The 57671-nt window shown below is 54.5% G+C and carries 47 protein-coding genes and 1 pseudogene (2 of these 48 only partly in view); 28 read left to right on the forward strand and 20 right to left on the reverse strand.

The window, feature by feature from the left end:
* Positions 1-774: the 3' portion of a dihydroxyacetone kinase subunit DhaK gene (locus NP77_RS19745; RefSeq protein WP_039661380.1), read on the forward strand. Its footprint begins 864 nt before the window's first position; 774 of the gene's 1638 nt are visible here — the last part of the coding sequence; the start codon falls outside the window, past its left edge; the stop codon is at positions 772-774.
* Here the strand turns inward: NP77_RS19745 and NP77_RS19750 are convergent.
* Complete coding sequence (locus NP77_RS19750; RefSeq protein WP_039661381.1) at positions 771-1658, reverse strand: LysR family transcriptional regulator; 888 nt, start codon at positions 1656-1658, stop codon at positions 771-773. The genes NP77_RS19745 and NP77_RS19750 overlap by 4 nt on opposite strands.
* A gap of 257 nt (positions 1659-1915) precedes the next feature.
* Here NP77_RS19750 and NP77_RS19755 point away from each other — a divergent pair, with 257 nt between their 5' ends.
* Positions 1916-2464 carry a YbhB/YbcL family Raf kinase inhibitor-like protein gene (locus tag NP77_RS19755; RefSeq protein WP_039661382.1) on the forward strand — a complete coding sequence of 183 codons (549 nt, stop codon included), beginning with the start codon at positions 1916-1918 and terminating at the stop codon, positions 2462-2464.
* Positions 2465-2578: 114 nt separating this feature from the next.
* On the opposite strand, the gene proP is transcribed toward NP77_RS19755, so the two are convergent.
* Positions 2579-4045 carry a glycine betaine/L-proline transporter ProP gene (gene proP, locus NP77_RS19760; protein ID WP_039661383.1) on the reverse strand — a complete coding sequence of 489 codons (1467 nt, stop codon included), beginning with the start codon at positions 4043-4045 and terminating at the stop codon, positions 2579-2581.
* Positions 4046-4522: 477 nt separating this feature from the next.
* Here proP and NP77_RS19765 point away from each other — a divergent pair, with 477 nt between their 5' ends.
* The 6 genes from NP77_RS19765 (at position 4523) to NP77_RS19790 (ending at position 9235) form a co-directional block, all read left to right on the forward strand.
* Positions 4523-5542 carry an isopenicillin N synthase family oxygenase gene (locus NP77_RS19765; RefSeq protein ID WP_039661384.1) on the forward strand — a complete coding sequence of 340 codons (1020 nt, stop codon included), beginning with the start codon at positions 4523-4525 and terminating at the stop codon, positions 5540-5542.
* A gap of 22 nt (positions 5543-5564) precedes the next feature.
* Positions 5565-6368, forward strand: a complete 804-nt coding sequence (locus NP77_RS19770; protein WP_039661817.1) for a MetQ/NlpA family ABC transporter substrate-binding protein — start codon at positions 5565-5567, stop codon at positions 6366-6368.
* Positions 6361-7149: a methionine ABC transporter ATP-binding protein gene (locus NP77_RS19775; RefSeq protein ID WP_052250677.1), complete on the forward strand. Its 789-nt coding sequence runs from the start codon at positions 6361-6363 to the stop codon at positions 7147-7149. Before NP77_RS19770 ends, NP77_RS19775 begins: the two co-directional genes overlap by 8 nt.
* Positions 7137-7805: a methionine ABC transporter permease gene (locus NP77_RS19780; RefSeq protein WP_008924728.1), complete on the forward strand. Its 669-nt coding sequence runs from the start codon at positions 7137-7139 to the stop codon at positions 7803-7805. Before NP77_RS19775 ends, NP77_RS19780 begins: the two co-directional genes overlap by 13 nt.
* Positions 7806-8034: 229 nt before the next feature.
* On the forward strand, positions 8035-8637 hold the full coding sequence (locus NP77_RS19785; protein ID WP_039661385.1) for an NAD(P)H-dependent oxidoreductase: 603 nt from the start codon (positions 8035-8037) through the stop codon (positions 8635-8637).
* On the forward strand, positions 8627-9235 hold the full coding sequence (locus tag NP77_RS19790; protein ID WP_039661386.1) for a TetR/AcrR family transcriptional regulator: 609 nt from the start codon (positions 8627-8629) through the stop codon (positions 9233-9235). The genes NP77_RS19785 and NP77_RS19790 overlap by 11 nt, the downstream gene beginning before the upstream one ends.
* Positions 9236-9320: 85 nt before the next feature.
* On the opposite strand, the gene malG is transcribed toward NP77_RS19790, so the two are convergent.
* The 3 genes from malG to malE are packed head-to-tail and all read right to left on the reverse strand — an operon-like array spanning position 9321 to position 12993.
* A complete protein-coding gene (malG, locus tag NP77_RS19795) occupies positions 9321-10211 on the reverse strand; it encodes a maltose ABC transporter permease MalG (protein WP_003851518.1) in 891 nt (296 codons plus the stop codon).
* Positions 10212-10220: 9 nt separating this feature from the next.
* Positions 10221-11747, reverse strand: coding sequence for a maltose ABC transporter permease MalF (malF, locus tag NP77_RS19800; RefSeq protein WP_003851515.1), 1527 nt, complete (start codon positions 11745-11747; stop codon positions 10221-10223).
* A 55-nt stretch (positions 11748-11802) separates the two neighbouring features.
* Positions 11803-12993 (reverse strand): maltose/maltodextrin ABC transporter substrate-binding protein MalE, encoded by a 1191-nt coding sequence (malE, locus tag NP77_RS19805; protein WP_039661387.1) that lies wholly within the window; start codon positions 12991-12993, stop codon positions 11803-11805.
* Between the two features lie 362 nt (positions 12994-13355).
* On the opposite strand from malE, the gene malK reads away from it, so the two are divergent.
* From malK to NP77_RS19830, 5 genes are all read left to right on the forward strand, one after another.
* Positions 13356-14465 carry a maltose/maltodextrin ABC transporter ATP-binding protein MalK gene (gene malK, locus NP77_RS19810; RefSeq protein ID WP_003851511.1) on the forward strand — a complete coding sequence of 370 codons (1110 nt, stop codon included), beginning with the start codon at positions 13356-13358 and terminating at the stop codon, positions 14463-14465.
* Positions 14466-14508: 43 nt separating this feature from the next.
* Positions 14509-15810 carry a maltoporin gene (locus NP77_RS19815; RefSeq protein WP_039661388.1) on the forward strand — a complete coding sequence of 434 codons (1302 nt, stop codon included), beginning with the start codon at positions 14509-14511 and terminating at the stop codon, positions 15808-15810.
* Positions 15811-15914: 104 nt separating this feature from the next.
* Positions 15915-16853 carry a maltose operon protein MalM gene (malM, locus tag NP77_RS19820; protein WP_039661389.1) on the forward strand — a complete coding sequence of 313 codons (939 nt, stop codon included), beginning with the start codon at positions 15915-15917 and terminating at the stop codon, positions 16851-16853.
* A gap of 499 nt (positions 16854-17352) precedes the next feature.
* Positions 17353-17697: a type II toxin-antitoxin system PrlF family antitoxin gene (locus NP77_RS19825; protein ID WP_003851503.1), complete on the forward strand. Its 345-nt coding sequence runs from the start codon at positions 17353-17355 to the stop codon at positions 17695-17697.
* 6 nt (positions 17698-17703) lie between these two features.
* Positions 17704-18174, forward strand: coding sequence for a type II toxin-antitoxin system YhaV family toxin (locus NP77_RS19830; RefSeq protein WP_039661390.1), 471 nt, complete (start codon positions 17704-17706; stop codon positions 18172-18174).
* 187 nt (positions 18175-18361) lie between these two features.
* Here the strand turns inward: NP77_RS19830 and malQ are convergent, their stop codons facing one another.
* A complete protein-coding gene (gene malQ, locus NP77_RS19835; RefSeq protein ID WP_039661391.1) occupies positions 18362-20437 on the reverse strand; it encodes a 4-alpha-glucanotransferase in 2076 nt (691 codons plus the stop codon).
* Between the two features lie 8 nt (positions 20438-20445).
* A complete protein-coding gene (malP, locus tag NP77_RS19840) occupies positions 20446-22848 on the reverse strand; it encodes a maltodextrin phosphorylase (RefSeq protein WP_039661392.1) in 2403 nt (800 codons plus the stop codon).
* A 281-nt stretch (positions 22849-23129) separates the two neighbouring features.
* On the opposite strand from malP, the gene malT reads away from it, so the two are divergent.
* The 5 genes and pseudogenes from malT to NP77_RS19860 all read left to right on the forward strand — a co-directional run bounded on the left by malT (position 23130) and on the right by NP77_RS19860 (position 28649).
* On the forward strand, positions 23130-25832 hold the full coding sequence (gene malT, locus NP77_RS19845) for an HTH-type transcriptional regulator MalT (protein ID WP_039661393.1): 2703 nt from the start codon (positions 23130-23132) through the stop codon (positions 25830-25832).
* A 153-nt stretch (positions 25833-25985) separates the two neighbouring features.
* Positions 25986-26128 (forward strand): annotated as a pseudogene (locus tag NP77_RS23905) (transcriptional regulator); the annotation flags it as partial.
* Between the two features lie 258 nt (positions 26129-26386).
* On the forward strand, positions 26387-26941 hold the full coding sequence (locus tag NP77_RS19850; RefSeq protein WP_039661394.1) for a YfiR family protein: 555 nt from the start codon (positions 26387-26389) through the stop codon (positions 26939-26941).
* A gap of 1 nt (position 26942) precedes the next feature.
* A complete protein-coding gene (locus NP77_RS19855; protein ID WP_039661395.1) occupies positions 26943-28151 on the forward strand; it encodes a diguanylate cyclase domain-containing protein in 1209 nt (402 codons plus the stop codon).
* A 24-nt stretch (positions 28152-28175) separates the two neighbouring features.
* Positions 28176-28649 carry an OmpA family protein gene (locus NP77_RS19860; protein ID WP_008924716.1) on the forward strand — a complete coding sequence of 158 codons (474 nt, stop codon included), beginning with the start codon at positions 28176-28178 and terminating at the stop codon, positions 28647-28649.
* Positions 28650-28757: 108 nt separating this feature from the next.
* Here the strand turns inward: NP77_RS19860 and NP77_RS19865 are convergent, their stop codons facing one another.
* The 4 genes from NP77_RS19865 to NP77_RS19880 all read right to left on the reverse strand — a co-directional run bounded on the left by NP77_RS19865 (position 28758) and on the right by NP77_RS19880 (position 33364).
* Positions 28758-29768, reverse strand: coding sequence for a Gfo/Idh/MocA family protein (locus NP77_RS19865; RefSeq protein WP_003851488.1), 1011 nt, complete (start codon positions 29766-29768; stop codon positions 28758-28760).
* 10 nt (positions 29769-29778) lie between these two features.
* The gene (locus NP77_RS19870; protein WP_039661396.1) at positions 29779-30606 is read right to left on the reverse strand and encodes a TIM barrel protein; all 828 of its coding nucleotides are present in this window, start codon (positions 30604-30606) and stop codon (positions 29779-29781) included.
* Between the two features lie 93 nt (positions 30607-30699).
* Positions 30700-32142 (reverse strand): sugar porter family MFS transporter, encoded by a 1443-nt coding sequence (locus tag NP77_RS19875; RefSeq protein ID WP_039661397.1) that lies wholly within the window; start codon positions 32140-32142, stop codon positions 30700-30702.
* A 319-nt stretch (positions 32143-32461) separates the two neighbouring features.
* Positions 32462-33364 carry a LysR family transcriptional regulator gene (locus NP77_RS19880; protein WP_008924712.1) on the reverse strand — a complete coding sequence of 301 codons (903 nt, stop codon included), beginning with the start codon at positions 33362-33364 and terminating at the stop codon, positions 32462-32464.
* Between the two features lie 100 nt (positions 33365-33464).
* Between NP77_RS19880 and NP77_RS19885 the strand changes: the two genes are divergently transcribed.
* Entirely contained in the window at positions 33465-34532 is a 1068-nt protein-coding gene (locus NP77_RS19885; RefSeq protein WP_039661398.1) for an SDR family oxidoreductase, read from the forward strand.
* Positions 34533-34618: 86 nt separating this feature from the next.
* Positions 34619-35275: an SDR family oxidoreductase gene (locus NP77_RS19890; protein ID WP_039661399.1), complete on the forward strand. Its 657-nt coding sequence runs from the start codon at positions 34619-34621 to the stop codon at positions 35273-35275.
* Positions 35276-35499: 224 nt separating this feature from the next.
* On the opposite strand, the gene fumA is transcribed toward NP77_RS19890, so the two are convergent.
* Both fumA and NP77_RS19900 read right to left on the reverse strand, forming a co-directional pair.
* The gene (gene fumA / locus NP77_RS19895) at positions 35500-37146 is read right to left on the reverse strand and encodes a class I fumarate hydratase FumA (protein ID WP_039661400.1); all 1647 of its coding nucleotides are present in this window, start codon (positions 37144-37146) and stop codon (positions 35500-35502) included.
* 156 nt (positions 37147-37302) lie between these two features.
* Positions 37303-38811: a DASS family sodium-coupled anion symporter gene (locus tag NP77_RS19900; protein WP_039661401.1), complete on the reverse strand. Its 1509-nt coding sequence runs from the start codon at positions 38809-38811 to the stop codon at positions 37303-37305.
* Between the two features lie 590 nt (positions 38812-39401).
* On the opposite strand from NP77_RS19900, the gene NP77_RS19905 reads away from it, so the two are divergent.
* Positions 39402-42182, forward strand: coding sequence for a flavocytochrome c (locus NP77_RS19905; RefSeq protein WP_039661402.1), 2781 nt, complete (start codon positions 39402-39404; stop codon positions 42180-42182).
* A gap of 63 nt (positions 42183-42245) precedes the next feature.
* Positions 42246-43208: an FAD:protein FMN transferase gene (locus NP77_RS19910; protein WP_008924708.1), complete on the forward strand. Its 963-nt coding sequence runs from the start codon at positions 42246-42248 to the stop codon at positions 43206-43208.
* Here the strand turns inward: NP77_RS19910 and dcuR are convergent.
* Positions 43202-43921 carry a two-component system response regulator DcuR gene (gene dcuR, locus NP77_RS19915; protein WP_039661403.1) on the reverse strand — a complete coding sequence of 240 codons (720 nt, stop codon included), beginning with the start codon at positions 43919-43921 and terminating at the stop codon, positions 43202-43204. The genes NP77_RS19910 and dcuR overlap by 7 nt on opposite strands.
* The gene (dcuS, locus tag NP77_RS19920; protein ID WP_003851467.1) at positions 43918-45507 is read right to left on the reverse strand and encodes a DcuS/MalK family sensor histidine kinase; all 1590 of its coding nucleotides are present in this window, start codon (positions 45505-45507) and stop codon (positions 43918-43920) included. Before dcuS ends, dcuR begins: the two co-directional genes overlap by 4 nt.
* 351 nt (positions 45508-45858) lie before the next feature.
* Between dcuS and mqo the strand changes: the two genes are divergently transcribed.
* A complete protein-coding gene (mqo, locus tag NP77_RS19925; RefSeq protein WP_008924706.1) occupies positions 45859-47508 on the forward strand; it encodes a malate dehydrogenase (quinone) in 1650 nt (549 codons plus the stop codon).
* Positions 47509-47579: 71 nt separating this feature from the next.
* On the opposite strand, the gene NP77_RS19930 is transcribed toward mqo, so the two are convergent.
* Positions 47580-47888 (reverse strand): VF530 family DNA-binding protein, encoded by a 309-nt coding sequence (locus tag NP77_RS19930; protein ID WP_039661404.1) that lies wholly within the window; start codon positions 47886-47888, stop codon positions 47580-47582.
* 207 nt (positions 47889-48095) lie between these two features.
* Between NP77_RS19930 and NP77_RS19935 the strand changes: the two genes are divergently transcribed.
* Positions 48096-49409 (forward strand): MFS transporter, encoded by a 1314-nt coding sequence (locus NP77_RS19935; RefSeq protein WP_039661405.1) that lies wholly within the window; start codon positions 48096-48098, stop codon positions 49407-49409.
* Positions 49410-49559: 150 nt separating this feature from the next.
* Here the strand turns inward: NP77_RS19935 and NP77_RS19940 are convergent, their stop codons facing one another.
* The 3 genes from NP77_RS19940 to NP77_RS19950 form a co-directional block, all read right to left on the reverse strand.
* Positions 49560-51026 carry an aspartate aminotransferase family protein gene (locus NP77_RS19940; protein ID WP_039661406.1) on the reverse strand — a complete coding sequence of 489 codons (1467 nt, stop codon included), beginning with the start codon at positions 51024-51026 and terminating at the stop codon, positions 49560-49562.
* Between the two features lie 14 nt (positions 51027-51040).
* Positions 51041-52426: a diaminobutyrate--2-oxoglutarate transaminase gene (locus tag NP77_RS19945; RefSeq protein ID WP_003851454.1), complete on the reverse strand. Its 1386-nt coding sequence runs from the start codon at positions 52424-52426 to the stop codon at positions 51041-51043.
* A 472-nt stretch (positions 52427-52898) separates the two neighbouring features.
* Entirely contained in the window at positions 52899-53474 is a 576-nt protein-coding gene (locus NP77_RS19950; RefSeq protein WP_039661407.1) for a TetR/AcrR family transcriptional regulator, read from the reverse strand.
* Positions 53475-53578: 104 nt separating this feature from the next.
* Between NP77_RS19950 and NP77_RS19955 the strand changes: the two genes are divergently transcribed.
* The 4 genes from NP77_RS19955 (at position 53579) to cspA (NP77_RS19970) (ending at position 57238) form a co-directional block, all read left to right on the forward strand.
* Positions 53579-54472: an ABC transporter six-transmembrane domain-containing protein gene (locus NP77_RS19955; RefSeq protein WP_039661408.1), complete on the forward strand. Its 894-nt coding sequence runs from the start codon at positions 53579-53581 to the stop codon at positions 54470-54472.
* A gap of 259 nt (positions 54473-54731) precedes the next feature.
* Positions 54732-55913: an MFS transporter gene (locus NP77_RS19960; RefSeq protein WP_039661409.1), complete on the forward strand. Its 1182-nt coding sequence runs from the start codon at positions 54732-54734 to the stop codon at positions 55911-55913.
* 422 nt (positions 55914-56335) lie between these two features.
* A complete protein-coding gene (gene cspA, locus NP77_RS19965; protein ID WP_003855207.1) occupies positions 56336-56548 on the forward strand; it encodes an RNA chaperone/antiterminator CspA in 213 nt (70 codons plus the stop codon).
* A 477-nt stretch (positions 56549-57025) separates the two neighbouring features.
* Positions 57026-57238: an RNA chaperone/antiterminator CspA gene (gene cspA / locus NP77_RS19970; RefSeq protein WP_003855207.1), complete on the forward strand. Its 213-nt coding sequence runs from the start codon at positions 57026-57028 to the stop codon at positions 57236-57238.
* Between the two features lie 182 nt (positions 57239-57420).
* Here the strand turns inward: cspA (NP77_RS19970) and NP77_RS19975 are convergent, their stop codons facing one another.
* On the reverse strand, positions 57421-57671 hold the end of the coding sequence (locus NP77_RS19975) for a lipoate--protein ligase A (protein ID WP_039661410.1). It continues 766 nt past the right edge of the window; only the last 251 of its 1017 coding nucleotides appear in the window; its start codon lies beyond the right edge, outside the window; the stop codon is at positions 57421-57423.

Below are 57671 nucleotides of genomic sequence, written 5' to 3' on the forward strand. Positions count from 1 at the left end.
GCTCCGCTGATGACTGCGCTGGACATGAAAGGCTTTTCCGTCACCTCCATGACGTTGACACCGCTGTTCGAGGAGGCAATCTGCGCGCCGGTAGAGGTCAGCGGCTGGGTTCCGGCTGTTAAAATTGCGCCTCTGCAGCCTGTTATTGCCCCCAGAGAGGCAACAGCACAGACGGCCCAACCCTCTGATAACCCGACGGTGGCGGCTTTCGTTGACAGCATCTGTTCAACCCTGATCGCCAGCGAAAGCGAGCTGAATAAACTGGATGCCCAGGTGGGCGATGGCGATACCGGCTCGACCTTTGCTGCAGGTGCGCGTCAGATCCAGCGTGAATGTGCGGATAACAAGCTGCCGTTAAATGCCTTGTCCGAGCTGCTCGCGGTGACGGGTGAGCGACTGGCGACGGTGATGGGCGGCTCCAGCGGCGTGCTGATGGCGATCTTTTTCACTGCTGCTGCGCAGCAGCTGGCCGAAGGGGATGCGCTGCCCGCGGCTCTGCAGCAGGGTCTGGAAAAGATGAAGCAGTATGGCGGGGCACAACCCGGGGATCGCACGCTGATTGATGCGCTGCAACCGGCTATCGAGGCACTGGTGGCGGGTAAATCGCTGGCAGAGGCGGCTGATGCGGCACAGCAGGGCAGTGATGCAACCGCCAGCATGGGGAAAGCAAAAGCGGGCCGATCATCTTATCTTAACAGTGCTAACCTCAACGGCGTGTCTGATCCGGGTGCCGTCGCGGTCGCCAGAGTCTTTGCGGCATTAAAAAAACTTTAGTGCTGTGACGACGCTAAACGCCTCTGAAGAAAGGCCAGTAACTGGCGGTTTACTTCGCTGCGCTGACGGTGCTGCGGGTAAACCGCATTCAGGGAGAGCGGGGACGGCAGATAGTCGTCCAGCACGGTCACCAGTTCACCGCGTTGCAGGGCAGTCTCAACGATAAAGGCGGGTAACAATACCAGTCCTAAGCCTGCCAGTGCGGCATCACGCAGGACCTCACCATTGTTACTCACCATCGGCCCCTGCACCGCCAGCCACTTCGGTTTACCATTCACCTGCAATTCCCAGCCATTCTGACCTTCACGTCCGTAGCGCAGACAGGCGTGTTGCAGCAGGGCTTCTGGCTGCTGCGGTGTGCCTGCACGTTCCAGATAGCGGGGGCTGCAGCAGATCACCCGTTTCAGCTCGCCGAGCGGACGGGCAATCAGCGTTGAGTCCGCCAGGGTGCCGATGCGTATCGCCATGTCCACGCCTTCGCCAATGACATCCGCATAGCGATCCGCCAGCTCAATCTGAAACTGCAATGCCGGGTGGTGGCTGAGGAACTCGGCGATCAGCGGCGACAGGTGGCTCATACCAAAGGACATCGGCATATTAATGCGGAAGGTGCCACGCAGCGCCTGCTGCTGCTCAGACACTGCCAGCTCTGCTTCCTGAATCTCATCCAGAATGCGCTGAGCATGTTGCGCGAACAATAAACCTGCATCGGTTACAGACAGCTTACGGGTATTGCGTATCAGCAGTCGTACTCCCAATGACGCCTCCAGCGCGGCCATGCGGCGGCTGACATACTGTTTCGATAACATCAGATGCTCAGCCGCTGCAGTAAAGTTGCCAGCATGCATCACGGCAACGTAAATCCGAAGGTCTTCAATCTGCATAGTGTCCACTTATCGGTGACAGTGACGATGATTCAGGCGAAACTTCAGCCAGAGGAGTTAACTTATATCGGGTAATACGCCATAGGGCAACGCGTCAGCACTATCAGCCAGCGCGACGGAGATCATAGATTTGCCGTTTTCTTACTCCTGAACGGGCGGTCAGTCGGGTCAATCGTATTAAAGCCGTTATAGTAAACAGGCAGTGACGCAATCCATCCGGGACATAATCTCTTGATTAATCTGATAAGGAGTAGCTGGTGAAAAAATTACTCTGCGCGACGGTGCTGGCCGTTTTGCCAATGACCACGCTGGCGGCGTCGGTGTTTACGCTGCAATCACAAGACTTCAGCGATAATGCGCTACTGGATAAAAAGTTTGCCGGTGCCAATAAAAGTAACCCTTCCTGTACCGGTGAGAATATTTCTCCTCAACTCAACTGGTCTGCTGCGCCTGCGGGAACCCGCAGTTTTGCGCTGCTGATGACCGATCCGGTCGGGGCCAAAGGGCTGGGGGTCACGCACATGGTGGCCTATAACATTCCTGCCAGCCGCACGTCGTTTGCGCAGGGGGCGCTGACAAAGGGCAAGGATTATACCGGTGGAAAAAATACGCCAGGCACGCTGCATTATTACGGTCCTTGCCCGCCAGCAGGCAGTGGTCTGCATCACTATAACTTTGTGCTGATCGCCACCGATTTACCGGTGGGGCAGCTGAAAGCGGGGTTAACCCAGGCAGAGTTGGTTGCCAAGCTGAAAGGCCATGCGCTGGGCGCGGCCAGCACAGTGGGCCGCTTCAGTAATGAATAATCTGCACCCGGAATAAAGAAACGCTTGTGGCACGCGTAAGGGCGGTTAAATAAGGTGGGCGGAGCGTCCGGTCGCAGATAAAAAAACACCCTGCAGAGCAGGGTGTCAGAACACTTATTTACCCGCTGTCGCGGCGGGTTTATTTCGTTTGCGCAGCTTGTCGATTAATCGATGTGCTTCTGCCTTAGTCGCCACCGCAGGGGAAGAACCGGTCAGCGGCTGACGGGCCGTCTCGCGAACGGTCAGAATAGTCAGCAGGCCAATGATACCCGCGCCCATCATGTAGTAGGCCGGCATCATCGTGTTTTTAGTGGTATCCACCAGCCATGCGGTAATCAGCGGTGTGGTACCACCAAACAGGGAAACTGACAGGTTAAAGCCAATGGCCAGCGCACTGTAACGGATATCGGTGGTGAACAGGGCTGGCAGCGTCGAAGGCATGGTGCCGCTGAAGCAGGTATGCAACACACCCAGAATCATGAGTCCGCCAAATACCGCCCACATATTCCCGGACCCGATCAGCATAAAGCTTGGGATAGCGAGGAGAATCAGGCCCACCGCACCAAAGGCAATTACCGGACGACGACCAATACGGTCAGTCCAGCGACCCCAAAGCAGCGTCAGCGGCATCATCACAAACATCGCCACCATCACCAGAAGCAGGCCACTTAACTCTGGCAGACCCAGTATCCCGGTCAGGTAGCTCGGCATGTAGGACGTCAGCATATAGTTAGAAACGTTAAACAGCAGCACCAGACCAATACACTTCATCATCGGCGCACGGTATTTGCTCAGCATCTGCATCAGTGTCAGACGCGGTTTGCTCTGCTCCAGCGCTTCCTGTTTTTCCATATGCTGCTGGAATGCTGGCGTCTCTTCCAGCTTCAGTCGCACATAGAGACCAAACAGGCCCAGCGGCGCGGCGATAAAGAACGGCACGCGCCAGCCCCAGGACATCATGGCCTCATTGGACATCACGGTCGTCATGACCGTCACCAGGCTGGCACCCATCAGATAGCCGCCAATGGTCCCGAACTCAAGGAAGCTGCCCATAAAGCCACGGCGTTTATCGGTAGAGTACTCGGCGATAAAGGTCGCGGCACCGCCATATTCACCCCCGGTCGAGAAGCCCTGAATCAGGCGGGCCACCAGCAGCAGAATGGGTGCCATGATGCCGATTGAAGAGTATGCCGGGATCAGACCAATACAGAATGTCCCGATCGACATCATGATCATTGTCATCGCCAGTACTTTCTGTCGGCCGATACGGTCACCCAGCGGCCCGAATACCAGGCCACCAATCGGACGCACAAGGAAGGCCGCTGCGAACGTACCAAAGGTGGCAATCAACTGAACCGCGTTGTTGGCATCAGGGAAAAAGACTTTGCCGATGATCACGGCGAGATAGCTGTATACCCCGAAGTCGAACCATTCCATCGCATTACCTAATGCCGCTGCGCCAACCGCACGCTTCAGCATGTCGTTATCGATCACGGTAATGTCGTCGACAGTCAGCTCTTTAGGCTTCCTGTTCCAGAAATGTTTCTTTGGGTGTTCAGACGATGAGTTTCTGGTGTCCATATTCTCCTCAGGTGCATCAATGAAGGAGTCTTATAGCTTTCGCAGCCGCAAACAATGTTCAGAAGAAACCGTGGAAATGAAAGCTATAAGAAGCCGAAAAATTTTAAGTGAAGCGGCAAAAGCCGCAGCCGGTTAACCATAGACCACGATTGTAAGGTTTTGCAAGTTTTCAGCCGAAAAAGCTAACTTTGATGGAAAATTCAGCACGGCGCTCTGACTCCTGAGTGCTTACGGCCATAAACATTTTGAAATATTGCCTGGTAATAGCTCTTTTCATGTGTGGATCTGTTTATGGCTGTTTTCGCCACAATGACTGCCGAAAAAGAGGATCTCGCGTGCAGAGTAATCTGCGGCAGGGATGGCTAAGGGGTGGTGGTATATTTCCATCCACCGCATATCCATAGCAGGATTAGTTGGTAGTTAACGCATAAAGGGAATGGCAGTGTAAAGCTATTCCATGCCAACAGAGTCTCTCTCATGAGCGCGTTAACAACAGCAGAATTGCCGGTCATCGATTTCGCATTATTGTCAGGTAATCAACAGCAGCAGCAACAGGTGCTGGAAAAGTTAAGCCAGGCCGCGCGTGATGTCGGCTTCTTCTATTTAATCAATCACGGCATCGACCGTGAATTATCAGATGAGGTTCAGGATGTCGCGCGGAAATTTTTTGCCCTGCCACAGGCGGAAAAATCCGCGGTAGCGATGGCTAACTCGCCTCATTTTCGTGGTTATAACCTGGCGGGCGTGGAAATAACCCGCAGCCAGCCCGACTATCGTGAGCAGTTCGATATTGGTGCGGAACGGGAAGCGCTGCCCGTTACTGCCGATTCCCCCACCTGGCAACGGATGCAGGGGCCGAATCAGTGGCCTGAAGCCTTACCAGAATTGCAGACCGTGGTCACCTGCTGGCAGCAGCAGATGACAGAGGTAGCGCTGGCGTTACTGCGCGCCTTTGCCCAGGCACTTAATCTGCCGCGCAACGCTTTCGACAACCTCTACGGCGACTATCCCAACGAACATATCAAACTGATTCGCTATCCGGGGCGCACCGAGGGTGAATCACGCCAGGGTGTTGGCGCGCATAAAGATTCCGGCTTCCTGACCATGCTGTTGCAGGATGACCAGCCGGGCCTGCAGGTTGAAGTGACACCGGACAACTGGATCGATGCGTCGCCGCTGCCGGGTGCCTTTGTGGTGAACATTGGCGAACTGCTGGAGCTGGCGACCAACGGCTACCTGCGCGCGACGGTGCATCGCGTGGTCTCACCACCTCAAAGCAGCGAGCGCTTATCCATTGCCTTCTTCCTGGGTGCCCAGCTGGATGCGGTGGTGCCAGTCTATCAACTGCCTCCCCAGCTGGCTCGGCTGGCACAGGGACCGGGCAGCGATCCGCTCAACCCACTGCTGCGCGAAGTGGGCTGGAACTACCTCAAGGGCCGGCTGCGTTCGCATCCGGACGTCGCCCGGCGTTTCTATCCCGAACATAACACTCACTGATAACGATAAGAGATAAATGATGATGATTAAAAAGCGCTTTCTGGTCGTGGCCGGTCTTTCACTGCTGATTGCTCAAAGCTTACAGGCTGCACCACTGCGCGTGGCGGCTGATCCCCTGCCGCACGCGGAAATCCTGGAGTATGTCAAAACTCTGGATCCAAAACTGGATATCAAAATTGTCGAGCTGAGCGGCGGCGTGAATGCCAATGAACTGCTGGCCGCCGGAGATGTCGATGCCAACTACTTCCAGCATCTGCCTTATCTGAAAGATCAGGAGAAAGCGCTGGGTAAAACCTTTGCCGTCGTTGCCAGCGTGCATATTGAGCCGCTGGGGATTTACTCGCGCAAGGTGAAATCACTGGCGGCGCTGCCAGAGGGTGCCAGCATTGCTGTGCCGAATAACAGCACCAACCTGAGCCGTGCACTGTGGCTGTTGCAGGACAAAGGGGTGATCAAACTAAGCGCGAAGGGAGAGGCGGGTTCGACGCTGGTGACGCCGAAAGATATCAGTGAAAACCCGAAGAATATTAAAATCGTTGAGATTGAGTCGCCACAGCTGCCGCGCTCGCTGGATGATGTGGATGCCGCCGTGATTAATGGCAACTACGCGCTGGAAGCCGGGCTGACGCCTGCGAAAGATGCGCTGGGTCTGGAGTCCGCGGCCCATAACCCTTACGCCAACCTGCTGGTGACCACGCCTGAACGGGCTAAAGATCCTCGCGTGTTACAGCTGGCAAAAGATCTGCGCTCGCCGCAGGTGGCGGCGTTTATCCGTAAAAATTATCAGGGCTCTGTGATTCCGGTTGCGGACGAGCAGCATGATTAAAATCAGCCATCTCAGTAAACATTACGCTGGCGCACCTGCGCCAGCTCTGGACGACATCTCACTCACCATCGAAGAGGGCACCATCTTTGGCATCCTCGGACGAAGCGGGGCGGGTAAAAGCACGCTGCTACGCTGCCTGAACCGGCTGGAAAGCCCTTCCAGCGGGCGGATTGAGATTGACGGCCAGGATCTCGCCGCGATGAGCCTGGCGCAACTGCGTCAGCAGCGTCAGCAGATGGGGATGATCTTCCAGCACTTCAATCTGCTGCATTCGCGCAATGTACAGGACAACGTCGATCTGGCGCTGGAGATTGCCGGTGTGCGAGCGGCGGAGCGCCGCCAGCGTGTGGCCTCATTGCTGAAGCTGGTGGGGCTGGAATCGTCTGGCAAAGCCTGGCCGTCGCAACTCTCAGGTGGGCAGAAACAGCGTGTCGGCATCGCCCGTGCGCTGGCCGCCCGACCCCGTTATCTGCTGTGTGATGAGGCCACCAGCGCGCTGGACCCCGAAACCACCACCTCGATTCTCGATTTGCTTGCCGACATTCAGCAGCAGCTCAACATCACCATTGTGTTGATTACCCATGAAATGGCGGTGGTGAAGCGGATTTGTGACGGCGCGGCACTGCTGGAGAATGGCCAGCTCGTTGAAAGCGGCAGCCTGAGCCAGATCATGGGACGTGAAGAGGGACGCCTGCGCAAAATGCTGCTGAGGGATGGCGAAGCAGACCGGGCGTTTATCAAAAAATATCAGCATGAGGCATTAACCCGATGCGTAGCATGAGTAGTGAGCGGTTTCAGGAACTGCTGCTGAATGCCACTGGCGAAACACTGTACATGGTGCTGCTGGCGGCACTTTTCACGGTCGCGATAGGGCTGCCGGTGGGTGTGATGCTGTTTCTGACCCGGCCAAAAGGCATTCTGCCCAATCGTGGGATTTCACTGCTGCTGAATACGCTGGTCAATACCGGACGCGCGTTGCCGTTTGTGGTGCTGCTGATTGCGCTGATCCCCTTTACCCGTCTGCTGGTCGGCACCACGCTGGGCAGCACTGCCGCCATTGTGCCGATTACGCTGGGCGCGTTTCCTTTCTTTGCCCGCATTGTGGAGAACGCGCTGGATGAGGTCGATCGCGGCCGCATTGAAGCGGTGGTATCAATGGGCGGCACGCTGTGGCATATCGTCAGCCGTGTGCTGCTGCCGGAAGCGCTACCCGCACTGGTGGCGGGCGTTACCCTGACGATTGTGATGCTGATTGGCTTCTCGGCGATGGCGGGCGTGGTCGGTGGCGGCGGACTGGGTGATCTGGCGATTCGTTACGGTTATCAGCGCTTCGACAACCAGATCATGGCGGCCACCATTGTGGTGCTGCTGGCGCTGGTAATGCTGATTCAGAAACTCGGCGACCGGCTGGTGCGCTCACTGGCTTATCGTCGGTAGGTTTTATATCTGACGCTGGCACAGAGCTCTGCAGATTGTTTTTAACGGTGAACAGGAAGGCAGCATTTTATCCCGCCTGTGTTCAGACCATGTTGTGCGGGCCCTTCCGGCATCAGGTGCGTTTAACCTGAAATGCGGTCTGCAAAAAGAGTAAACAGCGGCGCTTGATAACCTACCAATAGTAACTTACCTTTAGTAGCTTAATGGCTGAACAGGTAAGGTGACGACGATGCATGCATTAATAGTGACTTCTCATCCCAATCAGGATGCGCATACCCACCGCGTGGCGGACCAGCTGGCGCAGGGCATTATCTCGACCGGCCAGCACACGGCTGAAAAAGCCGATCTGGCAGCTGAAGGATTTGATCCGCGTTTCACGCTCACCGACCACCGGCATTTCAACGGCCAGGCGGAAGCATCGCCGGATGTGCTGGCTGAACAGCAGCGGTTAAATCGCGCTGATGCGCTGGTGCTGGTCTATCCAGTTTACTGGTGGTCATTTCCTGCCCAGCTCAAAGGCTGGATAGATCGGGTTTTCATTGCCGGATGGGCCTTTGATGAACAGGAGGGTCGGATAGTGAAGCGCCTCAATCATCTTCCTGTGCATCTGATTGCAATCGGGGGCGCGGATACGCGAACTTTTCTGCGGCGCGGCTATTTCGGCAGCATGCGAAATCAGATTGATCACGGCATTTTTGACTACTGTGGCGCGCCGGTGGTGACCAGTGAACTGTTGCTAAGCGGCGATGAGGGTTATCCTGAGTCACACTATCAGCTGGCGCAGGCGTTGGGCCAGCGTCTGTTCCCCCATCAGGAAAAACATGACCGTTGAGAAAGTACCGCGGAAACGACTGTCACGTGAGGCCCGACGCAGGCAGTTGTCGGATGTCGCGTGGCAGATTTTGCAAACCGAAGGCAGCGAAGCGCTGACGCTGGCACGGGTCGGCGAAGCGGCGGGCGTCAGTAAACCGGTGGTTTACGATCATTTCACCACCCGTCATGGATTGCTGGCAGCGTTGTATGACGATTTTGATCGTCGCCAGACCGAGCGAATGGACGCGGCGATGAATGCTGCGCCGATGGTGATGCAGAAAAAAGCGGAAGTGCTGGCCGCCTGTTATGTGGATTGTGTGATGACAGAAGGACGTGAGATTCCGGAGTTGCTGTCAGCACTCAGTACCTCACCGGAACTGGCCGCCGTCAAACGTCATTATCAGCTCGATTTTATCGCCCGCTGTCAGCACTGGTTTGCTCCTTTTACGGGCAGCAGCGGGATACCAGAAGCAGGCATGTGGGGCTTGCTGGGGGGCGCGGATGCTATCGCCGCCGCCGTGACACGTGGCGATGTCGCTAAGCCGGAAAGCGAGCAGGCAATAACGGCCATGGTCGTCGCGCTGGTGACTGGCAGCCGTGCATCGGAGTCAGCGTAGGATAAAAAAGGCGGCCCGCAGGCCGCCGAATCATTCAACCACAACAGGCGTTGTGTAAGCAGTGGCAACGTACAATGATGATCGTTTAGCCTTTCACCCCGCCTGCGGTTAAACCGCTTACCAGCCAGCGCTGCGCCAGCAGGAACACCAGGGTGATCGGAATCGCGGAGAGCACCGCCGCGGCGGCAAAGTCTCCCCACAAATAGTTCTGCGGATTGAGATACTGTTGCATCCCGACCGCAAGGGTGTAGCTGTTGACGTCGCGCAGCAGCAGCGAAGCAACCGGCACTTCAGTGACCGCTGCGATAAACGCCAGAATAAACACCACCGCCAGAATCGGCACTGACAGCGGCAGCAGCACCAGCCGGAACGCCTGCCATGGTGTTGCGCCATCCAGCGCGGCGGCCTCTTCCAGTGATCCGTCGATGGTTTCGAAATACCCTTTAATCGTCCAGACATGCAGCGCGATGCCGCCCATATAGGCGAAGATTACGCCACCATGGGTATTCAGCCCGATAAACGGCAGATACTGACCGAGCCGATCAAAAAGCGCATAGAGCGCGACCAGTGACAGAACCGCCGGGAACATCTGGAATATCAGCATCCCTTTCAGCAGGCTGGCACGACCGGCAAAGCGCATACGCGCAAACGCATAGGCGCAGGTGGTCGAAAGTGCCACGATGCCCAGCGCGCTGATTGCAGCAATCTTGATCGAGTTCCATAACCATAACAGCACCGGAAAGGGCGGCGGTGTCACGCTTCCATCCGCATGTTCAACGCTGAAACCCAGCGCCAGCCGCCAGTGCTCCCAGGAGATCTGTTCCGGGATCAGACTGCCGGTGGCGAAGTTACCGGATCGCAGTGAAATTGCGATAACCATGAGCAGCGGGAAGAGTATCGCCGCAATAAATACCAGCAGCAGCAGATGCGTGGTGAACAGACGCAGCCGTTGTGATTTGGGTTGTACCATAGCCATAACAACTCCTTAGTCGAACTTCATCCGCGAGGCTTTCAGGTTAATCACCGCCAGCGCACCCACCAGCAGGAAGATTAGCGTGGCGATGGCAGCCGCCAGACCAAAGTCCTGCCCGCCGCCGCCCTCAAAGGCGATGCGCCAGGTGTAGTTCACCAGCAAATCGGTATAACCGGCTGGCGTGGTCGTGCCAAGACGATCCGGTCCGCCGTTGGTCAGTAACTGCACCAGCACAAAGTTATTAAAATTGAAGGCAAAGCTGGCAATCATCAGCGGCATCAACGGCTTCAGCAACAGCGGCAGCGTAATCAGGAAGAAATTCTGCAGCGGTCCTGCTCCGTCCATCGCCGAGGCTTCATAGAGATCATCGGGAATCGCTTTCAGCAGTCCCATGCAGAGGATCATCATGTAGGGATAGCCGAGCCAGGTGTTGACGATAATCAGCATGGTGCGTGCCAGCGTGGGATCGCTGAACCACGCAGGCTTCACGCCAAATAGCGCGCTGAGCATCACGTTGATCTCCCCAAAGCTCTGGTTAAACAGTCCTTTGAAAATCAAAATCGAGATAAACGCCGGTACCGCATAGGGCAGGATCAGCATCACCCGATAGATCGCTTTGCCGCGTAACGCTTCCCACTGCACCAGACAGGCCAGCACCATCCCGACGGCTACGGTCAGCACCACCGTGATGAGCGAGAAAAGCAGCGTCCAGCCAAATATCGCCAGGAACGGCTTCTGAATCCCTTCATCAGTAAACACCCGCACGAAGTTCTTCCAGCCGGTATTCACGGTAAAGCCGGGGCTTAAGGTTTCGTTGCCCCACTTATTGTCCGCGTTCACGGCCTGATAGAAGCCGGTCTGCGGATTGGCGCGGTAATGCGTGCCGCTCTGCTGGTTGATCAGTTCATCTTTTGCGCCAACCCGATAGAGCGGCTGGGTGCCGGAGAACTGGCGGAGCGAACTCATGCGCAGCTGACGGCCATCCGGCAGCTCAGCGCGGATCTGGCTCAGTGCCTGGCGGTTAGTCGTGATAACCCTGAACGTCGCCCGTTCGCCAGCGGGTGGCGTGGCAGGCATCATTTTCAGAGTCTGTTCAGCGCCAAACTGAAAAGGTGGAGAGACGAAGTCTGCTTTGCCATCGTTCAGTACCAGTTGCCAGCGATCGCCTGCCGGGAACAGAGAAAAACTGACTGCCTCGCCCGACTGGAAAGTACGGCCAAGGAGTACCTGTTGCGCCCGCTCAAAGGTGAGCTGGTTAGTGCTACTGTAGTTGGTAAAAGCGATAGCGATGGTGCAGGCGAGGGGGAACAACACAAACAGCGACATTCCTGCCACGCCGGGATAGACATAACGCCACGCATAGGCGCGACGATTAGCAAAAATCCACAGCCCGGTTGCACTGAGGATCAGCGTCAGCAACGCAAACAGATATTCACCCTGCGCGTACATCAGTATCAGCAGATAGCCGACCAGCAGACAGCCGATTCCGATGAGAACGCCTTTCAGCAACAGACTGTGCGTTTTCGGTTTTCCTGACATGATGCGGTTTTCCTTAACGGTCACTCAAGCCGGGGATAACCCCGGCATGGGATTATTACTTCTTCAGGCGGGCCTGGGCATCTTTAAGCGCGGCGTCAACACTCTGACGACCGCCCAGCGCATTCAGCGTGGCGGTGCGCATCGCGTACCAGAAGGCCGCCATCTGCGGGATGTTTGGCATGATGTCGCCCTGTTTAGCGTTGCTCATGGTGGCGGCGATACGCGGATCTTTTTCCAGCGTCTGCTGGTAGGATTTCAGCGCCACGGCACCCAGCGGCTTGTCTTTATTAACCGTTTCCAGTCCTGAATCGGTCAGCAGATAGTTCTCCAGGAACTCTTTCGCCAGCTCTTTGTTTGGACTGGCGGCGTTGATCCCGGCACTCAGCACACCGACAAAGGCTTTCGACGGTTTGCCCTTCAGCGTGGGCAGTTCAGTAACGCCATAGTCGATGCCGCTCTTGTCCAGGTTGCCCCACGCCCACGGACCATTAATGGTCATGGCGGTTTCGCCTTTGTTAAAGGCGGCCTCAGCGATGGAGTAGTCAGTATCCGCATTCAGCGTTTTGGCTTTGACCTGATCGACCAGGAACTGCATGCCCGCTTTCGCGCCGGCGTTATCGACGCCGACATCCTTCACGTCATAGTGTCCGTCGGTGAGTTTAAAGGCGTAGGCACCGCCCGCGGCCAGCAGTGGCCAGGTGAAGTAGGGTTCCTGCAGGTTGAACATAATCGCGCTCTTGCCTTTGGCGCGCAGTTGCTTATCAAGGCCGGCAATCTCTTCCCAGGTTTTCGGCGGGTTCGGCAGCAGCTTTTTGTTGTAGATCAGTGACAGCGCCTCAACCGAGATCGGATAGCCAATCAGTTTGCCGTCGAAGCGTACCGCGTCCCAGGTGAACGGGAAGATCTTCTCGCGGAAGCTGGCATCCGGCGTGACCTCCGCCAGCAGGCCCGACTGCGCATAGCCGCCGAAACGATCGTGTGCCCAGAAAATGATGTCCGGGCCATCGCCGGTCGCCGCAACCTGCGGATACTTCTCCTCCATTTTGTCAGGGTGTTCGACCGTGACTTTGATGCCGGTCTCCTGCTCAAATTTCTTACCCACTTCGGCAAGGCCGTTGTAGCCCTTGTCACCGTTAATCCAGATGACCAGTTTGCCTTCCTCAATTTTTGCCATTGCGCTTGCTGAAAAGAGCACAGCAGAGAGGGCAGAAAGGGCCAGAATGCGTGCTCCGGTTTTCGTCGTCATAAATCCATCCTGTTAGCGGAAGTGGTGAATGCTCTGTCGGCATCATTGTGCGTATCCACACCGGCATCTCATCCTCCTCCGCTCTACGCCCCTCAGCCTGCCTCTGTGATCTCACTGGCAAAAAGCGCCTTAAGCGGGTGCTTAAGCGGCAAAACAATCTTCGGGTCTGCGTTAGCGATCACAAAAAAGCGTGGCAAGGCGCGGGCTGACGCGTCAGCCCGTGTTTCTCCTCCTCCCGACTCCTCCCCCAGCAGTTTGCGTTACGGCGGAGGATGTTACCGATTGTTTCCTCTCGCATAGTGAGCCCCGGAACCCGTCTGCCGCTGAGCAGACACGATTATGCAGCTAAGAGGGAAGGGATCATGGCGAGCGTTGTGTTACGCAATGTCACGAAAGCCTGGGGCGAAACTGTGGTGTCGAAAGATATCGATCTCACTATTCGTGAAGGGGAATTTGTTGTATTCGTCGGCCCATCAGGCTGTGGAAAATCGACACTGCTGCGCATGATTGCCGGTCTGGAAACCATCACCAGCGGCGAGCTGTTAATCGGCGACCAGCGAATGAATGAAGTGCCACCTGCTGAACGCGGCATTGGCATGGTGTTTCAATCCTATGCGCTCTATCCACACCTCTCCGTGGCGGAAAATATGTCTTTTGGCCTGAAGCTGGCCGGAGTGAAAAAAGCGGAGATCCATCAGCGCGTCAATCAGGTGGCAGAGATCCTTCAGCTGGCGCATCTGCTTGATCGCCGGCCTAAGGCCCTTTCCGGTGGGCAGCGTCAGCGCGTGGCAATTGGCCGTACGCTGGTGGCCGAACCCCGCGTCTTCCTGCTGGATGAACCGCTGTCAAACCTGGACGCCGCGCTGCGCGTCCAGATGCGCATTGAGATCTCCCGTCTGCATAAGCGCCTGAAACGCACCATGATTTATGTGACCCACGATCAGATCGAAGCGATGACGCTGGCTGACAAGATCGTGGTGCTCGATGCCGGGCGCATTGCGCAGGTCGGCAAACCGCTTGAGCTTTACCACTATCCCGCTAACCGCTTTGTCGCCGGATTTATCGGCTCACCCAAAATGAACTTCCTGCCGGTCAAAGTGACCGCCACCGCCATCGATCAGGTTCAGGTACGACTGCCGAATCAGCAACTGGTCTGGCTGCCGGTTGACAGCGCCGGTGTGCAGGTTGGCAGCAATATGTCACTGGGTATTCGCCCGGAACATCTGCTCTCCAGCGATATCGCCGACGTTACCCTGGAAGGGGAAGTGCAGGTGGTGGAACAGCTGGGGCATGAAACACAGATCCACATCGAGATTCCCGCTATCCGTCAAAACCTGGTCTACCGCCAGGAGGACGTCGTGCTGGTGAAAGAGGGCGCCATCCTCGGTATTGGCCTGCCGCCCGAGCGTTGTCACCTGTTCCGTGAGGACGGGAGCGCGTGCCGCAGGCTTTATCAGGAGCCGGGTGTATAGCCCTGCCAAAAACAATAAAAGCAATGACCTCAGGAGATAGAAAATGTTAACTCTGCGCAAACTTCCCATCGCCGTTGCCGTCGCGGTGGGCACCCTCTCCGCCCCGACGATGGCGGTTGATTTTACCGGTTACGCCCGTTCCGGCATTGGCTGGACAGGTAGCGGTGGCGAACAGCAATGTTTCCAGGCCACTGGCGCCCAAAGTAAGTACCGTCTGGGCAATGAATGTGAAACCTACGCTGAACTGAAATTAGGCCAGGAAGTGTGGAAAGAGGGCGACAAGAGCTTCTATTTCGACACCAACGTGGCTTACTCCGTGGCACAGCAAAATGACTGGGAAGCGACCTCACCCGCTTTCCGTGAGGCTAACGTCAAAGGTAAAAACCTGATTGATTCGCTGCCAGGATCGACCATCTGGGCCGGTAAGCGTTTCTATCAGCGTCATGACGTCCACATGATCGACTTCTACTACTGGGATATCTCGGGTCCGGGCGCCGGTCTGGAAGATGTGGATCTCGGCTTCGGTAAACTCTCTTTCGCCGCAACCCGTTCGTCTGAAGCGGGCGGCTCGTACACGTTCTCCAGCGACCGTATCCGTGACTTCGCGACCAGCACCGCCAACGACGTGTTTGATGTGCGTCTGGCCGGACTGGAAACCAACCCGAACGGCGTGCTGGAACTGGGTGTCGATTATGGTCGTGCCAATGCCCGTGACGGCTACCGCATCGAAGATGGCGCATCGAAAGATGGCTGGATGTTCACGGCTGAACATACCCAGAGCATGCTGAAAGGTTACAACAAGTTTGTGCTGCAATACGCAACAGATGCGATGACTTCGCAGGGCAAAGGCGTGCCGCAGGGCACCAACCTCAATAACAACGGCAAGATGTACCGCGTGCTTGACCACGGTGCCATTTCGCTGGCAGAACGCTGGGACCTGATGTATGTCGCTATGTACCAGAACATCGATCTGGACAATAACCGGGGTACCGACTGGTACACCGTAGGTGTGCGCCCGATGTACAAATGGACGCCGATCATGAGCACATTGCTGGAACTGGGCTACGACAACGTAAAATCGCAGCAGGCTAATGAGCGCAACGGCCAGTACAAAGTGACACTGGCACAGCAGTGGCAGGCCGGTGACAGCATCTGGTCACGTCCGGCGCTGCGTCTGTTCGCAACCTACGCCAAATGGGATGAGAAGTGGGGCTACAACAAAGATGCCTCGGGCGATCTCACCTCCTTCGCCTCTGCGGACTCTACCGGCAACGGCCTCCTGACCAACAGCCGTGGTAAAGATGACGAAGTGACCTTCGGCGCGCAGATGGAAATCTGGTGGTAAACCAATCCCTGTTCTGACGGGCGCGCCCCTGCGCCTGATGGATCACTTTGGTCGCAGTGTGCCATTGCCTGGTTCACGCCGCGACCTGCAATAAGGTACGCATAATGAAAATGAAAAAGCTGGCTGCACTCTGCCTGAGTGCGGCGTTACTGACAGGACATGCGCTTCCCGCCCTGGCGGAGGTCAATCTGGTGCCGCAGGATCTCTCTTCTGCACCGGTCGTCGCACCTGAATCCCTCCAACGCCTGAGCTGGCAGCCGCTGGCTGCCTCTCAGACGCAGACTACAAAACTCGCCAACAGTGGACAGACGCTGAATGCACCTCACATTGCCGGGCCGGTCGCGGCTTACAGTCTGCCGGCAAATATCGGCGAACTGACGCTGACGCTGAGCAGTGAAGTGGCAAACGGTAAGGTTTTCGCACCGAACGTGCTGGTGCTGGATGAAAACCTGCGTCCTGCGGCCTGGTTCCCCAGCCGCTATTTCACTTATCAGAAGCCGGGCGTAATGGCGGCAGATCGGCTGGAAGGAGTGATGAAATTGACCCCGGCGCTGGGTCAGCAAAAAATCTACCTGCTGGTGTTTACCACCGACAGCGATCTGACCCAGACCACCACGCTGCTCGATCCAGCCAAGGCCTACGCAGAGGGCACTGGCCATGCCGTGCCGGATATTCCCGATCCGGTCGCCAGCCACAGCCGCGAAGGCACGATCAAGCTGAAGATGCAGACCAGTCCCGGCTCCTCGATTCTTGTCGGACCGCTGTTTGGTTCATCCGGTGCGAGTGCCGTCACCGTCGGCAATACTGCACCTGCGTCAGCGTACAGCGCAGCACCGGCGCCTGCACCCGCTGCAGCGCCCGCGCCAAAAGCCCGTGCGGAACCGATCATGAGCGACACCGAGAGTTACTTTAACCAGAAGATCACCCAGGCGGTGAACAGCGGCAATATCGACAAGGCGCTGAAACTGCTGGATGAAGCCGAGCGGCTGGGTTCCACCTCTGCACGGCAGACCTTTATCAGTAGTGTTAAAGGCAAGGGGTGAAGCTGCCCCGACGCTATTGATGTTGTCCCATCTGGTGCGCTGCGGCGCACCTTTTTTTGTTGTGGAGATCCTGATTGCAGTTTTTTTTGTGTGGCTTTACGCATTGCGTAAGTCAGGCTGTGGGCAATAGCGTTCGATGAATATAGGCTTCCTGAGCTGTTTCAGGGATGAATTTTCTGGCCATTTCAGGCGAAGTTACATGGCAACTCAGACCCGAAATATCTTTCTGAAATCATGGGTATCGTGATGGCGGGTGAACCTGGGGTTATCACCCGTCGGAGTATTTCTGCTGCTGTGCATATCAGCCGCGAAGAGTGTGATATCTGGCAGGAAGTAAAACAGGGTGTCACTTTTCAGGCGACACGGAAAAGAGTAATCAGAAACTTTTAATGGTGACTGAGTAACAAAACAGTCGTGGTTGTCGCGATCAATGCATTTGCATTGCCAATGCACTTGCATTACTGTTGCGTTATCTTGTTTTTCCTGATGAGAATCTGAAATGGGAACGCTGACTCATACCAACATCTCTCTGCGCGCTACATCAAAACTGACAGCCCGCAGCCAGACCACTATCCCTGCCGCAGTTCGTGATGCGATGAATCTGCAACCTGGTGAGAATATCGAATACGCTGTTCTGCCTGGCGGCAAAGTCCTTATTACCCGTCAGGAAACGGTGACTGATGATGATCCGGTGATGGCGAGCTTTCTGAGTTTTCTTGCTGCTGATATGTGCAACACGCCTTCAAATATCAAAACGCTGGATCGAGGATTATTAACTCGCATTACTTCGTTGACCGAAGGTATGGACGTTGATTTGGATGCTCCACTCATGGACGATGAGTAATCAGGTATGGAAGATGGCACGGTTATGAATGGATGGCACGTTTATGTTCATCCCTGTTTTGAATCACAGCTGATTGCGCTGACCAATGAAGTGGAGTCACTCAGGGCTAAATATCCTGAAAGTTACCAGCGAAAAGCGACGACTAAGCTTTTAGCCGCGGTGTTTAAAGTTATCAATAGTGAGATTTGCGCCGATCCACATCATGCAAAGTTTCGCCAGGGCGATACGCTGGGAGAACAAAATAAGCATTGGTTCAGTGCGAAGTTTTTAATGCAGTATCGTTTGTTCTTTAGATTCAGCGAACAACATAAAACCATTATCCTTGCATGGATGAATGACGCCGAGACCAAACGTGCCTATGGCAGTAAACGTGACGCTTATAAGGTATTTTCAGGAATGTTGCATAACGGCTACCCACCAGACGACTGGGCATTGCTGTTAAAGCAATCTCAGGATTGGGATAATACAAACTCGTAAGTGTCATAAATCCTGACCACGATCCTGTTTGTGTTTTCAGACGCCTTGCTCATGGGTAATTCATCTCTGATGAAAGACGCTGAGTAAAATAGCAGCGTGCGAGCCGTTGGCGGCCCGCACGCTGTAATAACTGAAAATTATGTAAATCAGGCGGCGTCAGACACGCGTCTGAGTCACGCGTTAATCTTCAACCACGCACTGACCGCTTCCGTCGCGCCGTCAAATCGCGCAACAACCTTTCGGTCTCCGAATCACTGAATAGCGTCTCCAGCGGCACGCTCAGCTTGCGTCGCCAGTTTGGGTATTCGTCGCTGGTACCGGGAATGTTCACCGGCGCGGCCATATCCAGCCAGTCCTCCGGTTGCAGTCCCAGCAGAGCGCTGTGACTGTCGGCCAGATAACGCTGCATCGCCCGGTTTAATGCTTTGCTCATACCGGTACGGCGTGCATCACGTCCGGCACGTTTCGGCAGCGCGCCCACGCGATGCAGACTGTTCAGCAGCGCCTGTTTCGCCCTCGTTCGTTCCTGATACAGTCCGGCCAGCACCACTTTGTCCGGATAAAGACCAAGTTGTGCGCCAGTTGTCAGATCGTCACTTTGCCACCAGCCGCGCAGTGTCGGGAGATCGTGTGTGGTGGCAACGGCCATCGCCTGCCGTGGCCAGCTGGCGGGCGGTCTAAAACCGGCTTCTGAGGTCTGTTCAAACCAGAGCACCTTGTAGGAGTAAACGCCCCCATCCCTCAGCTTATCGACAATCGCTTCCGGAACGGTGCCGAGATCTTCGCCAATCACCATGCAGCGATGACGCTGGCTTTCCAGCGCCAGAATCGCCAGCAGATCGTCAATCGGGTAGTGCACATACGCCCCGTGCCTCGCGCCTTCGCCAGCGGGAATCCACCACAGCCGCATTAGCGCCATCACATGATCAATACGCAGTGCGCCGCAGTGGCGCATATTGGCGCGCAGCAGGGCAATCCACGGCTCCCAGGCACGCTGACGCATCACCTGCGGATCCATGGGCGGCAACCCCCAATCCTGACCGCGTGGGCCGAGAATATCAGGCGGTGCACCGATGCTGGCCTTCATGCAGTAAAGATCCCGCTCACTCCAGGTCTCTGCGCCACCCTGCGCGACGCCCACCGCCAGATCGCGGTACAGTCCGATGGGCATCTGCTGCTGCTGGCAGCTGTTCCAGCAGTTTTCAAACTGCTGCGCGGCCAGCCACTGCAGCCAGAGCCAGAAGCGCACCTGATCCTGATGCTGTTTTAAAAAGGTCTGCACCTCAGGGCTGTCTGGATGCTGTAGCGCCTCCGGCCAGACCGGCCAGCCCCAGCGCCCGCTATCCTGCGCCATCTGGTCGGCATGCAGCGCATCAAACAGCGCCTGATGCTGCAGGCTTTCGCCACCTTCCTGGATAAACGCATTAAACGCCTGCACCTCAGGATCAGCGGCATCACGCTGGATAAACTGCGGCCACGCCAGGCTCAGCGCCTGAATTTTCAGCCGGGTTACCGCGGCATAATCGACCCATTCAGTTGCGCGAGCCTGCGCCAGCGTCTGCTGCGTTTCGGGCAGTTGCCACCAGGTTTGCGCGACCGCGCTCAACTGAAAGTCAGTGACCGCGGCCACATCAATGTAAAGCACATTGAGCCAGCGCCGGGACGAGGGGCTGTAAGGGCTGGCGTTTTCCGGGCTGGAGGGAAACAGCGCATGGATAGGGTTAAGGCCGATAAACGCGCCGCCGCGTGCCGCAACGTCTGGCAGCATCCGGCGCAGGTCGCCAAAGTCGCCAATGCCCCAGTTCTGCGCAGAACGCAGGGTGTAGAGCTGCACGCAGGCGCCCCACAATGATTCACCCTTCAACAGTGCCGGCGGTTCATAGCAGCGGGCCGGGGCGATAATCACCCGGCACGACCACTGCTGCGTGCCCTGTTGCAGCGTCAGCTGATGATAGCCTTCGGGCAGCGGCGGCAGATGCAGTGGCTGCGCGGGCTGGCAGCGACCCGAGCTCATCTCACCCGACTCGTGGGTGAGATGCCAGTGTGCATCGTCACTCAGCTGTGGCGACAGGCTCAGCAGATCGCCGCTGCGGAAAATCACCACGGATGGCAGCGGCGTGCTCAGCGGATGCGGAGGCTGCATCACCGCCAGCAAACGCTGGCGGGTCAGGGTCGGGATCGCCTGTGGATTGCCGTGAGCATTGATATACTCAGCAGCGATGCCCGCCAGGGAAAAATCATCCATAACCGGATCTGTTTTCATGGCGTTCCTTAGCGTTTCGCTTGCCAGATGCGTTGCTGATAATCGCGGATTGCGCGATCAGAGCTGAACATGCCACAGCGTGCGGTATTGAGGATAGTGGCACGCGTCCAGGCCTCCTGATCGCTCCACAGCCGTTCAACCTGCGCCTGCGCATCCAGGTAGGGCTGAAAGTCAGCCAGCACCAGATAAGGGTCGCCGCCTTCCGGGCCGAGACTGTGCAGCATCGCGTCAAAAGCGTGGAGGTCGCCCTGACTGAAGGTGCCATCTTCAAGCGCCTGTAACACCTGATTGAGCTGTTGATCTTTTTTGCGCCACTGATCCGGGGCATAGCCGCCCGTTTTTAACGCCACCACCTGTTCCACGGTATGCCCAAAGATAAAGATATTTTCGCTGCCGACCTGTTCGGCGATCTCGACGTTTGCCCCATCCAGTGTGCCGATGGTCAGCGCACCGTTAAGCGCCAGCTTCATGTTGCCGGTGCCGGAGGCCTCTTTACCGGCAGTAGAAATTTGTTCAGAAAGGTCGGCGGCCGGAATCAGGCGCTCGGCGACGGAGACGTTGTAATCGGGAATAAACACCACCTTCAGGCGGTCGCCGATGCGCGGATCCTGATTGATCACTTCGGCCACTTTGTTGATGGCGTAGATGATGTTTTTCGCCAGCGCATAGCCCGGCGCGGCTTTGGCACCAAACAGCACCACGCGCGGTGCACGGTTCGCCTGCGGATCGGTGACCAGCGTCTGCCACAGTGCAATGATGTGCAGCAGGCTCAGATGCTGACGTTTGTACTCATGCAGGCGCTTAATCTGCACATCAAACAGCGCGGTGGGGTCGATCTCAATGCCGGTCCGTTGTTTGACCCACTGCGCCAGCGCGACTTTGTTCTGCTGCTTGATGGCGCGATACTCCGCGTGGAACACGGCGTCATCCGCAAAGGCTTCCAGCCCCTGTAAGGCATCGAGATCGTTCAGCCAGGGCTTTTGCAGCGTTCGGCTAATCAACGCACTCAGCGCCGGGTTGCACTGATTAATCCAGCGGCGCGGTGTAATGCCATTGGTCACGTTATGGAATTTTTCCGGCCACATCTGGTGATATTCCGGGAAGAGATCCTGCACTACCAGTTTTGAGTGCAGTGCCGCCACACCATTGACCGCGAAGCCGCTGGTGACGCAAAGGTTGGCCATGCGGAGCTGGTTATTGTGCACCAGTGCCAGTTTTGCCCATTTTGCGTCATCATCCGGCCAGCGTGCGGTGACTGCCGTTTTCAGCTGCGCGTTCAGGGTATTAATGATCATCATATGGCGCGGTAGCAGGCTGCGCACCAGTCGCACATCCCAGCATTCCAGCGCTTCCGGCATCAGCGTATGGTTGGTGTAGGCAAAGGTGTGCTGGGTGATCTGCCAGGCGCGATCCCAGCTAAGCTGATGCTCATCCAGCAGCAGACGCATCAGCTCCGGGATCGCCAGCGTCGGATGGGTGTCGTTAAGCTGGATCACTTCATGGTCAGCCAGGGTTTCGATGTTGCGTCCGGCCAGATGATGACGACGCAGAATGTCAGCCAGCGCACAGGCGCACTGGAAATATTGCTGCATCAGACGCAGTTTTTTACCGTTCTGATGATTGTCATTGGGGTAGAGCACTTTGGTGAGTTTTTCTGCATCAATGCCCTGTTGCTCCGCACGCAAAAAATCGCCGTCGTTAAAGCGGCTGAGGTTGAACGGCTGATCATGTTTCGCCTGCCATAAACGCAGTGGCTGGCTGATGCCATTCTCATAACCTACTACCGGTAGATCCCAGGCCTCCCCGACCAGTTCAACTGCCGGTTGCCACTGCGGCTCACCTTCGACAGTGATCACTTTACCGCCCAGACCGACGCGCACGTTCAGCGCGGCGTTATGGTTAAACCACGGATAGCGATCGCGCTGCCAGTCATCCGGCCCTTCAATCTGCGCGCCCTGTTCGAAACGCTGGCGGAAAAGACCATATTGATAGTTCAGACCATAGCCCGTCGCAGGCTGACCCACATTTGCCATGGAATCCAGAAAACAGGCCGCCAGGCGACCCAGACCGCCATTGCCCAGCGCAGGATCGGTTTCGTTTTCCAGCACGTCGGTGAGTGAGACATTCCAGGCGGCCAGCGCATCATTCACCGCGTCATACCAGCCCAGATTCAGCAGATTGTTGCCGGTCAGGCGACCCATCAAAAACTCCATCGACAGATAGTTAACATGGCGCAGTTCAGTTGTAGCCGGGCGAGCTGGCTGCGCCGCCAGCATATCGGCCAGTGCACCGCTGAGGGCCTGCCACCACTGCGCCGGGTTCATCTCCTGCGCGTCGTGCAGGCCAAAACGCTGCCACTGACGGGTCAGGGCAGCAGTAAACTGAGTCGGGTTAAAATCGGGCTGTGTCATGATTGATGTCCTGAAAAAAAGAAAGTGGGTCAATGTGGTCACAGTGTGCCCGGGCGGAAATCATCACTCATCCTCCCGAAAAGGATTAGGGCAGGAGGATAGGGAGGGTGGAGAGAATGAGGCTATTCCTAAATCGACGCAGGAGTGTGATTGCGCACGCTTTTGTAAAGTTTAGTTAATGGGTTTGCTTGCATTCATCAGACGAAATGCTGAACCTGTGTAAGGAATAATTACGAAGCGTAAAATAATGATGCGCTCGACGAATGGAGAAACGCGCGCCCATGTTAATACCCGCCAAACTCAGCCGCCCGGTCCGTCTTGAAGGCACCGTCATCCGTGAAAGATTGCTGCAAAAGCTCACCGCTGCCGGTAACTATCGGCTGGTCCTGGTCACCAGTCCGGCAGGTTACGGCAAAACCACACTGGTATCTCAGTGGGCGGCGGGAAAGCGCGATCTGGGCTGGGTATCTCTGGACGAGGGCGACAATCAGGCGGAACGCTTTGTCGATTACCTGATAGCTGCATTGCAACAGGCCACACATGGCGGCTGTCCCCGCACTGAGCTGCTGGCGCAGAAGCGGCAATATGTGAATCTCAATGCACTGTTTTCTCAGCTTTTTATCGAACTGGTGGAGTGGCAGCAGCCGTTGTGGCTGATTGTTGATGACTACCATCTCATCACCAATCCGGTTATTCATGACGCGATGCGCTTTTTCCTGCGTCATCAGCCGGAGAATCTGACGCTGATTCTGATGTCGCGTAACCTGCCGCAGCTGGGTATCGCTAACCTGCGGGTGCGTGAGCAACTGATTGAACTGGGCAGCCAGCAGCTCGCATTTACACATCAGGAAGCGCGCCAGTTCTTTGACTGCCGTCTGTCGGCGCCGCTGGAAAGCGAAGAGAGCAGCCGCCTTTGTGATGATGTCGCAGGCTGGGCGACGGCACTGCAACTGATTGTGCTGTCGGCACGACAGGGTGCCAGCTCTGCGCAGCATTCAGCCCGGCGGCTTTCAGGTATTAATGCCAGCCATCTCTCTGACTATCTGGTGGAAGAGGTGCTGGATAATGTCGATCTCTCCACCCGCCATTTCTTACTCAAAACTGCGCTGCTGCGTTCAATGAACGATGAGCTGATAGCCTGCGTAACCCACGAAGATAACGGCCAGATGCGGCTGGAGGAGATTGAACGTCAGGGGTTATTTCTGCAGCGCATGGACGATTCCGGCTGCTGGTTCAGCTACCATCCGCTGTTTGGGAACTTTCTGCGTCAGCGCTGTCAGTGGGAGCTGGCCGCAGAGCTGCCTGCGCTGCATCGGGCTGCGGCTGAAGGCTGGATGGCGCAGGGGTTTCCTGGCGAGGCGATTCACCACTCGCTCGCCTCCGGTGACGCGAGCATGCTGCGGGATGTGCTGCTGAAGCACGCCTGGACGCTGTTTAATCAGAGCGAACTGCCGTTACTGGAGAACTCCCTGAAAGCGCTGCCGTGGGAGATGATGCTGGAGAATCCTATGCTGGTGCTGCTGCAGGCGTGGCTGATGCAGACCCAGCATCGCTTTTCTGAAGTCGATAGTCTGCTGGCACGTTTTGAACAGGCCAGCCGCTGCGAGATTGATGCCGCTCTGCGCGGTGAATTTAATGCGTTGCGCGCACAGGTGGCGATCAACGATGGCAATACCGACGAAGCGGAGCGGCTGGCGAAAGTGGCGCTCGACACCCTGCCAGCCAGCCGTCACTACAGCCGTATTGTGGCGACCTCAGTACATGGCGAAGTGATGCACTGCAAAGGTGAGTTAGATGATTCACTCAAGCTGATGCGTCAGACCGAACAGATGGCGCGTCGCGATGAGGTTTGGCACTACGCGCTCTGGAGCATGATTCAACAGAGCGAGATTCTGTTTGCTCAGGGCTTTTTGCAGGCCGCCTATGAGATCCAGAGCCGCGCCTTTGTGCTGGTGGAAGAGCAGCATCTGGCGCAGTTCCCGCTGCATGAGTTTCTGCTGCGCATTCGCGCTCAGCTGTTATGGGCCTGGGGCCGACTGGAAGAGGCAGAGCAGGCGGCGCGCGAAGGGATCAACGTGCTGAACGGTTACCAGCCGCAACAGCAGATTCAGTGTCTGGGACTGCTGGTACAGTGCTCACTGGCGCGCGGCAACATTGATAACGCCCGCAGCTACCTGAACCGTCTGGAAAACCTGCTGAACAACGGCAACTGGCACAGTGACTGGATCGCCAATGCCGATAAGGTTCGGGTGATCTACTGGCAGATGACCGGCGACAGCCAGAACGCACGCGACTGGATGCGGCAGACACCCAAACCCGCTTTCGCTAACAATCATTTCCTGCAGGGACAGTGGCGTAACATTGCCCGTGCACAGATCCTGCTGGGTGATGTCAGCCAGGCAGAAGTGGTGCTGGAGGAACTGAATGAGAACGCCCGTGCCCTGCGCCTGATGAGCGATTTAAACCGTAATCTGCTGCTGCTGAATCAGATCTACTGGCAGACTGACCGCAAAGCGGAGGCGCAGCGTGTGCTGATTGAGGCGCTGAAACTGGCACGCAGCACCGGATTTATCAGCCATTTTGTCATTGAAGGCGAGATGATGGCGCAACAACTGCGGCAGCTGATTCAGCTAAATACTCTGAATGAGCTGGACAGTCACCGCGCCCGCCGCATCCTGCTTGAAATTAATAAATATCATCGACATAAGTTTGCCCATTTCGATGAAGGTTTTGTCAGCCGGTTGCTCAACCATCCTGACGTGCCGGAACTGATCCGCACCAGTCCACTGACGCAGCGTGAGTGGCAGGTGCTGGGCCTGATCTATTCAGGATACAGCAACGATCAAATCGCCGGGGAACTGGCGGTGGCATCCACCACCATCAAAACGCATATCCGTAATCTCTACCAAAAACTGGGCGTCTCTCATCGCAGCGAGGCAATGAATCAGGTGCAGGCGCTGTTAAAAATGATGGGCTATGTCTGAGAATAGCGGGCGATTATTCATCGATTGTTGAAAATTGCCCAGGCATAAGGCTGTTCTGATGTAAAACCCACACAGGAAACCGACGCAGGTTAAAGGCGCCTGACAAGGTCTGGAAGAGTTCTGGAAGAGTAAAGCAGAGCGGGAGTGTGCTGTGGTGAACTGGTTGAAGTGCTTCCCGATCTGCGTCCCGAGCCGCTTAGCGCGTATTTGTGGTCGCGCACCGCCGCAATCTGTCGCGGCGTATCAGGGCTTTTATGCACTGCACAGAAGACATTTTAAAACCCTATTTTTACTGATTACATGCGCGATATTTACGCCAGATACGAAGAGACGAGGCAAAGGAAAAGCTTAATCGTGCAGGTCACGCTGCGCTTTTTCTGATGGTTTGCTTAATCTGATGATAAAATCGCAAATGAGCGTGTAAGCTGAGATAAATATCAGGGCCGCTATAAATTATAGTGATTGAAGCTTGTTAACATTTGTAACTGCTGCTGTGCTAACATTTCGACGTTTATTCAGGTTTCCTGCCGTGTGTAGTATTACTGGAACGCAGTATGATAGATAAATATCAAACCCATCACGATGTCGCTGTACTGCTTCTGCTACGACACATCTGCACAATCGCCCTGACGTTTCTTCTGCTCATCGTCATTCCTCATTTAGCCTGGGCCGAAATACAGGATGGCAAAGCTAATCGCATTGTCAGTGGCATTATCAGTTTCACCCACTGGCCGGGTGTGAAACGACCAGAATTATGTGTTTTATCTTCAGCGCGACATCTCTCTTTACCGGAAAATCCTGCGTCTTCAACCGCGACATTTACTGTTGTGTATCTTGCTTCTGTTAACGACTTCAGTATGCACCGATGCGATGCTGTTTATTTCGGCGATCAGACGCCCCAGCAGCAGGTTGACTCTCTGCAGCATTTTACAGGAAGAGCCGTTCTTAGCCTCGCGGAGAATAATACGGAGTGTACGGTGGGTGCCGCGTTTTGCATGATTTTTCAGCCTAATCATACGCATTTTTCCGTTAACCTCGATTCCCTTGCCAGAAGCGGTGTCAGGGTGAGTCCTGATGTGCTTTTGCTCTCCCGCGAGGGAGGCGAATAAGATGAAATTTGATAAATTAAGACATGATAAATCGTCCATCCGCAATAAACTGCGTAAGATAAGCACCATCAACGCTGCAGTGATACTCCTGCTGTGCTGGTTATTACTCTCATCAATGTCGCTGCTGTTTATTAAAAAATATGAGAAACGAAATCTCGAGTTAATCGGTTCGACGCTAAGTACTACGCTAACTGCGGCTACCGTTTTTGCCGACAGCTACGACGCACGTAATAAAATTGAACGGCTTGGCAATGAAGGCATGTTCGCTTCCGCGAAGCTGGTTACCCGTGATCACATTGTTCTGGTTCAGTGGAATGCACAACAGGAACCGTCGGGTTGGTATTCACGCTTACTGCGCGAGTGGATTTATATCAAACCGCTTAACGTCAATATCATTCATGCTGATGCTGTCGTCGGGACGTTGACGCTGGAAGGCACGGTGACCGGCGCGTTAAACTTCCTTCGTTACTCATTTATGATTCTTAGCAGCGGCATGCTTTGTGTGCTGGTTATCTCGCTTCTGCTGAGTGAATTTCTGCATCGGGGTATGGTTGCAACACTGCGCACCATTACCAGCTCAATTCACTATGTGATTCATTCTGGTGATTTTTCACTGCGAATCCAGGGTGGCCCAATTAAAGAGTTTCAGCTCTTTTCAGACGATCTGAATTCACTGCTTAAGGAAATGCAATCGCTGAAGGCTTCGCTTATGCGTGATAATCGCTCGCTGGCCGCTAAAGCGCTGGAAGACCCGCTGACCGGCCTTGCCAACCGCACTGCATTTTCCGCCCGGCTGACACAACTCCTCGCTCTGCAATCTGCCAATGAGCGCTTTGCGCTGTTATTTCTCGATGGCGATCGTTTTAAGAGCATTAATGATAACTGGGGACATGCCGCCGGGGATGAGGTATTGAAAGCGATAGGATCGCGCCTTTTATCACAGGCATCTGAACAGGATCTGGTTGCCAGATTAGGCGGAGATGAATTTGCCATGCTGGTGAGCAGCCGGACCCGTGATGAGCAATTGAAGCAACTCATGCAGAACATTCATGCTGCCATCAGCGAGGAAATCAGTATTGCAGAAGGTTTGCCGATAAAAACCTCAATGACCATCGGATATGCGTGGTCACAACAGGGTGATACGGTTGAATCGATCCTCGAACGTGCTGATATGAATATGTATAAGAATAAGCGAAAAAATAAAGTTTAATGAAGGCGTGAACGAGACGTGAATATGAAAAAGAATATTTCCCTGATGCTCCTGACTCTGGCTTTGGTGGGTTGTCAGTCTAAAGAGCATTTTAGTGAGGCACAAATCGCCGCGATGAAAAGTGCTGGATTTACCCGGAATAGTGAAGGCTGGGGGTTGGGATTATCCGATAAAATCCTGTTTGGTGTTAACGAATCAGAACTGACTCCCTCAAGCAAAAGTAATATTCAGGGGATGGCGAAAAACCTGGCATCGACCGGTATTGAGCATGTGCGCATCGATGGGCACACTGACAATTATGGCAAACCCGATTATAACCAGCAGCTGTCGTTGAAAAGAGCGAATGCCGTAGCGGCACAGTGGGCGGAAGGTGCGTCGATACCCCGTGGAAATATTGTTACGCGTGGATTGGGGATGAGTGCTCCGGTTACCAGCAACAATAGCGCGCAAGGGCGTGCGCAAAACCGCCGCGTGGCCATTGTGATCACTGCACCATGATAAACCAGCAGCCAACGCCTGTTTGTCGGCGGGTTTTCCCGCGCGTGACGCGCCGCTGACTATGGGAAAAGATGAACGCACGGCGGACTCCGCCATGCGTTGTTTTTATCAGCGATAAAACGCCGGTTTAACCGACATCTTAACCGGCACAATCTCGCCAGAGGTTTGTGCCGCGACACAGGCATCGGCCGCGACTGCCGCCGCGTAACCATCCCACGCCGAGGGACCCGTCATCTCACCGCTGATGACGTTGTTGATAAACGCCTGTAGCTCCACGTCATAGGCATCGATAAAGCGTTTTTTCCAGTCGGTCAAAATGGTAGTCGAGAGTTTTGCCGCGCTGCGTGTCTGCACAGAAACGGGCTCCGGCAGGCGGGCAACGCCGCGTTCACCCACCACTTCACACTGAATGTCGTAGCCATATTCACAGTTCACAAAGATTTCGACATCAATACGCGCGCCTTTGGCTGTCTCCAGCAGCACGATTTGTGGATCGCGCAGATGTGACGATGCCTTGCGGGTTTTGCGTGGGAAGATCACCTGTACGCTGGCGTAGTCATCATTCAGCAGCCAGCGCAGCACATCGAGTTCGTGGATAAGCGTATCGGTGATTGCCATGTCGGTGGTGTAACTGTCACCCACTTCCGGATTACGGTGTGCGCAATGCAGCATCAGCGGTTCACCAATCTCACCGCTGTCGATGACCGCTTTTAGCGCACGGTAGCCGCTATCATAAGGGCGCATAAAGCCGACCTGCACCAGCTGCCGTCCCGCCTGAATCTCCGCTTCAACAATATTCATACAGCCCTGAGCGGTGACCGCCAGCGGTTTTTCGCAGAACACCGCTTTGCCCGCTTCGATACAGGCCAGCACAAAGGCTTCATGTGTCGGACCCCAGGAGGTGACCAGCACCGCATTCACCAGCGGATCGTTAATGAGATCCAGCGCATTGTCATAAATGCGTGCTTCCGGCGTCAGCTCATTCACAATCTGCTGGCAGTTGTCGCGGTTGATGTCGTTGAGCGCCACCACGCGCGCATTCTGTAACACTGTGCTGCAACGACGGATATGTTCGCGGCCGATTGCGCCGGTGCCGATAACACCAATGTTAATTGTCATGATGATTCCCTTAAGCTGAGTGATTTAACAAACGAATGCTGTCGCGTATTTCGCGGATGATGTCCGCTTCCTGCCAGCTGTTCATTACCGATGAGAAAGGTTCAAAAGCGTAAAGGCCGCTGTAGCCCATCTTCTCCAGCCGCTCAACCTGTTGCTTACTGTGCAGGCGGTCGTCCGCGCTGAGCATGATGCGCTCTTCGTCGGTGAGCTGGCTGACCGGGCGTGGGTCAGTGACGCCGGAGAGGTGCACCAGCCCGATCTGACCGATATCGATCTCCTGGTCAAAAGTCTGTTCCGCATCCTCAAACAGATGATGATGGAAGGTATCGATCAGTAATCTGAACGGCACGCCTGCTTCATGAATCAGTGTCTGCGCCTGAGTTGCCGAACGTAGTGAGCTCTGAGGAAAGCCCAGCGGTTCTACCAGTCCCTGAATACCTGCGTCGGCGAACAGCGGTGCCAGGGTTTTCAGTGCAGCGACGGTATCGGCTGCGCTGATGGGCGTACCGTCATTGAGCGGACAGAGCACCAGCGATTCCGCGCCAACTGCCTGCGCATCGCTTAATAACTGGCGGGCGCGCTGTAGTACCTCTTCATTCAGCTGGTTAAACGGATAGAGCGCATTGATAGTGACAATACGAATACCTGACTCACGCGCCAGGGCCCTGACGTCGTCACCGCTGAGATCGTCGGTAACGCGTCCGCTGGGCATATCATTACGCAGCTCGACATTATGAATACCCAGCTGGCTGACGAGGTTAAAAAATTGCGGAAGGGTGAGGCTGGGCGCTATTTTACGGTTGATGCAAAAGCGCGCGTTGGGAATATTCAGGCTCATAACAATTTCCTTGAACGTAGGGTGTCGGTGTTAATAGCAATCGGGTCGTCAGCGTCATGACGCGGGCCGTTATTTTTTACTGCGCAGCAGGCACTATTTTTTGCCGTTATAAAGCGCATAGAAATAGTGCTCGACCTGCTCAAGACTTCTTCCCCGGGTTTCGGGAATAAACTTCACAACAAAAACAGAACCGCCGATGCCGATGGCCGCGAATATGAAGAAGGCACCAGCCAGACCAAACGCGGCTAATAACAGCGGGAAGGCCATAGAGATGGCAAAATTAGCGATCCACAGTGAGAAGACCGCGCCGCCCATACAGATGCCGCGCATTCGGGCGGGGAAGATTTCTGACAGCAGTAACCAGGTCACCGGTGATAACGCGCCCTGCTGAAAGCACAGAAACATCAGCATGCCCGCCAGCACCAGATACGCCCGCAGCAGATTGACGGTGCCATTGAGGTATTCCGGCATCAGCCAGCAGACCAGCCCGATAAAGAAAAGGCAGCAGGTGCAGCCCATCTGGCCAATTAACACCAGCGGGCGACGGCCCACTTTGCCGATTAACCAGATACCGACCAGCGTCATCACCACCGAAATCACGCCATTGGCGATGGTGGCAAACAGCGCCGCATCATTGCTCAGTCCGGCAGCGGTCAGCATGGTCGGCGCGTAATACATGATGGTATTGACGCCGGTCAGCTGCTGAATGGCGGCGATGCCCACGCCCAGCAGGAAAATTTTCATCAGCCAGGGCGTCGCAAGATCGCGCAGGCGGCCTTTGCCACGCTGGCGGTTCTCTTCGATGGTTTCCTCAATCTCCTCCAGTTCCCACTCAACATCTTCAGCGGCGCGGGTCTTTTCCAGCACCTCACGGGCGGCCTGACTGCGGCCTTTCATCACGTGCCAGCGTGGGGTTTCTGGCATAAATATCATGCCGATCCAGAGCAGAACGGCGGGAACAATCGATAGCGCGAGCATCCAGCGCCAGGTGTTTTCACCGCCCCAGATGTCGTTAAACGTGGCGTTTGAGATGTAGGCCAGCAACTGACCGCTGACAATCATCAGCTCCTGCAGGGTAACCAGCTGGCCGCGTTTGTTAGCGGGTGCGATTTCCGCGATGTAGACCGGCACGGTGGCTGCCGCGCCGCCCACGGCAAAGCCCAGGAACAGACGCGAGGCGATCATCCAGGTGACGTCCGGTGCCAGGGCTGATCCCACCGCACCCAGAGCAAAAATCAGCGCCAGTGCGATGATAATGCGTCGTCTGCCCAGGCCATCTGCCAGATGGCCGGCCGCCAGTGCGCCGAAGGCCGCGCCAAACAGCAGGGAGCTGGTCACCAGTCCCGTTGTAAACGGTGTGAGATGCAGATCGCCACGCATAAATAGCAGCGCACCCGAGACCACACCGGTGTCATAACCAAATAGCAACCCACCTAAAGTGGCAACCAACGCAATAATCTTTACAAAAGGCTCGGTGCGGGTGGCGCTATTGGGACCGGAGGCCGGGTTCGACGAAATATAAAGTTCTTTTTCCATGAATACTCCTGGTCATTACGGCAAAGACAAAACGTCAGAACATGAAGAAGCCATCACCCTACTGATATTTTTATTTCGGGTTAAATTATATTTGAAACTTAGTTTTCATTATGTGAGCTCAACCCTTTCGCCTTTTTTATTTTGATTGGATTCCATCAGGGCGTAATAAAAATCGTTAGATTAAAGAGGTTTAATATTCACGTTAATAAAAAAGCGATGTTTTTGTCAGGGCGAAATGGGAATAATTTCGGGAAAGCAGAGTGTGACGAATCAGGGTCAGGATGAAATATCCTGACCAGAAGAAAGGGGAATGTTGAGGTTAGCGGATGGTGAGTGCATTTAATGCGGATAACAGCGCGTCTACTTTTGGCAGAAACTGTTTACGCCGTGGCCATACCACGCTTAGCGTCAGCCCGTCAGGTTGTAACTGCGGCAGGATAATCTCCAGTTCGCCGGCTGCCACGGCGCGCTGAATCAGCCATGAAGGCATCTGGGCCACACCCAGTCCGGCGATGACCGCCTGCAGTTGCGCATCAACGTCGCCCACTGCCAGCCTGAACGGCACCTCGCGCCAGTGTGGCTGACCATCTTCAGTGGTGAACAGCCAGGGTTTGGTCGAGCCATCCACGCGCTCATAAAGGATGGCGGGATGATTCAGCAGCGCCGCCTCATTCTCCGGACGACCTTCACGGTCCAGATAAGCAGGAGAGGCACAGAACTGCATCTGCTCGCGGCCCATATTGCGCCATCCCAGGGACGCAGGGAGGTCAGGCGCACCGCCGATCCGTACTGCCACATCCACGCCTTCCTCAAACAGGTCCACAAAGCGATCGGACAAACTCAGGCTCAGCGCCAGTTCCGGGTGCTGCTGGCAAAATGGCATCAAGAGCGGCATGACGTTGAGACGGCCATAGGTCGTGGGCACCGCCAGACGCAGACGACCGGACGGAATGATGCGCTGCGCCGCCAGCACTGCCTCGGCTTCGGCCAGATCCTCCAGGATGCGCAGGCAGGTCTGATAATAGGCGCTGCCCGCGTCGGTGAGGTGCAGGCTTCGCGTGGTGCGTTCCAGCAGCCGCGAGCCCAGTCGCGTCTCCAGGCGGCTGACGCTTTTACTGACTGCCGAACCGGTCACATGCAGCCGCTCAGCCGCGGCGGTAAAGCTGCCGCACTCGACGCTGGCAACAAACGGCAGAATATCTTTGAGGCGATGATCGTGCATTGATTGATGAACTCAGGTTAAGAATGCTGTGAATAAATGCCAGAGATAAGAACTGAATTCTCTATTAGGCTTAGAATTACGCAAAACGAGGAGAAATCAAATGAAAAAGCACGCTTTGATTGTTGGCATCAGCGGTGTTATTGGTCGCGCACTGGCAGAGAAATTACAAACAGAAGGCTGGCAGGTCACCGGTCTTTCACGCGGACGCGGTGCGGTTCCTGAAGGCGCAGCCAGTCTGACAGCCGATCTGACCGACGCTGACGCCGTTCGTGACGCACTGAAAGAGGTAAAACCGGATGCGCTTTTCTTCAGCGTCTGGGCGCGTCAGGAAAATGAGAAAGAGAACATCCGCGTTAATGGCGGCATGGTGCGCAATGTGATTGAAGCACTCGGCGATCGCCTGAAGGGTTCACACGTGGCACTGGTTACCGGTCTAAAGCATTATCTGGGTCCGTTTGAAGCTTACGGCAAAGGGGCGGTGCCGGTGACGCCGTTCCGCGAAGAGCAGGGTCGTCAGCCAGTCGATAACTTCTATTACGCGCAGGAAGATGAAGTGTTCGCGGGCGCTGAGAAGTATGACTATCGCTGGAGTGTTCACCGTCCGCATACCATCATCGGTCATGCCGTAGGTAACGCGATGAATATGGGGCAGACGCTGGCGGTTTACGCGACGCTGTGCAAAGAGAAGGGCTGGCCCTTTATCTTCCCAGGCTCGCCTGAGCAGTGGAACGGCATTGTTGATATGACCGATGCGGGCCTGCTGGCTGAGCAGCTGCACTGGGCTGCCACTTCACCAAATGGCGCAAATGAGGATTTCAATGCCGTAAACGGTGACGTTTTCCGCTGGAACTGGATGTGGCCAAAACTGGCAGACTATTTCGGTATTGAAGCTGCGGAGTACCCGGCGCAGATGATGCCGCTGGAAAATCGTATGCAGGAAGCCGCCAGTGCATGGCAGGCGATTGCAGAGCAGAATCAGTTGCGTGAGGCAGATGTGACTAAGCTGGCTTCATGGTGGCACACCGATGCAGACCTGGGCCGTCCGATGGAAGCTTTTACTGATATGAGTAAGAGCCGCAAAGCGGGCTTTACCGGCTATCGCAGCACGCTCGACTCCTTTACTCAGCTGTTTGATAAGCTGAAAGCGGAAAAAGTGATTCCGGACTAACCCAGCAGGCGCCGCATCAGGCGCCTGTTTCGTTTCTGGCAGAGACTATACTCAGGCACTGAATCAGTGAATGGAGGAGCAGATCGATGACAACATGTTTCATTATCGGGGCGGCGGGCAAGGTTGGCCAAAAGCTGACGCGTCAACTGAGCAGCAGAAACCATGCGGTCACGGCGCTGCACCGTAAACCGGAACAGGCTGAAACTCTTCAGGCCGCAGGCGCGAAGCCTGTTGCGGGTGATATTCAGCAACTCAGCGTGACGGCACTGTCCGGTTTAATGACGGGTCACGAAGTGGTTGTTTTCACCGCGGGTGCGGGCGGAGCCGGGATCGAGTTAACCAATGCCATTGACGGTGAAGGGTTGAAGCTGGCGGTAGCTGCAGCAGAGCAGGCGGGTGTCTCGCGCTTCCTGCTGGTCTCGGCGTTTCCGGATGCAGGCCGTGGTAAAACGCCATCAGAGGGTTTTGAGAATTACATGCGGGTGAAACGTCTGGCGGATGCCGTGCTGGTGGCGAGTAAGCTGGAGTGGGTGATCCTGCGGCCGGGAACGCTGACCGATGAAGCCGGGACAGGGCGGGTGCATGCTGATCTCGCTATTCCTTATGGGGAAATCCCGCGTGAAGATGTGGCGGCGACGCTGGTCGGGTTGATTGAGAATCCGGCGATCAAATATCAGATAATCGAACTCACCCAGGGTGATGTGCAGATTGATGTGGCGTTGCAGCGGTTGCAGCGGGGATAGAAAGATAGGGTTGTTGCTGGATCGAGCCTGCTCAGGGAACGCGGTCAGTTCGGAAAGACGCAAAAGCCGTCATCCGTGACACGCTCGGCCCGCACCGTCCCTGGTAAGGGACGCTTTCCACCTCTGACCGTGCACCCTGCGCAGACTCTCTGACAGCCAATAGCCCTTACTTTATCAACAAAAAAGCCCCGAATCCGGGGCTTTTGGCTTAGCTGACGCAGGTATTACTTCACGCATTTAGCGCAGTGCGCGCGCTCAATGTGCTGGAAGAAGTCATTACCTTTATCATCGACCAGAATAAAGGCAGGGAAATTCTCCACCTCGATTTTCCAGATCGCTTCCATTCCCAGCTCAGGATACTCCACGCATTCCAGACTCTTGATGCTCTGCTGCGCCAGCACCGCGGCCGGACCACCGATGCTGCCCAGGTAAAAGCCGCCATGTTTATGGCAGGCATCCGTCACCTGCTGACTGCGGTTACCTTTTGCCAGCATGATTTTGCTGCCGCCGTGGGCTTGCAGCAAGTCCACATAGGAATCCATGCGTCCGGCTGTCGTCGGTCCGAGTGAACCGGACGCATAACCTTCAGGCGTTTTAGCCGGACCAGCGTAATAGACCGGGTGATCTTTGATGTACTGCGGCAATCCTTCGCCATTATCGATGCGCTCTTTGAGTTTGGCATGTGCGATATCACGCGCCACGATAATGGTGCCGGTCAGTGAGAGGCGGGTAGAAACCGGATACGCGGAGAGCTGGGCCAGAATCTCTTCCATTGGACGGTTAAGATTCACCTGCAACACTTCACCTTCGCCCTGCTGACGCAGCGCTTCCGGAATCAGACGGCCTGGATTTGATTCCAGCTTCTCAATCCAGATACCTTCGCGGTTAATCTTCGCTTTGATATTGCGGTCAGCCGAGCAAGAAACGCCCATGCCGATCGGGCAGGACGCGCCGTGACGCGGCAGACGCACCACGCGGATGTCGTGGGCGAAGTACTTGCCACCAAACTGCGCACCAAGGCCAAGGTCCTGCGCTGCTTTCAGCAGTTCCTGCTCGAGCTGCACATCACGAAATGCCTGACCATGCTCGTTGCCTTCGGTCGGTAAGCCATCGTAGTAGTGCGTTGAGGCGAGCTTCACGGTTTTCAGTGTGCTCTCTGCCGAGGTGCCGCCGATAACAAACGCGATATGGTATGGCGGGCAGGCAGCGGTGCCGAGGGTACGCATTTTGTCCACCAGGTAATTTTTCAGTTTGCCTGGGCTCAGCAGCGCTTTGGTTTCCTGATAGAGATAAGTTTTGTTGGCGGAGCCGCCGCCTTTAGCGATACAGAGGAACTTGTACTCATCGCCATCAACGCTGTAGAGGTCGATCTGCGCAGGAAGGTTAGTGCCGGTATTCACCTCTTTATACATATCCAGCGCGGCATTCTGTGAATAGCGCAGGTTATCTTCAATATAAGTGTTGTAGATACCTAGTGACAGCGCGGCTTCATCGCCACCGCCGGTCCAGACGCGCTGGCCCTTTTTGCCCATGATGATCGCGGTGCCGGTATCCTGACAGGTAGGCAGCACGCCTTTGGCAGCAATTTCAGAGTTTCTTAAAAACTGCAGAGCCACATATTTGTCATTGTCGCTGGCTTCCGGGTCATCAAGGATGGAGGCAACCTGCTGCTGGTGGGCCGGACGCAGCATGAAAGAAGCGTCGTGGAAGGCCTGCTGACTCAGCAGCGTCAGTGCCTGCGGGTCAACTTTCAGGATCTCCTGACCCTCAAACTCGGCGACGGAGACATGCTCGCGACTCAGCAAATAGTATTCAGTATCTTCGTGGGACAGCGGAAAAGGGTTCTGATAGACAAAAGGTTTGTTCGACATTTTTTCTCACTTAATGACCGGCTGAACCTCCGCGTGCAGGCTGCGGGGCACAACATCATAGGCGAATTAATCGTTTATTATGCTTCCTCACCGTAGGTGCGGTGAGGAAGTGCTGGAATGGTATCTTATAACGCGTTGATCTGCATGTTGTATCCGTCAGAACATCCACACCATCCACGGATAAGCAATCAGCATCATCGAACCTAAGAAGATGGCACCGAAGATAGTACCCAGACGCCAGTAATCTTTGGTAGGCAGATAGCCGCTACCGTAGTAAATCGGACTTGGGCCAGTGCCGTATGGCGTGATGATGCCCATCACACCCAGAGAGGTACACAGCATCAGGCAGAAGACGGGCATATTGATGCCTGGGATTGATGCTGCGATGGTCAGCATGGCCGGTAACAGCGCGGTAGTGTGCGCGGTGGTGCTGGCAAAGAGGTAGTGCAGCAGGAAGAAGGCGATCAACAGCACCACGGCTGAAACCTGCGGGTCATAACCCTGCAGTAGCATGCCACCCTCTTTACCTAACCAGGTGATGAATCCGACACGGGCCAGGCCATCCGCCAGCGCAACCAGGGTCGCGAACCAGGCAAAGGTGTTCCAGGCCGGTTTATTACTGGTGATGTCGTTCCAGTTCAGGACGCCGGTCCACAGCATCAGCACGACAACCAGTAACGCCGCCATCGCAGGCTCAATCCACGAGGTGGCGAAAATCCACATCAGCAGGGCACAGACCACAAACACCAGCAGCAGGATTTCGTTGCGCGTCAGTCGGCCCAGTTTTTCCAGTTCAGCAATAGCCCATTTTGGCACTTCATCGTTGATTTTGACTTCAGGTGGGTAGAACCAGTAAGCCAGTAGCGGCATGGTCAGAATCAGCAGCAAGCCCAGTGGCAGGAAGGCCAGGAACCACATGCCCCATGAAATATCAAAACCGATGATGCTTTTCACCAGCGCCAGCGCCAGCAGGTTAGGAGCCAGTGCAGAGAGGAACATTGAACTGGTGATACAGGCTGCGGTAATCGCGACCCACATCAGGTAAGAGCCGATTTTACGGGCGCTTGGGTCATTAGGCTTAGAACCATACAGCGGCGGCAGGTTAGCAATAATCGGGTAAATCGTGCCGCCACTGCGCGCGGTGTTTGACGGGGTAAAGGGTGCCAGTAACAGGTCAGCAAAGGTGATGGCATAACCCAGCGTCAGGCTCCGGCGACCCAGATATTTCACCAGAATCAGCGCAAGGCGACGCCCGAACTGCGTTTTGTCATAACCTGCGGCGAACATAAAGGCACCGAAGATGAGCCAGACTGTAGAGTTGCCAAAACCGCTGACCGCCCACTTAAAGGACTCACTGGCGACTTTAAATTTCGGGTTAGCCAGTTCAGCCGGGCTGAAGAGCAGAAACTGGCTGAACAGCGCGATGACCACCACGCCAGTCAGACCGATCACGGCACCTGGCAGAGGCTCAAAAATCAACCCGACAATCACGCCCACGAAAATGGCGAAAAAGTGCCAGGCGTAGGGTTCGAGTCCGGCTGGGGTGGGAACAAGCAACAGCAGTACGGCAACGATTACCGGCAGCGCCAGCATGATAGCTTTCTTTTTACCCGCCGCCAAAGGATCGGCTTTTGGGGGTTCAGTAACAGCTGAGAGTGTTTTCATAGTGTTTTATCTGCAAGTTAATAAGAATGCGATTTGCGCCCCGGACCTTCACTGATGACTTTCTTTTATATTCTTAATAGTGTGAATAAACCGCGATGCACTGATTTTTTTTAATCTGCTGCTGTGATAATGAGCAGCGCTTTTAAATCCATGTAAATATAATGCGATTTCCAGAAATAAGAATTTTGATCCAGATCAAAGAAATTAATTCATTATTCCCGTTTTTTAACATTTATTATTAATTTATTTTTACTGCGTCAGGGATTTGACGACTCTGTGAAGCTGATCAACAACAAAATGACTCTGTAAAGCAAATGTTTTTTCCATAACGCTATGATTTTAATTAACTTATTTGTTGTGTAAATGAATGGTTGATTTTTGGTAACTGATAGTTAACAATTAATATAACTTCGTTTTACTCTCCCGGCAAATAAAAAATAAAAATCGTTTAAAAGTTATAAAAGTAAAGTTATCGCTTAAGAAAGCAAAGAAAAGAGTATATTAACGTTATGACATCGGACCACTTAATTAAGCGATAATTTGCGTCCGCTAAAAATTTCCAGACTTTTTAAATTTTGGAGTTTATCGCAATGAAATCTCTCACTCCCCTTCTTAATCCACTTACCCTGCCCAATGGCGCTGTTTTAAAAAACCGGCTGGTCATGGCTCCGATGACCACCTGTACCGGTTTTTACGACGGCACGGTCACCAGCGAGCTGGTCGAGTACTATCGCGCCCGCGCGGGTAGCATCGGTACGGTGATTGTAGAGTGCTGTTTTATTGATAACCGTGGCCCGGCATTTCCAGGTGCCATTGCTATCGACAGCGACAATAAAATTCCCGGACTCAAACGTATTGCGGACGCAATTAAATCTGAAGGCTCAACCGCCATTCTGCAGATCTATCACGGCGGCCGTATGGTTGAGCCAGAACTGATTGGCGGAAAAACACCGGTTGCGCCCAGCGCCATCGCGGCGCCTCGTGAAGGGGCAACGCAGCCTCTCGCGCTGAGCGCTGAAGAGGTCGATACCATGATCACCAAATTTGGTGACGCAGTAAACCGCGCCATCAAGGCCGGTTTCGACGGTGTCGAAATTCATGGTGCCAACACTTACCTGATTCAGCAGTTCTATTCACCCAACTCTAACCAGCGCGATGACAAGTGGGGCGGCAGCCGCGATAACCGCGCGCGTTTCCCGCTGGAAGTGCTGGAAATCACCCATAAGATGGCGGAGCGCTTCGCGCATAACTCGTTCATTATCGGCTATCGCTTCTCGCCGGAAGAGATCGAAGTCCCCGGCATCCGTTTTGATGACACGCTTTATCTGCTGGAAAAACTGGCCGCGCGTGGACTCGATTACGTTCACTTCTCTGTCGGCCAGCTGCTGCGTCCGTCGATTGTCGATACTCAGGACCCGACGCCGCTGATTGAGAAATTCGTCGCGATGCGCTCACCTGAGCTGGCAAAAGTGCCGGTAATCGGTGTCGGCGGCGTGGTGAACAAAGCGGATGCGGAGCTGGCGCTGGAGAAGGGTTACGATCTGGTCGCGATTGGTAAAGCCTGTATCGCCTATCCGAACTGGACCGATCGCATCATCAACAATGAACACCTTGAGCTCTACATCGACAGCAACAAACGCGAAGAGCTGCAGATCCCTGAACCGCTGTGGCGCTTCTCGCTGGTCGATGCGATGATCCGCGACACCAGCGAATCAGGCCGTAAATACAAAGCGGGCGTCTATCAGGAAAAAGTTGAAGCCGAAGCGCTGAAGCTGAAAATCAACGTCACGCTGGATACCGACCGTATCACCGACATCTCGCTGGTGCCGGATGACACGCTGGATGTGGACTTCACCACCACCTTTGAAAGCCTGCGTAGCCGCATTCTGGTGGCGAACAGCCCACACGTTGATGCGATTACCGGTGCAACCACTCAGAGTGAGGCGCTTAAAAAAGCGGTTTCACGCGCGATGACCACCTCCAGTAAGGAACACGTGATCGAGGAAGGCGGTAACCCTAACGCACCACAGAATTATGATGTGGTGATTGTGGGTAGCGGCGGTGCCGGTCTGGCGGCGGCGATTCAGGCGCACGATGAAGGCGCACGCGTGGTGATCATCGAGAAGATGCCGACCATTGGCGGCAACACAATTAAAGCGTCAGTAGGCATGAACGCCGCTGAAACCCGCTTCCAGAAACTCAAAGGCATTGAAGACAGCAAAGAGTTGTTCTATGAAGAGACGCTGAAAGGCGGTCAGTTCAAAAACAATCCGGTGCTGTTGCGTGAGTTTGTTGACCTGGCACCTGAAGCAATTGAGTGGCTGGCGGATAAAGGCATTGAGCTTAACGACATCACTATTACCGGCGGGATGAGCATCGACCGTACGCACCGTCCGGCTGACCGCTCAGCGGTGGGTGGGTTCCTGATTAGCGGCCTGGTAAAAAATATCAACAGCCGCAACATTGAAGTCCTGCTGGAAACCTCCGTTGCCGAGATTCTCTACGAAAATGGCGCAGTCGCGGGCGTGAAAGTGGTTGATGAGTACAACGACAGCCGTATTCTGAACGCCAAAAGCGTGATTGTGGCGACCGGAGGATTCAGTGCTAACCGTGAGCTGGTGGTGAAATACCGTCCTGAACTCGATGGCTTCGTGACGACCAACCATAAAGGCGCCACCGGCAGCGGTATTACGATGCTGGAAAAAATTGGTGCCGGCACCGTGGATATGGGTGAAATCCAGATTCACCCAACGGTTGAGCAGACCACCTCTTATCTTGTCTCCGAATCCATTCGCGGCGGCGGCGCCATCCTGGTCAGCCAGGCGGGCGAACGTTTCTACAACGAAATGGAAACCCGCGACAAAGTTTCCGCACAAATCATCGCGCTGCCAGAAAAGAGTGCCTGGATTGTGTTTGATGAGCAGGTGCGTATGAACAACAAAGCGGCTGACGAATATATCGCGAAAGGTTTTGTGATCAGCGCGCCAACCGTGGCAGAACTGGCGGTGAAACTCAACATGAGTGAGCATCACACCCTGGAAGCAACGCTGGCCCGTTACAACAACTTCGTCATTATGCAGAAGGATGAAGACTTTGGTCGTCAGACCGCGCTGCGTCATCCGCTGAGTGAAGCGCCGTTCTACGCGATTCGTGTTGCTCCGGGCGTCCACCACACCATGGGCGGCGTCACTATCGACACCACTACAGCGGTGCTGGACAGCCAGAAGCAGGTGATCAACGGTGCCTGGGCGTGTGGTGAAGTGGTTGGCGGCATCCACGGCGCGAACCGTATCGGCGGTAACGCCGTGGCAGATATCATCATCTTCGGTATTCTGGCGGGTGGTAACGCCGCCGCTTACGCCCGACGTTAACGGCAGTCTCCGGCATCCGCACCTGCGGGTGCCGGTCTTTTCCTATTCAAAGCAGAGTCGCCTATGTTAACTGATGCGCGTGTCTATGCTTACTCCGCTGTTTTAATGGGTTCGCCCATTCTGCTGAAGCTCTTCGAAGACAACCAGACGCTGGCCGCTCAGGTTTTCCGCCTGATCAAACAGCAGGAGAACCTTTTCACGGTGAATCGCGCGGCGTCTGAAGTGATGGCCGTTAATCACGCGGCCGGTCAGCATCCTGTGGTCGTCAGCCAGCCAGTCTTTGATTTGATCGCCTGCGCACATGCCGTCAGCCTGCTGCCGGACAGCCTGTTTAATCTTGCTATCGGGCCGCTGGTGAAGTGCTGGAAAATCGGTTTTCAGGGACACAGCGTCCCGTCAGAAACCGACCTTCAGATGCGCATGGCGCTGACGAATCCCCATGACGTCATCCTTGATGCCACAAGTCGCAGTGTCATGCTGGCCCGGCCGGGAATGGAGATTGATCTGGGCGCCATCGCCAAGGGCTATATTGCCGACGTAGTACAGGCGTTTTTGCGCCAGCAGCAGGTTAGCAGTGCGCTGATTAATCTGGGCGGGAACGTGCAGACGGTGGGCGCGCCGCCCGAAGAGGCGGGCTGGGCAATTGGCCTGAAAAAACCTTTTGGTGAGGCCGATGAGCTGATTGGCGTGATTGGCGTGAACAACCGCTCGGTGGTGACGTCGGGTGTCTATGAGCGCTATTTCGAGCTGGATGGCATCTGTTATCACCACATCCTCAATCCGCACAGCGGATATCCACTGGATACCGAGCTGATGAGCGTCACGGTGATCTCTGATCGATCACTGGATGGTGACATCTACACGACACTGCTCTATGGCTTAGGTGTCGAAAAGGGCATGGCCTGCCTGGCAGATAAACCGGGCATTGAAGCGATCTTTGTGACCCGTGACAGGCAGATCATCTGCTCGTCACAACGTCACTTTTCGTTTCAGTTACTGGACACCGGGTACCGGCTGGTTCACTGACAGTACTGTTTGAGTAAGGTGTGATACTCCGGCTGCAGGCGGTAGCGGTAAACCGGACGGCCCGTGACACCATAGTGAATACTGGTGAACAGAATATTAATCTGCGCCAGCCAAATCAGGTATTTGCGGCAGGAGACGCGAGAGATATTCACTTCCGTTGCCAGCTCATCGGTAGAGAACTCGGTGCCAGGATGCGAATCGATCCACAGACAGAGTGTGCGCAGCGTCTGCGGCGTTAATCCTTTCGGCAGGCGTTTCTGCTCGCTGGCGCCTGGCGGATTTCCATGCAACAGCTGATCAACGTCCGACTGCTGATAGAACTGGTGGTTATCCATCAGCGATTTTTTCTGTCGCCAGCCGGTCAGCGCCTCTTCAAAGCGGGCAAACTGAAACGGCTTGATCAGATAATCCACTACGCCATAGTTGAGCGAGGTTTTGATGGTGGCGGCATCGGCGGCTGACGAGATGATAATCACATCGACCGGACGTCCGGCACTGCGCAGTTCCGGGAGCAGGTCGAGGCCGTTTTCCTGCTGCATATAAATATCCAGCAGGATTAAATCAACCTGTGGCTCGTCCTGAGCCAGCCGCTCTTTTGCCTGCTGTAAGGTCGAGGCGGTGCCACAGCACATGAAGCCTGGGATCTGCCCGATATAGCAGCGATTAAGTTCGGCTACCATCGCATCATCGTCGACAACTAACACATTGATCATTGGGTAATCATTCCTCTCTCCCACGGAAGTTGTACCAAGAATTGGGTAAATACACCCGGTTCCGATTCGACACTGACGTTGCCGCCCAGGCTTTCGGTCTGCTGCTTCACCAGAAATAATCCGACACCACGATCGTCGCCTTTTGATGAAACACCGCGCTCAAAAATGGTGCTGAGCTGGTTGCCGTCAATGCCCGGCCCATCATCACTCACTTCGCAGGCCAGCCAGCCGTTCTGATAGTGCAGCATGAGGTGAATTTCCCCTTCAGTTTCCGGGTCCAGCGCCTCGAGCGAGTTTTCAATTAAATTGCCCAGTACGGTAATCAGAACCGCGTTCTGCTCCTCGCTGCCGCAGTCAGGCAGAAAACTCGCTTCATCAATAATCAGCTGATGGCCTTCATCGGTCACCCGGTTGATTTTACTGAGCAGGAAGCCGGCAATGATCGGCGACTTAATCTTTTGCAGCAGTGAACCGATTTCAGTCTGATAGGCGTTAGCCGTTTTCAGGATGTACTCTTCCATCTGCGCATAATTTTTCATGTGCAGCAGGCCCAGAATCACATGCAGCTTGTTCATGAACTCATGGGACCGCTCACGTAATGCATCCACATAGTTTACCATGCCGTCCAGCCGCTGCATCAGCTGGCTAATCTCCGTCTTGTCCCTGAAGGTAGTCACCGCGCCAATTATGCGGTCGCGACTGCGAACAGGCACGGTGTTGCTGATCAGGATCCGGTTACCGAGCGTCAACTCCTGGTCGTACCAGGCTTTACCTGCATGCAGTGCATCCTGCTGATGACGATGCATCACACTCTCTTCTGCAATCAAATCGCCGCTTGACGGCATCTTGCGGGTCGTCTCATGTAACAACTGCTGAGCCGCGTGGTTGATCAGGCTGACGCGCGACTGATCGTCTACTGCAATCACACCCTCTTTAATTGAATTCAGAATGGCCTGACGCTGCTCAAACAGGCTGGAAATTTCGTGCGGCTCCAGCCCCAATAAGATGGTTTTTAGTCGCCTGACCAGAATAAGCATACCCAGCAGGCCTGCCAGACCACCAAACAGGACTGTCCAGACGATATTCCAGCGGCTTTTAGCAATCTGGGCCGCCACATCATTCAGTGCGATGCCGATCGCCACGACGCCAATCTGCTGATGCTGTGCGTTATAAACGGGCGTAAATACCCGCAGTGCCTCCACCAGTACGCCATGATTGACGGCGACATTTTCCCGTCCGTCCAGCGTGGGATAGATATCATTGCCGACAAAGTGTTTGCCAATCACCGCCGCATTGGGATGTGAAAAGCGAATACCCTGCATATCCGTGACCACCACGAACAGGAGACCGTTACGCTTGCGGGCCGCTTCAGCCAGCGGCTGAATCTGACTGCTGCCGTCCGGCAACAACAAACCACGCTGAACTTCAGGCGTGTCTGCCAGCGTGCGAGCCACTGCCATCGCCTTGTCTTTGAGATGCGACTGAGCAAAGTTATCAATCTGAACGAAATAGAGCACATGGACAGCGACCAATACCGTGATGATAACGGCGGTCATCATCAGGGTGGTCAGAGTACTGAGTTTCATTGGTCGTTTCGGCACGGCATATCGATTCTGTGTTTGGCTTTTCATGAATGTCCAGCACGGATGGGAGATCGCCAGGAAACATACGCTAACTCACCGCATCAGTACAGTTTTAGCGGCCTGCGCGTGGGCAGTCGCACTCAAACAATATTTGTGTTAGGGGATTGTATAATTCAAAGGACACCCTTAATGTGTGGTTAAAATATGTGAGCAATTCAGTAAGCCTTTTGTAATTAAAATAAGGCTAAATTGCTATTTTTAATTTTATAACTATTTTCACATTAACTCACAAATAACATTATTTTAAACTTTGAGGACTTTTTTTAACCAGTACCGTCTGAGCTGTAGATTAAAATGATGAATTCAAAGAAAGTTATTCCCACTCTTTCCCTCGCGGCCTTGTTAGTTTCTTCAGCCCTTCACGCTGAAACCTCACCAGAAAAAACTGACGTCCTGTTAATTGGCGGCGGCATTATGAGCGCCTCAATGGGCACCATGCTGGAAGAGCTGCAGCCTGGCTGGAAACAGATCATGGTTGAGAAGCTGGATGGCGTGGCACTGGAATCCTCTAACGGCTGGAACAATGCCGGTACAGGTCACTCTGCCAACATGGAACTGAACTATACGCCTGAGCGTAAAGACGGTTCTATCGACGTCTCTAAAGCGCTGGAAATTAACGAAGCGTTCATGATTTCTCGCCAGTTCTGGAGCTCACAGGTTAAAGAGGGCGTAATGCACGATCCGCGCTCTTTCATTAACTCAACGCCACACATGAGCTTCGTCTGGGGCGACAACGTCGACTTCCTGACCAAACGCTATGCGGCGTTGCAGAAAACGGCGCTGTTCCAGGGCATGAAGTTCTCTACCGATCACAAGCAGATCGAGCAGTGGGCACCACTGGTCATGGAAGGTCGCGATCCACAGCAGAAAGTGGCCGCAACCTGGACGCCAGTTGGCACCGATGTTAACTATGGTGAAATTACCCGTCAGTTGATCGGCAGCCTGAAAAAGAACGATAACTTCCGTCTTGAAACCTCTTCTGAAGTTACCGACTTCAAACGTAACGGCGACAACTCCTGGCACGTCACCATTAAAGACGCTAAAAACGGCAACGAACGTGCTGTTGACGCGAAATATGTCTTTATCGGTGCGGGTGGTGGTGCGCTGAAATTACTGCAGAAGACCGGTATCCCGGAAGCGGATAACTATGCGGGCTTCCCGGTAGGCGGATCATTCCTGGTGACTGAAAACAAGGCGATTGCCGATCGTCACCTGGCGAAAGTCTATGGTCAGGCGTCAACCGGTGCACCGCCGATGTCGGTTCCGCATCTGGATACCCGTTATCTGGACGGCAAACGCGTCGTGCTGTTTGGACCGTTTGCGACCTTCTCCACCAAGTTCCTGAAAAACGGTTCGCTGTTTGATCTGCTGAGCACTACCACGACTCATAACATCGTGCCGATGACCGATGTGGGTATGGATAACTTCGACCTGGTGAAATACCTGATCGGACAGGTCATGCTGAGTGATGAAGATCGCTTTAAAGCACTGCAGGAATACTATCCGGACGCGAAGAAAGAGGACTGGAAACTGATTCAGGCCGGTCAGCGTGTGCAGATCATCAAGAAAGATGCTGATAAAGGTGGCGTGCTGAAACTGGGTACAGAAATTGTGACCGATCAGCAGAAAACCGTGGCGGCACTGTTGGGTGCATCTCCTGGTGCCTCAACCGCAGCGCCTATCTCCCTGAGCGTGATGCAGAAACTGTTCCCGGAAGAGTTCAAGTCACCGGAATGGCAGGCGAAGATCCACAAGATGATCCCAGGTTACGGTCAGAAACTGAATGACAACGTGCCGTTGCTGCAGCAGGTCTGGAATGAGACCGCTCAGACTCTGCAACTGACCACGCCGCCCGTGATCAACATGGAAGGCAAAACCACAGATGCGCCGGCCGCACAGCCTGAGAAGGCTGCGCCTTCAGCGAAACACGATATGGCGCTGTAACAGCGACCTGACGTAAAAAAAGCCCGCACAGGTTAACCTGTGCGGGCTTTTTTATTGCCGCCTGATCGGTATTACTCCGGCGTTTTGTCGCGCCAGTTTCCCCAGGGATCTTCAGCAGGGGCCTGATCCGCGTCTGACGGTTCTTCACGCGCTGCCGGTTGCGCACTTAACGAGTCGAGATAAAGCGCTTCGACTTCAGCCCGCGCCCAGGGGGTACGACGTAAAAACTTCAGGCTCGATTTAACGCTGGGATCGCTTTTAAAGCAGTTAATGTTGATCCGTTTTCCCAGCTCCGCCCAGCCATACTGCGCGACTAAACTGTTAATCTGCATCTCCAGCGTTACGCCATGCAGAGGATCTTTTGAGGTGTGTGCGTTCATCGTCTATCCGCCTGATTCAGTCAATGCCGCACATCCTGACAATCGTAAAGCGGTTGTGCAAGGACTGAAGGTGAAAAAGCTCACCCGCGGCGCATCATCGCTGCTTTTATGTGTTCGGGTTAACGTGACGGGCAGAAGAGCGCGCAGGCATGCAGTGATTGTGCTAATCATAAGCAACTGATGATGCTCTAGAAAGGAACGTCGCTCATGTCCGGACCCGTTGGAAATCTGCTCAGCTCTGCCAGCCGTAAACGTGCTCTGCTTGCCGGTTCGGTAGGAAATTTCATTGAATGGTATGAGTTCGCGGTTTATGGCTTTCTGGCTACCGTTATTGCGCAGAACTTCTTCCGGCTGGAAGGGGAATCCGCGCTGACCGGGCTGCTGCTGACCTATGCCTCATTCGCCATCGCTTTTTTCTTCCGTCCGCTGGGTGCGATCATCTTTGGCCGTATGGGCGACCACATCGGGCGCAAACCTGTACTGATCTTTGTGTTGATCATGATGACGCTGGCGACGGCGGCTATTGGTCTGGTTCCCACCTACGCCCGGTTGGGTATTCTGGCGCCGCTGATCGTGACCGGTCTGCGCATCCTGCAGGGGCTATTCGCGGGTGGCGAGTATGGCGGGGCAGTTTCACTGATGACCGAGTTTGCGCCGCGCGGTAAGCGGGGTCTGTATGGCGCATGGCAATCCTTTACCGTGGCGCTGGGTTTGCTGGCAGGCGCGGGCATTGTCGCGCTGCTCTCGGTGCTGCTGACGCCGGAGCAGATGCTGAGCTGGGGCTGGCGCATTCCGTTCTTTGTCGCGCTGCCACTGGGCGTTCTGGCGCTCTGGCTGCGGGTTCAGATGGAGGAGACGCCGGCATTTATTCAGCAGCAGGCGCAACCTGTAGCAAAAATCGACGCCAGCCTGGGTGACACACTGAAAACGATTCTGCTGGGTATCTGCCGGCTGATGGTGTGGTCGGCGGCGGGCTATACCTGGCTGGTGATCATGCCGACTTATCTGCAGGCATCGCTGCATACTGGCTTTAACCAGGCGCTGCTGATTGCGGTGATATCCAACCTCGGCTTTGCCGCCACGATTATTCCGGCCGGAATGCTGAGCGACAGGATTGGGCGACGGGCAGTCATGGTCTCGGCGGCGGTACTGTTGCTGGTGCTTTCTCTGCCGCTGTTAAACGTGTTGCAGTCAGAGAGCGCCGGATTGCTGATAAAAGCGCTGGTGGTGTTTATCGCGGGCGGGGTAGTCGGATTGCTCGCCGGGCCAGGACCCGCGATGCTGTCCGAAATGTTTCCGACGCGGGTGCGCTATACCGGGCTTGGGCTGGCCTATTCACTCTCCAATGCGGTGTTTTCCGGCTGCGCAGGATTAATCATCACCGGACTGATTAAGGAGACGGGTAACCCCGATATTCCCGCCTGGTATGTGATGGCGACGGCACTGGTAAGTATTGTGGCACTGATGACGCTCAATAAAGATGACCATCTGCGGATGCTGGATGAGCCACACGCGCGCTGAGACAGACCGGGGCAGGGCATCTGGCAATCGTCCAGGTCTGCATCAGTGCCTGGCTGAAAAGCTGGGACTGGAAAACAGAGCTGCCTGAACGAAAAAACCAGCCTGGCGGCTGGTTTTGTTTTATGCGACGGACTGCGGATTGCGGGTAAATTACACCAGCTTTTGTGCCGTGGTTTCCACCAGCGTCAGCAACACTTTGATATCATCCAGCGTCACTGTCGGGTTCAGCAGCGTCATTTTCAGGCAGGTCACGCCATCGTGCTCGGTCACGCCAACGTTAGCGCGGCCTGACTCCAGCAGAGCATCACCGATACGCTGGTTCAACAGGGCGATATCCGCACTGCTGAAGTGCGCCAGATGCGCCGGACGATAGCGGAACAGCACGCTGGCCAGCTGCGGTTCCATCACCAGCTCCAGCGCAGGTTGTTCATCAACGTACTGAGCAACCTGCTGCGCCAGCGTCACACCGTGATCGATGATTTCGGCATACTGCTTCTGACCCAGCGCTTCCAGGCCCATCCACAGTTTCAGTGCATCAAAACGGCGGGTGGTCTGCAGCGATTTGGACACCAGATTCGGCACGCCCTGCGCTTCATCGAACTCAGAGTTCAGGTAGGCCGCCTGGTAGCGCATCAGCTCATAATGACGTGCTTCCTTCAGCAGGAAAGCGCCACAACTGATGGTCTGGAAGAACTGCTTGTGGAAGTCCAGGGTGATGGAGTCGACCAGCTCAATGCCATCCAGATAATCGCGATATTTTTCTGAGAGCAGCAGTGCGCCACCCCAGGCCGCATCGACGTGCACCCAGATGTTCTCTTCCGCCGCCAGCGCCGCGATCTCACGCAGTGGATCGATCGCACCCGCATCGGTGGTGCCGGCTGTGGCAACAATCGCCAGAATGTTTTCGCCGTTGGCTTTGGATGCGGCCAGCTTGTGGCGCAGGTCATCCATGTCCATGCGGGCAAAGCGGTCACATTTTACCTGCGTGACGGACTGATAACCCAGACCCAGCAGCGCCATGTTCTTCTGTACGGAGAAGTGTGCGTTTTCTGAGCAGAAGACTTTAATCTTCTTCAGATCGCCGGTTAAGCCATCCTGCTGTACCGAATGTCCCTGGCGGGCAAACCAGGCATCACGCGCCAGCATCAGCCCCATCAGATTGCTCTGTGTACCGCCGCTGGTGAAGACACCCGCGTCGCCAGGCTGATAACCCACCTGGGTGCGCAGCCACTCAATCAGCTTCATTTCAATCAGGGTGGCAGACGGTGCCTGATCCCATGAATCCATGCTCTGGTTAGTGGCGTTGATCAGCACTTCCGCCGCCTGGCTGATAACCAGGCTCGGACAATGCAGGTGCGCCACACACTGTGGGTGATGCACCGACAGGCTATCTTTGAGGAAGTACTCAATGGCGCGTTCAATCGCGGCCTGGTTGCCCAGGCCCTGAGGATTGAAGTCCAGCGTGATGCGCTCGCGCAGCTCTGCGACGGTTTTTCCCTGATACATCTCAGGTTGTTCCAGCCACTTAACGACAGCCGCGCTACTCTGGGCAATCGCCTGCTGGTAGGCCTCAGTACTCTGTTCTGAGGCCGCCAGAATCGGGTTTAACCGGGACATTGCATTCACTCCACTCAAACTGGTTTCACGCCAGCTGACAGCAGGGCGTTTTCAAATTTATCCATGAACACGTCAAGTTCTGCATCCGTGATCAGCAGGGAAGGCAGCAGACGTAATACGCTGCCGTGACGTCCGCCACGCTCCAGAATCAGGCCGTTCTCGAAGCATTTCTTCTGAACCAGCGCAGAAAGCTCGCCGTCTGCCGGGAAGCTGCCCATGTGGTCAGCAGGCTCGTCGGGTTTCACCAGCTCAATGCCGATCATCAGACCCAGACCGCGCACATTGCCGATGACCGGATAGCGCTGCTGCAGCTCGCCCAGTTTGCCTTTCAGCCATTCGCCCTGTGCCGCGACTTTGTCAGCGATGTTATTATCTTTCAGCAGTTTCAGGGTAGTCAGGCCGGTGGCCATTGCCAGCTGGTTACCACGGAAGGTGCCGGTGTGGTGACCTGGTGACCAGGCATCGAACTCTTTCTTAATGCCGAGTACTGCCAGTGGCAGACCACCACCGACCGCTTTGGACATCACAATGATGTCTGGCTCAATACCCGCGTGTTCAAAGGCGAAGAATTTACCGGTACGGGCAATACCCGCCTGGACTTCGTCAATGATCAGCAGAATGCCATGCTCTTTGGTGACTTTGCGGATACGCTGCAGCCATTCCGCTGGCGCCGGGTTAACACCGCCTTCACCCTGAACCGCTTCCAGAATGACGGCAGCGGGTTTGCGAACGCCGCTTTCAACGTCATTAATCAGGTTTTCGAAGTAGTAAGTCAGTGCTTTTACGCCCGCTTCACCACCAATGCCCAGCGGGCAGCGGTAAAGGTGCGGATAAGGCATGAACTGCACTTCCGGCATCATGCCATCAACGGCTTCTTTCGGAGACAGGTTGCCGGTGACCGACAGCGCGCCGTGGGTCATACCGTGATAGGCACCGGAGAAGCTGATAATGCCGGAACGACCGGTGTGCTTTTTCGCCAGTTTCAGCGCCGCTTCAACGGCATCTGCGCCGGACGGGCCAGTAAACTGCAGGCAGTACTCTTTGCCCTGGCCCGGTAATAAGGAGAGCAGGTACTCAGAGAACTCATCTTTTAAAGGCGTAGTTAAATCAAGAGTATGTAACGGCAAGCCGCTGGTAATGACATGTTGAATGCTCTGCAAAACATCGGGATGGTTATGTCCCAGCGCCAGCGTTCCTGCACCTGCAAGACAGTCGAGATACTGATTATTCTCGACATCTGTAATCCAGACACCCTGAGCTTTCGCAATTGCGAATGGCAATTTACGAGGATAACTGCGAACGTTTGATTCAAATTCAGCCTGACGGGCTAAATACGTTTCGTTGGTAGCGTTTGCGTTCTGTGCATTCAAACTATCAATACGGACTTTATCCGTCATCATATCTCTCCTACAACCGGGACGGGCGTAGCGTCACAGTTGAATAAATGAATTAAAATGGGTGGCTATGTAAAAGCGCGGCCAATATAGGTGTTTTTAAGGTCCGACTCAATGTTTAATTTCATCATCAGATATCGGATTCTTTACTATAGGAATCAATCATTTGGTGGGATTCTGAGCGCATCTATTCTTGCCGCTTCGTTAGCTGCTTTCCAATAACTGGCGTAAAAACACCAGCTTACCTGACTCCGGTTGCGCTAAGTCAATGATAATAATCTGTGTAAACAGCTGTTTCCGGGTAAAAACGCTATCAAAAAGAGGCCTTATCAGACAGAAAAGGTATAAGTCTGTTTGACTGCGGAAGCTGCATTTATAGCAGCAATAAACCGCCGACTAATTAAAATAATAAACCTTTTATTAACATTTAATTAATATCTGGTCGGTGCCGTCTCGCTAATAAACCGGTTAATCGGGTTTATGACAGGACAGCATCAATAAATTGATTTAAGTCTGCCAGTGCTTCGCGTGCTTTTTTTTCAGAAGGATTGATGGTCAGCAGGTCGGCATAGCCGTTGAGCATGGCGCTGATCTGTCTGGCGGTACGGGGCACGTTACTGCACTGCAATGTCCCATCCGTGACGCCGTCACGAATAATCGCTTCCATCAAACCCTGCCAGGCATCCGTCATCTCATCGGCCAGCGCCGCATAGGCTTCGTTATGTGCAGCCGTCTGCCAGAACGACGCATAGAGTTGCCAGGTTGCATCCGGTGCGCTCGGCAAATGGCTTTCGATAAGCGTTGCCAGCCGCTGGCGGGGTGTGAGCATTTTCAGGGAGTCAGCAAACGTTTCAAAATCCACCTGCATGAAGCGCTCCAGCGCCGCCAGGCAGAGTGTCTGCCAGTTACTGAAATAGTGGTAGATATGACTGCGTGAGATACCCATTGATTCGGTGAGCTCCCGGGTAGTCACTTTTTCAATCCCTTTTTCAATAAACAGGACTATCGCCGCATCCAGTATCCTGGTGCTCAATGCTTCAGCTGACTCTTTCATTATTCTCCCGATAATGGCTACATTGACTTTGAGCGGTTGCTCAAATAGACTGTTTTTTGTGCTTGAGCGACCGCTCAATAATAACTATATCAGAAACAGAAACTATGCATTCCTCAAAAACTATCCTTCCTGTTGCGGCTCCCCGCAGCGCTATTCTGACATTAAAAATGCTTGGCCGTCGCCATAGCCGCAAGCTGTTCCTCACGCTGCTACTGGTGGTTGCGGAGAATGTCATGTATCTCCTCTATCCACTGCTGGCAGGCTTCGCGATCAATGCGATTATCTCCGGCAGGACCTGGCATGCAGTGCTCTATGCCGCGATGGTCTTTACTATGTGGGCCATTGGCGCAGCAAGACGCAGTGTGGATACCCGCACCTTTGCCCGCATCTACGCTGAACTGGCCGTGCCGGTGATCGTGGCGCAGCGCAGCGAAAACCAGAGCGCTTCAACGATTGCCGCGCGGGTGGCGTTGTCACGTGAATTTGTCGACTTTTTTGAGAAACATCTTCCAGTGCTGATAACCTCGCTGGCGTCGATGACCGGTGCCGCCGTGATGCTGCTGGCTATCGAGTTCTGGACCGGCGCAGGCTGTCTGGCGATCCTGCTGTTCTTTGCCTGTTTTCTGCCGGGGTTTACCCGTAAAAACGACGCGTTGTTTGGTCGTCTGAATAACCGGCTGGAGAAAGAGGTGAGCTTTGTCAGCAATGCGAACGCCGCGTCACTTGGCCGTCACTATGGCGTGCTGGCCAGCCTGCGCATCCGCCTCTCCGACAGGGAAGCGTGCGGTTATCTGGCGATTGGTAGCGTGGCGGCGCTGCTGTTTGCTGCCACCATTGCAGTGATGTCCAGCCGTGGCGGCACTGATGCGGGTCACATCTATTCGGTGATGACCTATATGTGGATGTTTGCCATGAGCCTGGATGATGGTCCACAGCTGCTGGAGAAATACTCCCAGCTGAAAGACATTGGCCGGCGGGTGAATACAGGCACGCAATGACTGGCCCGTAAAGCAATTATGGGCTCTCCAGGCCTGAATGACCTTCGAATCATGAACGTGTTCCCGGCGGTCTGGTTCCAATCTGCAAAGCAGGCATTGCACGCCACTGAATGCTTTTAGTGATCCAGATCACAAAATGGGTTGCTAAGCACGTTCTTCCTTTTTATAGTCTGACCGCTCTATCCGGACGGGAACATGTTCTGCTTTCTCCCTCCGGCTCACTTCCGTTTTTTTCAGTTCAGGCCATTGGGAATCAATTTTGTTAAGAAAAAATCATAAAACCGACGATGCCGGTTTTGTCCGCTGGGCATTACTGGCCCTTGCGCTGGGCGGCTTTGGCATCGGGACGGGTGAGTTCATCATGATGGGCCTGCTGCCGGATGTTTCACGCTCTCTGGCAATCACTGAGCCGCAGGCAGGTAACGCTATTGCCAGTTACGCGCTGGGCGTGGTGGTAGGTGCACCGTTTATTGCGGTACTGGCGGCGCGGATGGCGCGTAAATCACTGCTGCTGATCCTGATGGCGCTGTTCAGCATCGGTAATGTCGCCAGCGCGATGGCTGATAGCTATCACGGTCTGCTTGTTGCGCGTTTCCTCACAGGCTTGCCGCACGGCGCCTACTTCGGTGTGGCTTCGCTGGTACCCATTGAGCGACGTGGCCGCGCGCTGGCGTCCCTGATGCTGGGGCTGACGGTAGCGACCCTGATCGGCGTGCCGCTGGGCTCCTGGATAGGACAACTTTTCAGCTGGCATGTGGTGTTCACCTTTGTGGGCGCGATTGGTCTGCTGACCTGCCTGCTGATTGGTCGTTATGTTCCTTATGTCGCAGGCGATGCAGATGCGCATCCGCTTAGGGAACTGGGCGCGCTGAAAAACCCACAGGTGCTGCTGACCCTGCTGGTGGGCGCGGTAGGCTTTGGCGGAATGTTCGCGATCTTTAGTTATATCGCACCGACACTAATTAATATTGCCGGCATCTCACCCTCGTTAATACCCTGGGCGATGGTGGCATTCGGTCTGGGGATGATCATCGGTAATCTCGTCGGCGGCCGTCTGGCGGATGGTTCGGTACTGAATATTATTGGCTGGACGCTGATATGGAACGTGCTGGTAATGCTGGCCTTCCCGGTGCTGGTTCAGCATGTGGCGACCGGACTGCTGGCGACCTTCCTGATCGGCACCTGTTCGGTGTTGCTGCCGTCGCTGCAGATTCGCCTGATGGATGTCGCCAATGACTCGCAAACCCTGGCTGCCGCAATGAACCACTCGGCGCTAAACATTGCTAATGCCATGGGCGCGTATCTCGGTGGTCTGACGGTGTCGCTTGGCTACGGCTGGATCTCTACCGCCTGGGTGGGCGTTGCGCTGGGTGTTGCCGGTCTTATGGTGTTTGTCATGACAGCGAGACATGCTGCCCGTCAGCAGACACAACTGGCCTGATATAAAGAGAAGAGGGCGCAGCGATACATTTTATCGCTGCGCGTTATTCACACTATTACTCGTATCATTTTTCAACATTGATTGTCAGCAAGGCCTTTTACTCTGATCGTTCAATGAAGATTATCATTCTGCCTGACTGAAAATTTAAAAAGGCTAAGAAAATCAATAAAGGCGGTCCGGACGTCTGGATGTTAAAAGTAAATTAAAATAATGTTTGCTATAGTCGATAAGGTCTGGCTTAATAGCGTCATCGGTTTGGAACACAGACCTTATCAAAGCAGTTTTAGTAAAGCAGTCCTCAGTGTAAGCGATATCTCAAGATACCCCTTCTTTGTGAGTCTCCTCCTAAAAGCCTGGTAAGTTACCTTCTGAAAGACAGGCCATCTTCGCCACGTAGTGGCTCATAAATTAAGGAAATATCGATGTCTAATAAAATGACTGGTTTAGTAAAATGGTTTGACGCAGGTAAAGGTTTCGGTTTTATCTCTCCTCAGGACGGCAGCAAAGATGTATTCGTACATTTCTCTGCAATCCAGAGCAACGATTATAAAACTCTGGACGAAGGCCAGCAGGTCGAATTCACAATTGAAAACGGCGCTAAAGGTCCTTCAGCGGCAAACGTAGTCCCTATGTAAGCCCTGATTATCAATGATGCTTATAATCGCTACGACGGTAACAGCCTGAGCAGATAAGCCTGAAATTGATAATTAATACAACCCGCCTTGTGCGGGTTTTTTGCGTTTTATTACGGCTTAATCAATAAAAGTTTATTTTTTATGCTGCTTCATTTGTTGTTCGTTAAATAAGCAGTTAATGAAAGCAATAATAACGGACAGGATCAAATGAGACGGAACACTTTAAGGGCTCCGGACGTCTGGATGTTAAAAATAAATTAAAAAAATGTTTGCTAAAATAGGTAAAGCGTGGCTTAATAGCGTCATCGGTTTGGAACACAGACCTTATCAAAGCAGTTTTAGTAAAGCAGTCCTCAGTGTAAGCGATATCTCAAGATACCCCTTCTTTGTGAGTCTCCTCCTAAAAGCCTGGTAAGTTACCTTCTGAAAGACAGGCCATCTTCGCCACGTAGTGGCTCATAAATTAAGGAAATATCGATGTCTAATAAAATGACTGGTTTAGTAAAATGGTTTGACGCTGGTAAAGGTTTCGGTTTTATCTCTCCTCAGGACGGCAGCAAAGATGTATTCGTACATTTCTCTGCAATCCAGAGCAACGATTATAAAACTCTGGACGAAGGCCAGCAGGTCGAATTCACGATTGAAAACGGCGCTAAAGGTCCTTCAGCGGCAAACGTAGTCCCTATGTAAGCCTTAGTTATCAATAACGCTTACAATAGCGATGACGGCAACAGCCTGAGCAGATAAGCCTGAAATTGATAATTAATAAAAACCCGCCTTGTGCGGGTTTTTTGCGTTTGTCTTTTACGGAATGCTGTTAAGGAGAAGATGGCCCGCGACAGATTTCTAAACGGGCAAATGAAAACAACTGTTCAGCGTAGGCTGGCGACCAGCCAGTGCTGCAATTCTGTCAGCTCTGCCTGTTGCAACGGGAAATCCGCAACCAGCTGACTCAGTACCGGTTCAAGGGCGTCTGGGCGGTAAGTGACGTTTTGCATCCGTTGCGCCAGTGCTTCAAGCGGCGCAGGATTGAGACTGTCGCTGAAAATCTGACAACGAGTGATCACGCCACGTTCAACATCGAAGTGGATTTCCACACCGCCCCAGGCAAAACGCTGGTCAA

Source organism: Pantoea sp. MBLJ3 (genome assembly GCF_000816655.1).
GTDB classification, from domain to species: domain Bacteria; phylum Pseudomonadota; class Gammaproteobacteria; order Enterobacterales; family Enterobacteriaceae; genus Pantoea; species Pantoea eucalypti.

Excerpts from the sequence above, each read along its gene's own strand:
- malE (WP_039661387.1), bottom strand. The coding sequence starts at position 12,993 with ATGACGACGAAAACCGGAGCACGCATTCTGGCCCTTTCTGCCCTCTCT.
- NP77_RS19780 (WP_008924728.1), top strand. The coding sequence starts at position 7,137 with ATGCGTAGCATGAGTAGTGAGCGGTTTCAGGAACTGCTGCTGAATGCC.
- NP77_RS19775 (WP_052250677.1), top strand. The coding sequence starts at position 6,361 with ATGATTAAAATCAGCCATCTCAGTAAACATTACGCTGGCGCACCTGCG.
- malQ (WP_039661391.1), bottom strand. The coding sequence starts at position 20,437 with ATGAAAACAGATCCGGTTATGGATGATTTTTCCCTGGCGGGCATCGCT.
- NP77_RS19945 (WP_003851454.1), bottom strand. The coding sequence starts at position 52,426 with ATGATGACGGATAAAGTCCGTATTGATAGTTTGAATGCACAGAACGCA.
- NP77_RS19930 (WP_039661404.1), bottom strand. The coding sequence starts at position 47,888 with ATGAACGCACACACCTCAAAAGATCCTCTGCATGGCGTAACGCTGGAG.
- NP77_RS19900 (WP_039661401.1), bottom strand. The coding sequence starts at position 38,811 with ATGAAAACACTCTCAGCTGTTACTGAACCCCCAAAAGCCGATCCTTTG.
- NP77_RS19850 (WP_039661394.1), top strand. The coding sequence starts at position 26,387 with ATGATAGATAAATATCAAACCCATCACGATGTCGCTGTACTGCTTCTG.
- NP77_RS19955 (WP_039661408.1), top strand. The coding sequence starts at position 53,579 with ATGCATTCCTCAAAAACTATCCTTCCTGTTGCGGCTCCCCGCAGCGCT.
- NP77_RS19855 (WP_039661395.1), top strand. The coding sequence starts at position 26,943 with ATGAAATTTGATAAATTAAGACATGATAAATCGTCCATCCGCAATAAA.
- dcuS (WP_003851467.1), bottom strand. The coding sequence starts at position 45,507 with ATGAAACTCAGTACTCTGACCACCCTGATGATGACCGCCGTTATCATC.
- fumA (WP_039661400.1), bottom strand. The coding sequence starts at position 37,146 with ATGTCGAACAAACCTTTTGTCTATCAGAACCCTTTTCCGCTGTCCCAC.
- NP77_RS19790 (WP_039661386.1), top strand. The coding sequence starts at position 8,627 with ATGACCGTTGAGAAAGTACCGCGGAAACGACTGTCACGTGAGGCCCGA.
- malF (WP_003851515.1), bottom strand. The coding sequence starts at position 11,747 with ATGTCAGGAAAACCGAAAACGCACAGTCTGTTGCTGAAAGGCGTTCTC.
- proP (WP_039661383.1), bottom strand. The coding sequence starts at position 4,045 with ATGGACACCAGAAACTCATCGTCTGAACACCCAAAGAAACATTTCTGG.
- cspA (WP_003855207.1), top strand. The coding sequence starts at position 57,026 with ATGTCTAATAAAATGACTGGTTTAGTAAAATGGTTTGACGCTGGTAAA.
- cspA (WP_003855207.1), top strand. The coding sequence starts at position 56,336 with ATGTCTAATAAAATGACTGGTTTAGTAAAATGGTTTGACGCAGGTAAA.
- mqo (WP_008924706.1), top strand. The coding sequence starts at position 45,859 with ATGATGAATTCAAAGAAAGTTATTCCCACTCTTTCCCTCGCGGCCTTG.
- NP77_RS19825 (WP_003851503.1), top strand. The coding sequence starts at position 17,353 with ATGGGAACGCTGACTCATACCAACATCTCTCTGCGCGCTACATCAAAA.
- NP77_RS19870 (WP_039661396.1), bottom strand. The coding sequence starts at position 30,606 with ATGAGCCTGAATATTCCCAACGCGCGCTTTTGCATCAACCGTAAAATA.
- NP77_RS19905 (WP_039661402.1), top strand. The coding sequence starts at position 39,402 with ATGAAATCTCTCACTCCCCTTCTTAATCCACTTACCCTGCCCAATGGC.
- malK (WP_003851511.1), top strand. The coding sequence starts at position 13,356 with ATGGCGAGCGTTGTGTTACGCAATGTCACGAAAGCCTGGGGCGAAACT.
- malP (WP_039661392.1), bottom strand. The coding sequence starts at position 22,848 with ATGACACAGCCCGATTTTAACCCGACTCAGTTTACTGCTGCCCTGACC.
- malT (WP_039661393.1), top strand. The coding sequence starts at position 23,130 with ATGTTAATACCCGCCAAACTCAGCCGCCCGGTCCGTCTTGAAGGCACC.
- malG (WP_003851518.1), bottom strand. The coding sequence starts at position 10,211 with ATGGCTATGGTACAACCCAAATCACAACGGCTGCGTCTGTTCACCACG.
- NP77_RS19910 (WP_008924708.1), top strand. The coding sequence starts at position 42,246 with ATGTTAACTGATGCGCGTGTCTATGCTTACTCCGCTGTTTTAATGGGT.
- NP77_RS19935 (WP_039661405.1), top strand. The coding sequence starts at position 48,096 with ATGTCCGGACCCGTTGGAAATCTGCTCAGCTCTGCCAGCCGTAAACGT.
- NP77_RS19785 (WP_039661385.1), top strand. The coding sequence starts at position 8,035 with ATGCATGCATTAATAGTGACTTCTCATCCCAATCAGGATGCGCATACC.
- NP77_RS19860 (WP_008924716.1), top strand. The coding sequence starts at position 28,176 with ATGAAAAAGAATATTTCCCTGATGCTCCTGACTCTGGCTTTGGTGGGT.
- NP77_RS19890 (WP_039661399.1), top strand. The coding sequence starts at position 34,619 with ATGACAACATGTTTCATTATCGGGGCGGCGGGCAAGGTTGGCCAAAAG.
- NP77_RS19950 (WP_039661407.1), bottom strand. The coding sequence starts at position 53,474 with ATGAAAGAGTCAGCTGAAGCATTGAGCACCAGGATACTGGATGCGGCG.
- NP77_RS19880 (WP_008924712.1), bottom strand. The coding sequence starts at position 33,364 with ATGCACGATCATCGCCTCAAAGATATTCTGCCGTTTGTTGCCAGCGTC.
- NP77_RS19875 (WP_039661397.1), bottom strand. The coding sequence starts at position 32,142 with ATGGAAAAAGAACTTTATATTTCGTCGAACCCGGCCTCCGGTCCCAAT.
- NP77_RS19765 (WP_039661384.1), top strand. The coding sequence starts at position 4,523 with ATGAGCGCGTTAACAACAGCAGAATTGCCGGTCATCGATTTCGCATTA.
- NP77_RS19770 (WP_039661817.1), top strand. The coding sequence starts at position 5,565 with ATGATTAAAAAGCGCTTTCTGGTCGTGGCCGGTCTTTCACTGCTGATT.
- NP77_RS19940 (WP_039661406.1), bottom strand. The coding sequence starts at position 51,026 with ATGTCCCGGTTAAACCCGATTCTGGCGGCCTCAGAACAGAGTACTGAG.
- NP77_RS19865 (WP_003851488.1), bottom strand. The coding sequence starts at position 29,768 with ATGACAATTAACATTGGTGTTATCGGCACCGGCGCAATCGGCCGCGAA.
- NP77_RS19830 (WP_039661390.1), top strand. The coding sequence starts at position 17,704 with ATGGAAGATGGCACGGTTATGAATGGATGGCACGTTTATGTTCATCCC.
- NP77_RS19750 (WP_039661381.1), bottom strand. The coding sequence starts at position 1,658 with ATGCAGATTGAAGACCTTCGGATTTACGTTGCCGTGATGCATGCTGGC.
- NP77_RS19815 (WP_039661388.1), top strand. The coding sequence starts at position 14,509 with ATGTTAACTCTGCGCAAACTTCCCATCGCCGTTGCCGTCGCGGTGGGC.
- NP77_RS19885 (WP_039661398.1), top strand. The coding sequence starts at position 33,465 with ATGAAAAAGCACGCTTTGATTGTTGGCATCAGCGGTGTTATTGGTCGC.
- malM (WP_039661389.1), top strand. The coding sequence starts at position 15,915 with ATGAAAATGAAAAAGCTGGCTGCACTCTGCCTGAGTGCGGCGTTACTG.
- dcuR (WP_039661403.1), bottom strand. The coding sequence starts at position 43,921 with ATGATCAATGTGTTAGTTGTCGACGATGATGCGATGGTAGCCGAACTT.